The following is a 56,212-nucleotide window of genomic DNA, read 5'->3' as shown; positions in this document are numbered from 1 at the left end:
ATCAGGAATTGGCCGACTGGTACGCCACCCAATACCGACAGGCCTACAAATCAGCTGTTCAGCCCGCCTTGCGCCATGTCTTGCGTGCCGGCCGCAATGCGCAGTGGCGTTGGCAGTGGTTGTGTCAAAACACCGATGCTCGCTGGTCGGACACCGACCTCCGATCCCAGCGCAGCTTGGACATTGGTTCGAGCAGTGGTGAGTTTGTGTACCTTTTGCAAACATTGGGGTTTCAGGCCAAGGGCATTGAGCCGCATGCAGGCTATGCCACTTATGCCCAAAGCATGCTGGGCATCCCTGTCAACAACAGCACCTTGCAGCAAGGCTTGGCCAGCGAAACCGCGAGTTCTTTGGATTTGATTTCGATGTTCCATGTTTTGGAGCATCTGGCTGAACCCGTGGCCGCCTTGCGCACCATCGGCGGAAAACTCAAGGCCAAAGGCTTGTTGTACATCGAGGTGCCCAACGCCACGCGCTTGTGCTCGCCGGATTACATGTTTTTCAGGGCACACACGCTGTATTTCACGGGGCCCACTTTGCGCCACTTGCTCGAAACCGCAGGCTTCCAATTGCTGGCCCAAAGCCCTGACGACTCGGACAACTTGAGTGTGGTGGCACAGTTTGTCGGTGGTGAGGGCGCTGAATCGGCCGCCATGGCAATCACAGACGCCAGCCACAGCTTGGTGACCGCCCATCGCGCGCGCCGCTGGTTGCCCTATTTGGTGCAGCAATTGCAAGATGGCCAACCCCTGCGCAAGTGGCGGACACGTCAGGAAGAAAAACGCAGTGCAGCCCAATATGCGAACGGCCTGGCGCTGCTGGATGACTTGTACGGCAAAAAGGCCGCCTGAAACTGAGCCCATCCTTTCGGATGCAGACCCATCCAGCCCGCAAAACCTGCGACGGGTTCTGGCTCATCCAACTTTCAGCGTAGCCAGGTCAGTGCCTTCACCCAGCCCACGCTTTCAGCGCCCGTGTTGTCGCTGTCAGCCCCGACCAGCACCGCACGCACTTTGGGCGCCGCCGCCCCTGCAGGCCATTCCTCTGCAAACAACTTGGCAAAGTCGGCGGCCACATCGCGGGTTTCGGTTTGCCATTGGGCAAGCCCTGCGCCCTTGCCTTGCAGCGTGATGAAGCGCACGCGCGGGGTGTAAGGGTTAGGGCCTTGCAGGCCAGCAGGGTGCACGCTGTCCCAGACATAGCACAGCGTGGCGGCCGGCAGGTCTTCGCCACTCACGCTGCGTGCGATGCGCAGCAAAGTGCGCTCCACAAATGGCACGCGGTCCAGCGGGTGGTCGAACATCACACACACTTTGAGCGCCGCGTCGTCACCGGCTTTGGTCAGGATGTCGGCAAGGCCTTTGCCGCCTGTGAGCGGCTGGTCCAGACGCCAACGCCATTGCAGGCGGCCCGGCTCAGCATTGTTCAAGTCGTGTACCCAGGTGCCATACGAAGCGCGGGTGCTGACTTTCAGGGCGCGCTCACCTTGCACATCGGCCAACTCGAAGCGGGTGGCGGGGATGTCGGCCTTGGACTTGGGAAAGCCCACAAAGCGCCAAGTGCTGGGCGCAGCGCCATCGGGTGGCACCAAAGGCGAGAGACTCTGCGCGAAAGCAGATGCGGTGGCACAGACCATGCCCAGCGCCAGCAGCACAGGGACAGGCTTCAACAACAAGTTCATCCGCGCCGCCCATCGTGGAACTTTTTCACCCAGGCCAGTAACTTTTGCGGCGCATGCGCACGCTTCCATTCACCGGCCGCATACTTGTTGGCCTCGGCCATGGTCGGGTAGGTGTGGATGGTGCCCAAAATCTTGTTCAACCCTAAGCCATGTTTCATGGCCAGCACGTATTCGCCCAGCAAATCGCCTGCGTGCGAGCCCACGATGGTCACGCCCAAAATGCGGTCTTTCCCGGGCACGGTGAGCACTTTCACAAAGCCATGTGCTTCGCTGTCGGCAATGGCCCGGTCCAGGTCGTCGATGCCGTACTTGGTCACCTCGTAAGCGATGCCTTGGGCTTGGGCCTCTTGCTCGTTCAGGCCCACCCTCGCGACCTCGGGGTCGATGAAGGTGGCCCACGGGATGACGCGGTAGTCCACCTTGAAGGATTTGAAGTCGCCAAACAGCGCGTTCACGGTCGCATACCAAGCCTGGTGCGCGGCCACATGGGTGAGCTGGTAAGGCCCAGCCACATCACCTGCGGCATAAATATTGGGGTACAGCGTTTGCAAGTACTCGTTGGTGTCAATGGTGAAGTTCTTGCGGAGCGTGGTCACGCCGATGTCTTCGAGGCCATAGCCTTGCAGGCGTGCCACACGGCCCACGGCACAAACCAGGGCGTCAAAACCAATTTCCACCTCAAGGCCTTGTGAGGAGGCCACCAAAATTTTGTCCTCCCCCCGGCGCTCGCAGCGCAGCGCCTTGTGCCCAGTGAGCACTTGCACGCCATCGGCCTGCAGCGCGTCGCGTGCCAGCGCAGACACCTCGTCGTCCTCGCGCGCCATTATGCGGTCGCCCATCTCAAGCTGCGTGACCTGTGAGCCCAGGCGCGCAAAGCTTTGCGACAACTCGCAGCCAATCGGCCCGCCGCCCAGCACCACGATGCGCTTCGGAATCTCGTCCAGTTTGGCAAACTCGTCCCACAGCGTGTCACTGGTGACATAACCCACGTCGTCCAAGCCTGGCAAGGGCGGCACCACAGGCCGTGCCCCCGCGGCAATCACGATGCTCCGTGCGGTCAGCCGCTGGACTTGACCGTTGTTCAAGCTCACTTCTACCGTCCACGGGTTCACCAACTTGCCGTAACCCTGCAGCACCTCCACGCCCAAACCGGTGTAACGCGCCACACTGTCGTGCGGCTCGATCGCCTTGATCACCCCGTGCACGCGCTGCATCACCGCCTTGAAACTGAAGCTGGGCGTGGTGTCGCTCAGGCCGTACTGTGCGCCGTGGCGCATCTGGTGCGCCAGCTTGGCACTCTTGATCAAGGCCTTGCTCGGCACGCAACCGTAATTCAGGCAGTCGCCACCCATCTTGTGCGCTTCGATCAAAGTCACTTTGGCTTTGACGGCAGCGGCAATGTAGGCCGACACCAAACCGGCCGCACCCCCGCCGATCACGATCAGGTTGCGGTCAAAGGTCTTGGGGCGCACGCTGGCCCAACGGGCATAGACTTTTCGCTGGTGGATGACCGCCACCACACGCCGCGCCAACAAGGGAAAGATGCCCAGCAGCAGAAAGCTGCCCCAAAGCGCCGGGCTCAAAATGCCCTGCACCGAATCCAGTTGCGCCAATTGCGTGCCTGCATTCACGTACACCGCGGTGCCGGCCAACATGCCGATCTGGCTCACCACATAAAACGTCACGGTCTTCATGCGCGTGAGGCCCATGAGCAGGTTGATCAAGAAAAACGGCACCACCGGAATCAAGCGCAAACTGAACAGGTAAAACGCGCCCTCTTTGTCCACACCCGCGTTGATGTCGGCCAGGCGTTGGCCAAAGCGGGCTTCGACCCAATCGCGCAGCACAAAGCGCGAAACCAGGAAAGCCAAGGTGGCGCCGAGGGTCGAGGCAAATGACACGATCAACAAGCCCCACCACAAGCCGAACACGGCCCCGCCCGCCAAGGTGATGATCACCGCGCCCGGAATCGACAAGGCCGTGGCCAAAACATACACCCCAAAGTAAACGGCGGCCACCATCACAGGCTGCTGTGCATAAAGCTGGTCAAAATTGGCTTGGCTGGCCTTGAGCTGTTCAAAGCTCAGATAAGGCCCCAAGTCCAGCGCCACCAATGCACCGATGGCCAGCGCCAGCAAGAGCAACAAAACAATTTGACGAAGACGCATGAAAGGGGAACTCCTGATGGGGCGATCACTTGGCGGATGGTGCGAGATGCGCGCTGCCCAAGACTGTGAACGATAACGCCGATGAACAGACCCTTCAGTGCGGCTGGCCAAAAGGTGACGGGTGATCGCCACCTCCCGAGCAAGCCAACTGCCAGGCCAGGTATTCAGAGCGACGCAACCGGTAGCGGGCCACACTGCCTTCGTGCAACTGCTGCAGCGCCTCGGCCAGCATGCAGGTGAACGCCTCCTGGTCGGCTGCGGGCACCTGCATGCGCGCCACCACGGGGGCCAGCGCGTCTGGTGTGGGCGTTTGCAGGCCCTTGACCACCGCCTGCACCGCCTGAATCAGCGCCTCGCGGTATTTGATCTTGAGGGGGTTTGGCTCCACCATGGTTTGGGTGGTGGCCAGATAACGCTGGCACGAGCGCTCATACGCCCACACAAACACGTCGCGCAACAAATCGACCTCGTTGAGCTCATACACCCCAAAAGTGCCCTCGATGTAAGCCCGTTCGGGCACATCGATGAACGACAAGGGGCACAGCTTGTGCTGGATCAGCGGCATGTTGGCGGCAATGCGCGACACGCGTTTGTTCACATCTTCAAACGGCTGCAAATACGGCAGCTGCACCATGAGGAAAAACGCCTGCTCAAACGGATCGGTAATGGCGGCAGCTTTGCCAAGCAGCAGTTCAAAACAGTCCTCAATCACCTGGGGCATGGCGACGGGGTGAAACACCGTGCCCGAAATCTCGACCACGCGCCGACGCAGCCTGCCACTGGCCTGCGGGTCGCGCATCAGGTCTTGCGACAAGACCGCATGCAAGTTTTTGAACGTGAAGGCATCAAAGCCCACCTCGTTCGTGTCCTCGTCCGTGTCCTCCATCAGCATCTCGATGGCGGCTTTGTGGTTCAGGATCATCTGCGTTTCGATGGCGTCCTTGCCCTGCGCAGCCTGACCATGCTCGATCAGGTTTTGCGTGTCCAGGCGGCTGTAGGTATTGCCCTCCAGCCGCGATGAAGCCCACGACAAATCCACCAACAAACGGCTCAAGATGTCGCGGGCGTAAGTGCCTGCGGGGTGCTCATGTGCAGGGGTGCGTCCCATCTCGTGCAGCTGGCTTCGCAGCGATGCTGGCAAATAAAACGTGACGCCCGGCTGATACGCCGCTAAAAACTCACGCCGATAACCCACCGGGCGGCGGTGCATCAGCGGCTGACGGACCCGGTCACGGATGCTGGCGCCTGCGGGCGAGACCGGCAGATCGGGCTCCGCCTCGGCCGCGCCGACTCCCATGCTCAAAGGGGCACTGACGCCCCCACCCGCAAACTGCGCCCATGTCTGCGCCACCGGCTTGTAGACCAGCGCAATGCTCTGCCCCTCAGACGCGATCCGCTGAGCATTCATGAGTTTGAGCAAGCGGCGCTGCAAAGTACGGCGGTTCAGCGCCCCGCCCTGGCGCTGCGCCATGACCCCCTCGATCTCGGCAACGCCGATCCCGCCCGGGTGCGCGGCCACGATGGATTCGATCCATTGCAATTCGTCGGCGGGGGTGATGCGGGGCATGGGGTGGCCTTTAGGGTCAATTTGTCGCACTCAAGGAGTTAAGCGCGACCAAGAGCGACAGTATATGTACCCATTATGTCGCTCAATGTGTCGCCCTTGCAAGTCATAGTGTCGTGCAATCGGTTTGTGAAGGCGCTGAGGCGTCATTTTTCACCGCAAAAAATGCGGCGAATAAGCGGCATATTCGCCGCAATGGCGCGTACCAGTTGGTGCTTGGGGTGAGTTGGGGGGCTGGTGAAGAATGAACGCGCAAAGTTTTTGTAGCTAATTTTTCGTATTTATTTGGGTATAGTTGGGCGCTTCATGCCTGTTGCGCTGGATGGTGCGGGAGGGAAGTTGCAAGGGGCTAGATTGCGGGTTTAGGCTGGAATTCAATCCTGCATGCACCTACAGAGCTTGGCCTGAAACCCATGGCGTGAGCCACTTGCAACGATTTCAACAAAAAGATGTATCGACACGAGCCGGGTGTATCAACCGGGTTTTGCGCTGAACATCATGTTTGGCTTTCTGGCGGGCAACCAATCAATAGAGCCAAAAATATCATGGAGCAGGCATGATCGAACAGGACGATGGACTTATCTTCAGATTCGACGGAATCGATGCAGAGCAACACAAGATCGAGCTGTATGCCTTGGGGGAGTCAATGCAGGGACTCGCGCGCATAGCTTCAGTTGCAGCCCACTTCGCCGTCACCCAGCGCTACTCACGCTACTTCGTTACCCATTCAGTCAGGCTCCTCGCAGAAGAGCCAAAGGCAAACTGTTTTACTGTTGCCGCGTTCTGGGAATTCGTGAAGCAGCATCAAATCATCTCCGGCTCATTTGGAGCCGTAGCTGCAATTCTGGTGAACTGGTTTCTTACACGTAATGCCAACAAGCCGGCAGAGACGGAAGCACTAAAACATTCTCTGGAACTAGCCATCAAAGAACTCGGCTCCCTGGATGAGCGAGTAATCGGCCGCCTACTTGATACTGTTGAACGTATGGCGGTGGAGATGCGCAGTGCAAGCCGTATGGCTGTTTCACCCATCGGCCCAAGCGCTGCACTACTCACCGTTTCCACTCGTGACGGTCGATTCAAAAATACGTACAACTTGGCTGATGCAGAAGAGATTCGCAAAAATGGCCCAGATGAGCTAACTGGCGTGGAAGTGATCACCGTACGCCTGTCCGAGCTTGACACAAAGCGTGGCACTGCCAAAGCACACCCCTTCGGCTACCCAGAAGAATTCCGAGTAACCACGGAAATTTCTGATCCATTTCTTAAATACCCACACAATCCTTACGCTATGGCACTTGCCTCGGGAGATCCAATACGGGTTAAAGCCAAGTTGTTATTCACTTCCGGCATCCTTGCTAGGATATTCATCTCCGATATAGAACCGTAAGATGTGTTGCGAACGCACAGAAGAGGTGGTACTTTATGAAAGCTAAGAAGTTCGAGCAACAGTTTGATGAGGGCGACGACATCACGACCTCTTTGGATTTATCCAAAGCCAAGCGCGTTCTGCAAGAACAGAAGCGGGTGAATGTCGATTTTCCAACATGGATGATTGACTCACTAGATCGTGAAGCTAGCAAACTGGGAGTTACACGGCAGTCTGTTATCAAGATTTGGCTGGCCGAGCGTCTTGAAGCGACCACTTCTAACTTGCCTCTCCAACGGACGCGCGCAGGTGCCGTGCACCGCTGAACTCTAAGTTAATGTTCTTGCTTATTGGCCCCATCCAAGCTGATCACATGGCGGCTTAACCTCACCCCAACCGCCGATACCCCACCCTCATCCCCGTGGTGATGGCACACAGCGCAGCAAACCCATAAGCCAACAACGCAAAGTGTTCAGGCCACACGCACGTGGCAGCAAACACCGTGATGGTTTCGGTGGCTTCGGTCAGGCCGCATTTTTAGGCCAGTGCGGCAAACGCCAAAAAGCTGCTGCCGGTGCCGATGAAGCTGGCCAGCAGGGCTGCGGCGGGCAGTGCGTTGGCGCTGGGGTTGGCCGCCGCAAAGGCCAGGGGGATGACCGCGTGTGATCAATACCGATGGGCTCATCGTGAATTCCACTGTTGACTCGCCTGGCCCCGAAAGGTTCAAACCTCTTGCATCAGCGGCAAATTCAGCAGCAGGTTTTGCGGCTTGAGTTTGAGCAGACCCTGCTCGTTCATGGCCAAACCCAAATACACCGTCTTGCCACGCACATCAGCGCGCATGTCATCCGGGTTGTCAAAACGCAGCTTGAACAAACTGATGAGCTGCTGCTGGCGTTTGGCGTCCAACTCAACACCTTGGTAGAGGTCATTGAGCAAAGCGGTGGCTGTCACGTCCAACCCCACATGCCATCGCCAAGCCGGGTCGTCCACTTTTTGCACGGGCTCAATGCTGACGGCAACCCCCAAGAAATGCTGAACCCAGCGGGCCAGCACGGTTGACAAAGCTTTCAGGCCCGAACGGGCGTTGACCATGCTCAAGATCAACCCGTGCGGCAATTCGTTTTTGAGCTCATGCGTCATGTCGAGCAAAAACGCATAACGGCCCAAGCCCTCGCGCTGCCCGAAATAACGCTCAGCGTTGTCAGTGTGCAGCACCTTGACATCCACGGCCTTGAGGGTGGCGCCGCCTTCCATCAGCAAACGGCCCATCTCACCCAAGCCACCGGTGGCTTTCAGGCTGTCCAGCGTGTCGCTGTCGCCCGACAGCACCCGACCGCCCTCGATGGTGATGCGCTGACGGCGAAACAGCAACTCGGCCGCCCGCCAAACCCAGGCGTCTTGCACCTCGGACAGCACATTGCACACAATGGCTTGCACCACCACGTCGATGAACAGCGGCGGCATTTGGATGTTGCCGGACTTTTGCCAAGCCATGTAGGCCGCTTCGAGTGAACCCGCACTCTCCACCTCATCTCGAAATCGCAAAAACAGCTCGTAGTTTTCGCGCGCATCATCGTCCTTGAAGGCTTTGAGTTGCGCGGGCGTCACCTGCATCAAAGGCGTATCCAACAGCGCTTGGTGCAAGCGCTTTTCGGCTTTGCACGACTCCGGAACCAAGGCCAACTCTGGGCGCTCCAACCACAAACGCCAATAGTCGGGGGTGGCCATCATCCAGCCGCGCTCATTGCGCGTCAGATGCTGATGACCACAGGCAGTCCAGAAGTTTTGCATGGGGCCTTACAGGTTGGGGGCCAATAAGCGCTGCAGATCTTTGACGTCCACCCCGCTGCGCTGCGCCAAGTCTTGCACCTGGTCATCGCCCACTTTGCCCACGCTGAAATACTGCGCCTCAGGGTGGGCGATGTAAAAACCAGACACGCTGGCTGCAGGGGTCATGGCCAGGCTCTCGGTCAGGCCCATGCCAATGTCCTGACATTGCAACAACTCGAACATGGCTTGTTTGGCGCTGTGGTCGGGGCAAGCGGGGTAGCCGGGCGCGGGGCGGATGCCCTGGTATTTTTCAGCAATCATCTCGTCGTTGCTGAGCGTCTCGCCAGCGGCGTAGCCCCACAGGTCGGTGCGCACTTTGCGGTGCAGGCACTCGGCCAAGGCTTCAGCCAAACGGTCGGCCAGTGACTTGAGCATGATGGCGCTGTAGTCGTCGTGCGCGGCTTCAAAGGCTTCGGCGCGTTTGTCAGCGCCAATCCCTGCCGTGACGGCAAACACGCCGACATGGTCTGGGGCTGTGCCTTGTGGCGCGACGAAATCGGCCAAGCATCGGCTGGGGCGCATCACGTTGTCGATGCGTTGCTTTTCGGTCTGCTGACGCAGGCCGCGCCAGGTCATGGCCACTTGGCTGCGCGATGTATCGGTATAAAGCGCGATGTCGTCGTCGTTCACGCTGTTGGCGGGGTACAAGCCCAGCACAGCATTCGCCGTGACCCAGCGGCCGTCGATGATTTTTTGCAGCATGGCCTGGCCATCGGCCAAGACCTTGCGGGCTTGCTCACCGACGATCTCATCGTCAAGGATGGCGGGGTAGGGGCCTGCCAAATCCCAGGTCTGAAAGAACGGGCCCCAATCGATGTATTGCGCAATCTCGGCCAAGTCGTAGTTTTTGAACACACGGCGACCAATGAACTTGGGCGCAGCGGGCACGCCTTGCGACCAATCGACCGGCGTCTTGTTGGCGCGGGCCTGCACCAGCGTCCACATCGGGGTTTGCTTTTTGTTGGCGTGCTGCTCGCGCACTTTGCCATAGTCGGTGTTCAGGTCGGCAATGAACTTGGCCGCTTGCTCCGACAGCAATCCCTGCGCCACGCCCACGCTGCGTGAAGCATCGGGCACATAGACCACCGGGCCGCTGTAGTGCGGCGAAATTTTCACGGCCGTGTGCACGCGGCTGCAAGTGGCACCCCCAATCAGCAGTGGCATCTGGCGGTCACGGAAATAAGCGTCTTTTTCCATCTCGGCGGCCACATACTGCATCTCTTCCAGGCTGGGGGTGATCAGGCCTGACAGGCCAATGATGTCAGCGTTCTCGGCTTTGGCTTTGGCCAAAATTTCGTGGCAGGGCACCATCACGCCCATGTTGACCACTTCAAAGTTGTTGCACTGCAAAACCACGGTGACGATGTTTTTGCCGATGTCGTGCACATCGCCCTTGACGGTGGCGATCACGATCTTGCCCTTGGCTTTGACGTCTTCGCCAGCGGCTTCTTGTGCGAGTTTTTCGGCCTCGATGTAGGGCAACAAATGCGCCACGGCCTGCTTCATCACCCGGGCGCTTTTCACCACCTGCGGCAAAAACATCTTGCCCTGGCCGAACAGGTCGCCGACCACGTTCATGCCATCCATCAAGGGGCCTTCGATCACATGCAAGGGGCGGCCACCTTGGGCCAACAGGTCTTGGTAAGCGGCTTCGGTGTCTTCGTTGATGAAGTCGGTGATGCCATGCACCAGTGCGTAACTCAAACGCTGCGCCACGCTCACGGGGGCATCGGGCGTACCGCGCCAAGCCAGTTTGGTGCTTTCGTCTTTGGCTGCGCCTTTGGCGCTGTCGGCCACTTCGATCAAGCGTTCGCCCGCATCAGGACGGCGGTTCAAAACCACATCCTCCACACGCTCGCGCAGCACCGGTTCAATGTCGTCATAAACACCGACCATGCCTGCGTTCACGATGCCCATGTCCATGCCCGCCTGAATCGCGTGGTACAGGAACACGGTGTGGATGGCCTCGCGCACCGGGTCGTTGCCACGGAACGAGAAACTCACGTTCGAGACACCGCCCGACACCTTGGCGCCCGGCAAGTTCTGCTTGATCCAGCGCGTGGCCTCAATGAAGTCCACCGCGTAGTTGTCGTGCTCTTCAATGCCGGTGGCGATGGCAAAAATATTGGGGTCAAAAATGATGTCTTCAGGGGGAAAGCCCACCTCGTCCACCAACACGCGGTAAGCGCGTTCGCAAATCTCCACCTTGCGCTGGTAGGTGTCGGCCTGGCCTTTTTCGTCAAAGGCCATGACCACAGCCGCCGCACCATAACGCTTGACCAACTTGGCTTGGCGCTTGAACTCCTCCAGGCCTTCTTTCATGCTGATGGAATTGACGATGCCCTTGCCCTGGATGCAACGCAGACCGGCCTCGATCACGGTCCATTTGCTCGAATCCACCATCACGGGCACGCGGGCGATGTCCGGCTCACCGGCCATCAGGTTCAAAAACCGCACCATGGCCGCTTGGCTGTCGAGCATGGCTTCGTCCATGTTGACGTCGATGATTTGCGCGCCGTTTTCCACCTGCTGACGCGCCACGGCCAAGGCCTGCTCGTACTCGCCATTCAGGATCATGCGGGCAAAGGCCTTGGAGCCCGTCACGTTGGTGCGCTCACCCACGTTGACGAAAAGCGAAGCCGTGCCGATGGAGACAGGCTCCAAGCCGGACAGCTTCATGGGGGCGACAGAGACGGTTTCAGACGCGACAACAGACACGGGCTCACCTTGGATCATCAGGTGAGCGTCGTTGTGCAAAATCATTCAGACATTGAACGGCCCCAAGCCTGACCTGCTGCGCCTGTAAGGCGGCGGGCTGCAACGCTCCTTGGGAAGCGTGCATTTTAACCGCCTACAAAGGCTAAAAACCGTCTTGTCTGAGGGTGTTTGGGCAGCCAGACCGATCTGGCTGGGTTGCCCTTGCCAGTGAAAGGTCAGTACTGCTTGTACGGCAAGAACTTGCCCGATAACACCACATTCACCCGGTCGCCCTTGGGGTCGGGTTGGCGCACGATGTCCATGCTGAAGTCGATGGCGCTCATGATGCCGTCGCCAAATTCTTCGTGAATCAGCTCTTTGATGGTGGTGCCGTACACGCTCACGATCTCGTACCAGCGGTAAATCAGCGGGTCGGTGGGCACTTGGCTGGGCAGCGAGCCTTTGTAGGGCACGACTTGCAGCCACTTGATCTCGTCGGCGCTCAGGCCAAAGATCTTGCCGATGATTTTGGCCTGCTTGGCGTCAAAGGTCATCTGGCCCAGGCACCCGGCGGTGACCCATTCTTTGGACAGGCCGACTTTGTCGGCGACGTCGCTCCACTTGATGCCTTTGGCCACTTTGGTGGTGATGATTTTTTCGGTGACTTCTAAACGGTTCATGAAAGACCTCTTGAGGGGTTGATTGAAAAAAATGGGGGAATCAATGGGCTTTGGCGCGGGACACCAAAAAGTCGACGATGTGGTTGCGCATGTCGTAGTAGCCACTCAGGTGGTGCAGCTGGGCACGCGTGCGTTCACGCGGCAGTGGGTTGACCACCACTTCGGCCAGGCCACCGGGCACATAGCCGCCGACTGAGTCGTTGCCGTTGCTCATGAGCAAGATGCGGTCGGACAACAAAATGGCCTCGTCAACGTCGTGCGTGATCATGAAGACGGTTTGCTGTGTCTGGCGCACGATGGTCATCAGCTCATCCTGGATGGTGCCGCGCGTGAGCGCATCGAGCGCGCCAAAAGGCTCGTCGAGCAGCAGCATCTTGGGCTGGATGGCAAAGGCACGGGCGATGCCCACGCGCTGCTTCATGCCGCCCGAGAGCTGGCTGGGTTTTTTGTCGATGGCGTGCAGCAAGCCGACCATGCCGACGTGTTTTTCCACATGCAGATTGACCTGCGGCGCCTTCCACTCGGGCCACTTGGACCGAACAGCAAACGCGATGTTTTGCCGCACCGTGAGCCAGGGCATGAGCGCATGGCTTTGGAACACCACCCCGCGCTCAAGGCTCGGGCCTGCGATCTCGCGCCCATCCATGAAGGCGTGGCCCGTGCTGGCCGTGTCCAGACCCGCCAACACGTTCAGGATGGTGGTCTTGCCGCAGCCCGAGTGGCCGATGATGCAGACAAACTCACCCTTGTCGATGGTGAAAGACACATCCGAAAACACCGGCTTGTCGCTTTGGTAGGCCTTGCCCAGTTTTTCGATCTTGAGGAAAGCGGTCATGGCTTGGGCCTTGGGTTGCAATGCAGAAATGTCGGGTGAAATTGCGACCGCAGAGGCCACAGGCATCGGTGCGCTGGGTGCGGCCCATTCGCGTTGACTGGTGTCACTCCACATAGGTCACCGCCTTTTGTACTTGGGCAAATGCCAAGTCCAGCAACATGCCGACCACACCGATCACCAGCACCGCAAAAATCACATTCACCAGCGAGAGGTTGTTCCACTCGTTCCACACGAAGTAGCCCACACCCGTGCCGCCCACCAGCATTTCGGCGGCCACGATCACCAGCCAGGCGATGCCCATGCTGATGCGCATGCCGGTGACGATGGTGGGGGCCGCTGCAGGCAAGATCACCAAGAAGGCCTTGCGCAGCGGCTGCACTTCCAGCGTGCTGGCCACGTTGAGCCATTCGCGCTTGACCGCAGCCACCCCAAAAGCGGTGTTGATGAGCATGGGCCAGACCGAGCAGATGAAGATGACGAAGATGCCGCTGACCTCGGAGTCTTTGAGGGTGTACAGCGCCAGCGGCATCCAAGCCAGCGGGCTGATGGGTTTGAGCACCTGGATGAAGGGGTCAAACGCCTTGCGCATGAGGGGCGACATGCCAATCATGAAGCCCACCGGCAAGGCCACCAGCACGGCCAGGAAAAAACCCAGGGCCACACGACCCAGCGAATGCGCCAATTGGATGCCGATGCCTTTGTCGTTGGGGCCTTTGTCATAGAAAGGATCGGCCAGATGGCCGATCATGGCCTTGCCCACTTCAAGGGGCGGCGGAAACCCGGTGCTTTTGACCGCGCCAGGATCTTTGCCCATCATCTTTTGGTATTCGATCTCTTCGGCCGTCATGCCCACCTTGGCAGCGCCGGCCACCGTGGGGGCGGTGGCAGACAGTTGCCACGCCCCCAGAAAAACCAGGAACATGAGCAGCGAGACCATGGCCGCGCGCAAATTGAGGTGCGTGGTTTTCATGTGCCTCAGCCCATCTTGTTGATCGCGAAGCTCTTGATGTAGTCCTCAGGCTTGGCGGGGTCAAACTCTTTGCCCATGATCTTGTACTTCGGGTAAGGCGTGGTGGCGGCAAAGCTGTGGCCCAGCTCTTTCATGTGCTTGCGCGCATCGGTGATGAGGAACACCTTCTCGGCGATTTGCCTGTAATCCACATCGCCTTTCACATAGCCCCAACGCTTCATTTGCGTGAGCATCCACACCGCCATGCTCTGCCATGGCATCGGATCAAAGTCGGCACGGTCGGGCACGTTTTGCACCTTGCCCAAGCCGTCGGCAAACTTGCCCGTCAACACCTGGGCAATCACCGCCTCGGGTTGGTTCAGGTACTGCGCTGGCGAAATCACCTTGGCGATCAACTCGCGGTTGCCGGGCTGGCGCGCCATGGCAGCGGCTGTGAGCACCGCACGGTAAAGGGCAGCAAAGGTGTTGGGATTCTTTTGAATGAATTCGGTGCTGGTGCCAAAGGCGCAGCAGGGGTGGCCATTCCACAGGTCTTTGGTCAGCAGGTGGATGAAGCCGACTTCGTCGAACACCGCACGCTGGTTGAAGGGATCGGGACCGAGGAAGCCGTCGATGTTGCCCGAGCGCAAGTTGGCCACCATCTCTGGCGGCGGCACCACACGGATTTGCACATCGGTGTCGGGGTTGATGCCGTTTTCGGCCAGGTAGTAGCGCAGCAAGAAGTTGTGCATCGAGTAATCGAAGGGCACCGCAAACTTGAAGCCCTTCCAGTTCTTCGGATCGCGGTTGTTCTTGTGCTTGACAGCCAAGGTGATGGCCTGGCCGTTGATGTTCTGGATGGTGGCCACGTTCATGGGCGTGGCGCTGGCACCCAGCCCCATGCTGATGGCCAAGGGCATGGGCGACAGAAAATGCGTGGCGTCGTATTCCTTGTTGATCATCTTGTCGCGGATCAAGGCCCAGCCTGCGGTCTTGGTCACTTCGACGTTCAGGCCCTGCTTTTGGTAGAAGCCCAGCGGCTCGGCCATGATGAGCGGCGTGGCACAAGTGATTGGGATGAAGCCGATCTTGAGGTTGGTTTTTTCCAAGGGGCCTTTGCTTTGCGCCAAGGCCTGCAAGCTGGCCACGGGCAACACGCTGGCAATGGCGGCCATGGCGGTCTTTTTGCCCACGGCACGCAAGAACATGCGGCGCTCTTGGTCCTGTGGAAATAAGGCCTTGACCAAGGTCGCTTCGATGAACTCCTGGCTGTAGGCTTCGAACTCGGCGGTCTCCGACCGGGCGCGCAGTTTTGCAGCAGCGGCATCGGCAGCGACCGCGGCGTGGTGATCGGCAGGCGAATGGTCGCGGCCGCAGCTGCACTTGAGCATCAGGGGGCGGTCGGCGTTGTACGGGTCAAAAAATTCAGACATGGCTAGCTCGCTTTGTTGAAGATGCTCAGGTCTATGCAAGCTGTGGGCCAGAAATGCTGGAATGCAGGTCATCGGCAGCCCACGGCTGCATTCAGTGGGGCGACTGTCGATGCGGTGTAGGGCTGGCCCTACAAAACCCACGGCCATGCCATGCCAGCGCCTCAACCGAAGGGGCTGCCCTGTGCCCCGCTCAGGCTTTGCGCGTACAAAGCCAGCTCCACATCGTTTTTGGTGCCCGTCTTTTCCAGGATGCGTGCACGGTATGTGCTCACCGTATTGGGGGCCAGGCTCAGTTGTGCACCAATTTCGCTCACGGTGTGGCCTTGCGTCAACAAAAGGTAAACCTGGTGCTCGCGGTGCGAGAGCAATTCGATCCCGCTTTTGGTGCGGCCCGGGCTGACCAAGCTGGCCAGCGCCTCGGCCGTGGCGGGCGAGACGTGCATGCCACCTGCAGACACGCGCCGCAGTGCGCCCATCAAGGCGTCGGTGTCGGTGCTTTTGTTCAGATACCCCGATGCACCCAGCTGGATGCAGCGCACCGCATATTGCTTTTCGGGATAGGTGCTGAGCATCAGCACGGGCAGGCCGGGCCAGTCACGCCGCAGGTTTTGCAACACGTCCAGGCCGTCCATGCCGGGCATGGCGATGTCGAGCAAGACCACGTCGATGCCTTGCGGACCTTGCAGCGTTTGCACGGCGGCCAGCACCCCAGGGCCCGTATCGGCCTCGGCCACCACCTGCAGGCTCGGGTCATCTGCCAGCACCATTTTCAGACCTTCGCGCACGATCTTGTGGTCATCGCCCAACAGCACGCGGACCGTTCCAGTCATGGCGCCTCCCCGTCATGGGGCAAGGGCATGGACAAGCGCATGCGGGTGCCTCGGCCAGGTTGGCTGTCGATGTCAATCTCACCGCCAAAATGCCGTGCCCGCTCGCGCATGCCCATGATGCCGTAGGCCTGTGCAGACTCGAAAGCCTGCGCCAAGGCACCGCAACCGTCGTCTTCCACCGACAGGTGCAACCAGCCCTCACGCTCCACCATGTCCACGTCCACAGTTCGGGCACGGGCATGGCGACCCACGTTGCTCAGCATCTCCTGAAAAATGCGGAACACCGCCATGGCCATGGGCTCGGGCAACACGCGCTGCTCGTCCACGTCCATGCACCATTTGAGTTCTTGTTCGGCCGACTGCACGAACTCTTGCGCTTGCCATTCCAAAGCGCCCCACAGCCCTTGGTGGTCCAGGATGCTGGGGCGCAGGTCGGTGATGATGCGGCCCACATTGACCACCGCGTTTTCGATCAGGCGACCCATGTTTTGGCACTTTTCGCGCATTTTCCCGTTCATGGTCTCTGGCGTGTTGGGCGCCTGAACGGCGACGCGTTGCCCTTGTTCTGACAAGCGCTTGTCCAACCAGCCCACATCCATCTTGAGTGCCACCAGCAAGCTGCCCAACTCGTCGTGCACCTCGCGGGCAATGCGGGTGCGCTCTTCTTCTCGCACGGCATCCGACCAAGCGGCCAACTCGCGCAATTGCTGCAAAGCGGTTTCGAGCGCTTGGGTGCGTTCGGCCACACGCTGCTCCAACTCGCTTTTGGCTTGGTGCAAGGCGTCTTCGGCGTGTTTTCGCTCGGTGATGTCTGCAAAGGTCACCACCGCGCCGCGCACCTCGCCCTGGTCAAACACCGGGTAGCTGGAATACGCCACCGGAAAGCTGCTGCCATCTGCCCGCCAGAACACCTCGCTGTCGATGCGGCAAGGCTGGCCTTTTCGAAAAGCGTTGTAAATGGGACAGTCATCCATCGGGTAGTGCGCGCCGTCCCCATGCGAATGGTGCGTCAGAACGTGCATGTTCTGACCCAGCACCTGCTCAGACTCCAGGCCAATCATGCGGGCCCCGGCCGGATTGATGAAGACACACAGTCCGTCCAGATCCACCCCGAAAACCCCTTCGCCCGTCGAAGCCAGCATCAAGCCCAAGGGGTTGCGCCAGGCGTCGGTGACGGCCATGAGTCCCGGGGTGATGGGCGTGGGGTTCAAGGGAAGCGGTGATTCGAGCTGCATCACCACCACAAGCAAGCCGTGTGCCACCTGTCGGCTCTTGTCTAGGGGCTTGTCGCATCGGGCAACGGATGCCCCTTGGCGGGCACACGACAATAGCGCTTTGCTTGAAGCAAATGGATTGTTGATTGGATGGCCATGAACCCGGTACCCCCTGCTCTGCTGCAAGGCGCCTCAAATTTTCGTGATCTTGGCGGTTACCGCAACGCCGAGGGCCGCCGCGTGCGGCGGGGCCAGGTTTTCCGCTCAGACCATTTGGCAGGGCTCACCCCTGAAGACCACCTGCAATTACAGGCGCTGGGTGTACGGCACAGCTTGGACTTTCGGGGCAAGGGCGAATTCACCCTCACGCCCTACGCGATTCCTGGGGTCCAGCGTTTGGCATTGCCCATCGAGCCCACGGTGATCGCACGCATGCAAGCGCTGGTGGCGCAGGGCGTGGTGCCCACCACCGAAGAAACCGTGGACCTGATGCGCGAGACCTACCGGGATTTCGTGAACCGCAACGCGGATACTTTCGGTCGCTTTTTGAAGCACCTGCTGGAACAACCCAACCCGCAGGTGTTTCACTGCACCGCTGGCAAAGACCGCACGGGTTTTGCCGCCGCACTGCTGCTGTCGGCCCTGGGTGTGGACCGCGCCACCATCGAGCACGATTACTTGCTCACCAACCAGCTTTACAAACGCGATGCCCGCTTGGAAGGTCAAGGCCATCCGCATGTGATGAAAGTGTTGTGGCAGGTACAACCGGCGTTTTTGCAGGCGGCTTTTGACGCGGTAGATGCCCAGCACGGCGGCATGCGCAACTATCTGCACGGGGCCATTGGCCTGAGCCCCCAAGAAACACAAGCCTTGCAGGAACTGTTGCTGGAAGATGGACACACTGGAGCCAAGCCATGAACGAAACCCAAGCCCGTGAAGACATTTGCCGTGTCGGGCAAAGCCTGTTTGCGCGGGGCTACGTGCATGCCACGGCCGGCAACATCAGCGTGCGACTGGACGATGGGTTCTTGATCACCCCCACCGACGCTTGTTTGGGCTGGCTGGACCCCGCACGTTTGGCCAAATTGGACTTGCAAGGCCAGCAAATCAGCGGTGACAAAGCCAGCAAAACGATCGCCATGCACCGCCAAGTTTATGGCGCGGCCACGGTGCAGTCACCGACCACGCGATGCGTGATCCACACCCACAGCACGCATTGCGTGGCGCTCAGCTTGAATGCCGCCGGGCCAGAATTGCTGCCACCCATCACGCCTTATTTCGTGATGAAAGTCGGGCATGTGCCGATCGTGGCCTATCACCACCCCGGCAGCCCCGCTGCGGCGCAAGAAGTGGCCGACCTCATTGCCCAATACGCCGCGCGCGGCACACCCATCCGCGCCGTGATGCTGCCGCGCCTGGGGCCCAATGTGTGGCACGACACGCCGGGGGCGGCCATGGCCACCTTGGAAGAACTGGAAGAAACGGCCCGTTTGATGGTGCTGCAGCCTCAAACCACTGCGCTGACTGAACAAGAACTGCAAAATTTGCGTGACACCTTTGGGGCGCGTTGGTAAAACGGACAGACAAGGGAGGTCAGGACGCTTCCGTTTTTTTCAGGCTCAGGGCCAGGTCGTACAGCTGATTTTTGGACTCGCCCGTGATCTCCGCCGCCAGTTTGACGGCGGTTTTCAGAGGCAGCTCGGGCAACAATATTTGTAAAACCCGAAGTCCCTCACCCTGGGATGCTGCCACCGGGGCGTTGTGCAGCACCAGCACAAACTCACCGCGCTGGCGGTCGGGTTTTTCAGCGAACCAAGCGGGCAAGTCTTGCGCCGCCAAGGTGTCAATTTGTTCAAACTGCTTGGTCAATTCGCGCCCCACAGTGATGCGGCGCTGGCCCAGCACCGACAAGGCTTGGGCCAAAGCTTCAATCCGATGGGGTGCTTCCAGCAACACCACGGCGCGGCATTCTTGCGCCAAAGCTTGCACCGCGAGCTGCCGCTCCGCCGATTTGCTGGCCAAAAAGCCCCGGAAGACAAAACCATCATCGCCCGTCATGCCCGAAGCGCTGAGTGCGGTGGTCACACTGCTGGCCCCGGGCAAGGGCAAGACCCGGTAACCCGCTTCTCGCACCACCGCGACCAGTCGGGCGCCAGGGTCGCTGATGGCGGGCGTGCCGGCGTCGCTCACATAGGCCACGCGCTCCCCTTGGGCCAAGCGAAGCAGAACGTTTTGCGCGGCTTCGGCCTCATTGTGCTGGTGCACCGCCAAAAGCTGTGCGTTCGGGCGATCCAGGCCATAGGCGCGCAACAGCTGCTGGGTGTGCCGGGTGTCTTCGCAAGCCACCACATCGACTTTGGCCAACACATGCAGCGCGCGCAGGCTGATGTCAGCCAGATTGCCAATCGGGGTGGCGACGACATACAGTGTGCTGGCCGGGTGGTTTTGCGATCCGGCAGCATCTTGCGCAGCCTCCAGGGCTTTGGCGAACGATGCAGACAAGGGAGACGGAGTCAATGCAATTCCTCAAAAAAGACAGGGTAGGACCCACCACCAAAGCCCGAGGCGATGCGGGCGAGGACGAGGCGCTGGCCTATTTGCAGGCGCTTGGTTTGCGCTTGCTGCAGCGCAATTATCGGACGCCTGGCCGAGGCGGCGGCGAAATCGACCTGATCATGCAAGCGGGCGACGGCACGGTGGTGTTCGTCGAGGTCCGCCAACGAAGCCGCACAGAGCACGGCGGCGCGGCGGCCAGCATCGGGTATGCCAAGCAGCGGCGCATCATTTTTGCGGCCCAACATTACCTGCTGCGCTGGCGCAGTCTGCCACCCACCCGCTTTGATGTGGTGACCATCGAGGCAAGGGGGCCGCAGTGGCTACAGGCGGCTTTTGACGCCAGCTGAAGCACCCCTGAAGGCAGCCAACACACCTTGTTGGCATGGGATTTGACTTCTGGCTGGTGAAACAGCATGGAGGTCGGGGTTATCATCGCCAGCGCATGCTAGACCTTCGAATCCAACAACACTTCATTGACAGCGCAGATTTGCACTACCAGGTGGCCGAAACTTTGGCCAAGCCGGTGGATGCGGCTGTGCAGGCGGTTTTGGCCTCGGTCACGGGCGGCGGCAAAGTGTTGGTGGGCGGCTTGGGCCCATCCACCGCCTTGGCCCAGTACTTGGTGAATCTCTTGGTGGGTGGTTTTGAACGGGACCGCCCGGGTCTGGCTGCTGTGTGCTTGTCCTCTGACGCACTGATGGCCACCCGCTGGAGCGATGGTCAGGCGCTGGCCAAGCAGGTGTTGGCTCTCGGTCAAACGGGCGATGTGCTGGTGCTCATCAGCGTTGATGGCAACGAAGCTGCGCTGGTTCAGGCCGCGCAAGCGGCCCATGAACGGGAAATGAGTGTGCTGGGCCTGACCGGTCACCAAGGCGGCGCGTTGGCTCGCCAACTGCGTGAAACCGATGTGCATGTGTGTGTGCCCCATGAGCGGGCGGCACGAATTTGTGAAGTGCAGCACTTGGTGCTGCACTGTCTGTGTGATGGCATCGATACCCAATTGTTGGGCGAACAGGAGTCTCTTTAAATGAAACGCAATCTTCAATCTCTGGTGTTTTCGGGTGCCGTATTGGCCGTGGCCGTGACGGGTCTGTCGGGCTGTGCACCGTTGCTTTTGGGCGGCGCGGTCGCCACCGGCATCATGGTCACCGACCGCCGCACCTCGGGTGCACAAGTGGAAGACCAAGCGATTGAAATCAAAATTGCCTCCGCCGTGCGCCAAGAGTTGGGCGATCGCGTCCATTTGAACGTGACCAGCTTCAACCGCAAAGTGCTGCTGACCGGCGAAATCACCACCGCGGCCGAAAAAGAACGCATCGAAAAGATTGCTCAGAGCCAGGAAAACGTGGTGTCCGTGGTGAACGATTTGGCACAGATGCCCGCCAGCTCTCTGACCCAACGCTCCAAAGACACGGTGATGACCAGCCGCGTCAAGGCCGCTTTCATTGATGCCAAAGACCTGCAGGCCAATGCCGTGAAAGTGGTCACCGAGCGCGGCATCGTGTACCTGATGGGCCGGGTCACCAGCCGCGAAGCCAAACGGGCTACCGACATCGTGCGGGGCATGGGTGGGGTGGTGAAAGTGGTTCGGGTTTTTGACGAGATTTCTGAAGAAGAACTTCGGCGCTTGAGCCAACCGACCACTGCGCGCTGAAACGCTGAGGCCCCATCAAAAAAACGACCCTCGGGTCGTTTTTTTGCTTTCAAACCCCACGTCATGTGGGGCGCCCTCGGCCATCAGCGCAAACGACGGATCAGGCTCGAGGTGTCCCAACGCCCACCGCCCATTTTTTGCACGTCGGCATAAAACTGGTCCACCAGCGCCGTCACCGGCAGACGCGCACCGTTGCGCTTGGCTTCGTCCAGCACCAGACCCAGGTCTTTGCGCATCCAATCGACGGCAAAACCGAACTCAAACTTGTCATCGGCCATGGTCTTGCCGCGGTTGTCCAGTTGCCAGCTTTGCGCAGCACCTTTGCCAATCACGTCCAGCACCTGGTGCATGTCCAGGCCCGCTTGTTGACCGAAAGCGATCGCCTCGGACAAACCCTGGACCAAACCCGCAATGCAAATCTGGTTGACCATTTTGGCCAACTGACCAGCGCCCGAGGCCCCCAACAGGGTGAAAGCACGGGAGAACGCCATGGCCGCTGGCTTGACGTTGTCAAACGCTGCAGCATCGCCACCACACATCACGGTGAGCATGCCGTTTTGCGCGCCGGCTTGACCCCCCGAAACGGGGGCATCTACAAAATGCAAACCGCGTTTTTGGGCTTCGGCGTACAGCTCGCGGGCCACTTCGGCCGAGGCCGTGGTGTGGTCCACAAAAATCGCGCCGGGCTTCATGCCAGCAAACGCACCCTCTGGGCCCAGCACCACGCTGCGCAGATCGGCGTCATTGCCCACGCAGGCAAACACGATGTCCACACCGGCAACGGCCTCACGCGGCGTGGGCGCTGTGGCGTTGCCGGGGCACTCGGCGGCCCAGGCCGCGGCTTTGGCAGCGCTGCGGTTGTACACGGTGACGTGGTGGCCAGCGCGAGCCAGGTGACCGGCCATGGGGTAACCCATCACGCCCAAGCCCAAAAAGGCCACTTTTCGGGCAGGTGCGGTTTCGTATGTTTTGGCGGCGATTTGGCTCATGGTCGTCTCTTTTTAGAGTGGATAAAAGGGCTAATTTAGCAGCCTGTCGGTGTTCTGGCGCGCAGCGGGTTCTTTGACCTGACCATTGGGTGACAACAAGGCTTTTGGTACGCTCAAGCCATGACCACCCCGATTGCCGACAACATTGCACGCGTACAGACACAAATTTTGGCCGCATGCCAAGCCGCTGGCCGCGCACCGGACAGCGTGCAACTGCTGGCCGTGTCCAAAACATGGGGGGCCGATGCGGTGCGCCAAGCCCATGCTGCCGGGCAGACCGCTTTTGGGGAAAACTACATCCAAGAAGCCGTGGACAAGATCATCGCTTTGCGCGATCTGCCGCTGCAGTGGCATTGCATCGGCCCGATCCAGAGCAACAAGACGCGCTTGGTGGCCGAGCACTTTGACTGGGTACACAGCGTGGACCGCCTCAAAATCGCCCAGCGCCTGTCCGAGCAGCGCGCAGAACACCTGCCGCCTTTGCAGGTGTGCATTCAGGTGAATGTGGACGGTGGCGAGAGCAAGTCGGGCGTGAGTCCGCTGGAATTGCCCGCACTGGCGCAGGCCGTGGCCGCATTGCCGCGAATGCGCTTGCGCGGCCTGATGACCATCCCCGAACCTGCTGAGAACGATGCCCAGATGCGCGCCGTGCACCGCCAGGCCAAAGACCTGTTCGAGCAATTGCGCGCGCAAGGCCTGCCGCTGGACACCTTGTCGATGGGCATGAGCGCCGACATGGCGGCGGCCATTGCCGAAGGCAGCACCATGCTGCGGGTGGGCACAGCGATTTTTGGCAAGCGCTGAGGCCCCTGTTTCGGCGCTTCATGACGTGCCGTGCGGCTCTGCGCTTTCAGGCTTGAGCGGCCCTGTGCAGCTTGAACACGCTGCGCCGCTCGCCCACCGGCACCCCCGCCACATTCAGCAGCACCTGGGCGCGCCAGGGTGCCAGTGCTTGGCGCTGCGCATCGTCCAGCCAACCCAGTTGGTCTAGAGCCTCCACGGTCGCGGCAAACAGCGCCGCCTTGTTGCCGTCCATGATCTTGATGGCCAAGGCCTGGCCACGCGAGCGGCTGCCCACCACCTGCACGCCGTCAGCGCCCACCTTGGTCACCCAGTCGCCACGGCTTGCGCGCATGAAGTCTGCGTCGTTGCGGTCGGTGCCCGAGACCAATTCAGGGTGCGCGCTCATGGCCTGGCCCAATTGCGCCAGGCTCTCGCCATACAGGCCGTCCGACTCAGGGTGGGCCAAACGGGCATAGCTGCGGGCCAAGCGTGACAAGGGCATGGCGTAGTTGGGGGCCGAACAACCGTCGATGCCCAGCGCCAGCTCTTCTTCTCTCAAACCGGCCAGATGGGCCACCGCCTGGCGAATGCGTTGCTGCAGGGGGTGGTCGACCTCGGTGTAGCGGTCGCTGGGCAAGCCGTGCTGCACACAGTAGGCCAAAAAGCCGCTGTGCTTGCCGCTGCAGTTGTGGTGCCGCTCGTCGTAGGCCAGGCCCTCGGGCACGGGGCGGTCAAAAAAAGTGAAGCGATAGGGCACATGGCAGCCACAGCGCATCTGCCCTGTGCTGCTGCCGCTTTTGCGCAGAATGGACGTGACCTGCTCGACGTGCATGTCTTCGCCGTTGTGGCTGGCGCACATCATGGCGAGTTCTGAGGGGGTCAAGCCGAAATGCGCCACCCCACCCGACTGCACCAGCGGCAGAGCCTGCATGGCCTTGAGGGTGGAGCGGGTGAAGCACAACCAGTGCGGGTTGCCCACCTGCGCCAGCACACGGCCCTCGGTGTCGGTCACGGCCAGTGCGCCCATGTGCACGCATTCCTGGATGCCGTTGCGGGTCAACTCAATGAGGGGTTCAAAGTTCATGAACGGGGCTTTGTGTTGGAGAAAATCCCAGTTTAAATTGTCCCGAACTTGACCTGCTGTCCCCGGCGCAGCGCCGCACAATGGCCAGATGCAAAATATCCATTCCCCTCTTCAGGCCCAAGTGGTGCAGTGGCTCGTTCAGCCGGGTGAGTCCGTGGCGCCAGGCGACGTGCTGGTGATTCTGGAAGCCATGAAAATGGAGCACGAAATCCGCGCGCCCCATGCCGGGCGCCTGACCGAGCTGTTTTTCCAGGCAGGAGAGACCGTGGGTGAAGGCGATGCCTTGGCGCGCTGGACGCGGCTGGACGCCTCACCCACGGCCTCACCTCCGGCCCCATCACCTCGCTCAGCAAGCAAGGCATCCCAGAACACCCCCCGCGCCGACCTGCAACAACTACAAGACCGCTTGGCTTTCACGCAAGATGCGCTGCGGCCCGAAGCTGTGGCCAAGCGCCACGCTACCGGCCTGCGCACCGCACGCGAGAACATCGCCGATTTGTGTGACCCGGATTCGTTTGTGGAATACGGCGCGCTGGCCGTGGCCGCGCAAAGCCGCCGCCGCAGCGCCGACGATTTGATGCGCAACACACCTGCCGACGGCATGGTGACCGGCATCGGCTGCGTCAACGGCCAGCGTGTGGTGGTGATGGCTTACGACTTCACCGTGCTGGCGGGCACGCAAGGCATGCGCAACCACCAAAAGACCGACCGCATGCTGGGTGTGGCTTTGCAAAACAAGCTGCCCGTGGTGTTGTTCGCCGAAGGCGGCGGCGGCCGACCTGGGGATGTCGATGTCGCCATCGTCGCGGGCCTGAACCTGGCCACCTTCGCCTCGTTTGCCCGGCTCAACGGCCAGGTGCCGGTGGTGGGCGTGGTGGCCGGGCGCTGCTTCGCGGGCAATGCGGCCTTGCTGGGCTGCTGTGACGTGATCATCGCCACAACAGGCAGCAACATCGGCATGGGCGGCCCGGCCATGGTCGAAGGCGGGGGCCTGGGTGTTTTCAAGCCCGAGCAAATTGGCCCCAGCGCCGTGCAGCACGGCAACGGCGTGATCGACATTCTGGTTGACAACGAAGCTCAGGCGGTGTCGGCAGCGCGGCATTACCTGTCGTGCTTTCAGGGGGCTCATGCCGAATGGCAAACCCCGCCCACACAAGCCCTGCGCCACGTGGTGCCCGAAAACCGTGTGCGCGTTTACGACACCCGCGCCGCCATGCAGGGCATGGTCGATGAAGACAGCCTTTTGCATTTGCGTACCGGCTTCGGCGTGGGCATCCACACGGCGCTGGCGCGCATTGCGGGGCGTCCGGTGGGCCTCATGGCCAACAACCCGCTGCATCTGGGTGGCGCGATCGATGCCGATGCCGCCGACAAAGCCGCGCGTTTCATGCAGCTGTGCAACGCGCATGGGCTGCCCATCGTGAGCTTGGTGGACACGCCCGGCTTCATGGTCGGGCCCGACACCGAAGCGCTGGCGCAGGTGCGCCACGTCTCACGCATGTTTGTGGCCGCCGCGCACCTGCGGGTGCCGCTGCTCAGCGTGGTGTTGCGCAAGGGCTACGGCCTGGGCGCGATGGCCATGACGGGCGGGGGCTTTCACGAAACCCTGAGCACAGTGGCCTGGCCCACCGGCGAGTTTGGCGGCATGGGCCTGGAGGGTGCGGTGCGCTTGGGTTACCGCAAGGAGCTAGAAGCCCTGCCCGAGGGGCCCGAGCGCGAAGCGCTGTTTGCGCAACTGCTGGCGCAGCAATACGACAACGGCAGCGCCATCAACATGGCGGCCACGCTGGAGATTGACGCGGTCATCGACCCGGCCACCACGCGCGACTGGCTGGTGGCGGGGCTGCAAGCGGGACGGGTGCGGCCCGCCGATGGTGCACTGGCGATCGATACCTGGTGACACCGGATCTCCCCTGGTGAAGGGTTCTGGCCCGCCGCACTCAGAGGTCTTGCAGTGCAACGCTGATCTGTTCTTGAAACAGGTTTTCGTCGGCCAAAGCCTTGGCGTTGAGCAGGGCGAGTTTGACAAGGAACAGCTGCGCCTTGTCTGCCCCGGCCTGGTCAATGGCGGTGGCCAGTGCGTCGTAAACGGTTTCAAGCCCGCCGATGGTGAGTTGCTGGTCGCTCATGGTGTTCCTCATTGCGGTAGCGCGTTGGCAAAAGCCGCCTTCAGCCGTGCGGCGTCGAGTGTGAGCCAGCGGGCGCAGACGTGTTGGTCGGGGCGCAGCAAATACGCGCCGCCTTGGGCCGGAACGCCGTAGCGGGCACGCAGGTGACCGTCAGCGTCGGACAAGTGTTTGTCGGCTCCCGCCACAGGCTGGGAAGCACCGACCGCGGTCACGTTCAAGGGCAAGCCTGTCGCACGCGCTGCGTTGATCACCTGTTGCAGTTCCGCAGGCAGGTCGGTGTCAGTGAAATACAGCAGGTCAAAACCGCCACCCAGGTGGTCGAGCAAAAAATCGCCCTCGCCACCTTGGGCGCCAAGGCGCACGTTTTGCGGCGGCGCGCCTTGCGCTGGACCGCTTTTGAACAGGGCATTGTCATCGTCCCTGCTGTTGAGCAGGGAGTGGGTGTATTCGTGCGGCCGGGAGGTGCGCCAGTGGTAGAGCGGACGCACGAATTCTTGTGAGAGCGAAAGCGACAACACCGCGTCGCGCAGCAACCGGAAGCCGGGGCTGGGGGGTGCCATGAATCGGGTGCTTTTACCCGCCTCGGTGATGATTTCACGCGCCGCACCCACCCGCTCTGAGCTGTGATTCGCCAGCAATTGTGGGCCCGCCAGACCTTTGACCACAAAGGCCAGGTGCCAGCCCAGCGACTGCGCATCCTGAAAAGCCGTGTTGGCGCCGCGCACACCAAAAATCGGCAGCAGGTGGGCCGCGTCGCCGGTGAAGATCACGCTGCCGTGCACGAATTCGGGCAGCGTGAGCGTGCGGGCGGAATACACCGAAGACCAGTCCATTTCCCACGGGGTGCCCGCATGGCCCATCATGGCCAGCTGCGCATCGATGCGGGCCTTGAGCGACTCGGGGCGCAGCGCCTCTTCGGGCGTTTCGCCCGGTGGCAACTGGTAATCCACGCGCCAGATGCCGTGCGGCTCGCGGTGCATCAGGATGGTGTTGCCCGGGTTCCACTCGGGGTCGAAAAAAGCCATCCGCTCGGTGGGGTACGGCAGGTCAATTCGGATGTCCGCGATGACAAAAAAGCCCTCGTAGGACGCACCCTCCATCTGCAGGTTCATGGCACTTCGGATGCCGGATCGCCCACCGTCGGCGGCCACCACCCAGTCGCTCTCCAGGGCATAGGGCCCTTCGGGCGTGTCGACTTCAAGCAGGGCATGGCCGTCTTTCTGGTCGACCCGGTTGAGCTTGTTGCCCCAGCGAAACTCGATCAGCGGGTTGGCTTGGCAGGCGTCGTGCAGGTACTCCTCTAAGAATTGCTGCTGCACATTGATGATCGGGAAAAACCGGTCATCGGCGGCATGCGGCGCTTCCAAACGGTACACACACTGGCCCTTGTAAAACGATTTGCCAAAACGCCAGGGCAAGCCGACAGCGCTCATGCGCTCGGCCACGCCGACTTGCTGCAGGATTTCCATGGATCGGCGGGTGAAACAGATGGCGCGGCTGCCTTGTGACAACTGCAAATCGGCCGCCAGCACCACGCTGGGCACGCCATGGCGCGCCAGTTCGAGCGCAGTCACCATGCCCGCAGGGCCGGCGCCCACAATCACGACTTTTTTCCGCTCTTGCCGGGGGTGCTCTGAAGCCAGCCAGGGCTGGAAGACCTCGTACTGGTAATAAATCGAAGGGCGGGCTTCGGTGCTGGGGGTGTGCATGGCGTTTGGAAATGAGTTTCAGCGGGGACGGGCGTGCGCAACCAGTCGATCGAGCATGGCGCTCAAGCTGGCCTGTTCCTGTTCGGTCAGGCAGCCAAAGATCTCTGCGTTGCGCTGGTCAATCATGCGCATGGCGGTTTTGAAGACTTGGCGTCCGCTGGCCGTCAAGGTCAGCACCACGCCACGGCCATCGGCTGGGTGATCGGCTTTGCACACCAAACCCTGCTCCACCAAGGCCTGAGCGGCCCGGCTGGCCTGGCCTTTGTTCAGGTTGGCTTTTTCGGCCAGTTCTTTGACCGACAAGGGCTCAAAAGCACCAACCGTAGACAAACAGCGCCCGTCGCTCATGGACAGACCTGTTTGGGCGGGATAAGCCGATTGGCTGTCCGCATCGGTCAACTTATGCAACTGGTGAAGTCGGTAAGTGAGGGTCCGGTCAAGGGGGGTAGGCATGCACCGATATTAAGCCCATTTGGTTGCGCGCGCAACCAAATGGGTCGAAAAAAGCCTGAGGGTCACTCAGGCTTGTGGATGGGCTTGGCCATCAGAAGCGCTCAAGTTCCGGGTGCTTGATCGCCCCCGCCCGCACCAGCATGCGGCCATATTCGGCGCAGCGGTTCAAAGTGGGAATCACCTTGCCAGGGTTCAACAAGCTTTGCGGGTCAAAAGCGCGCTTGACGGCAAACATCTGCTCGTTTTCTTCCGGACTGAACTGCACGCACATGCTGTTCACTTTCTCGATGCCCACACCGTGTTCACCCGTGACGGTGCCGCCCATGGCCACGCTGGTTTCCAGAATCTCGGCACCAAACAGCTCACAGCGGCGCAATTGGTCGGCATCGTTGGCATCGAACAAAATCAGCGGGTGCAGGTTGCCGTCGCCCGCGTGGAACACGTTCAGGCATTTGAGGGCGTATTTCTCTTCCATCTCTTGAATCGCCTGAAGGATGTCGGCCAGACGCTTGCGCGGGATGGTCGAGTCCATGCACATGTAATCGGGGCTGATGCGACCCGAAGCCGGAAAGGCGTTCTTGCGGCCACTCCAGAATTTCAGGCGTTGGGCCTCGTCGCGGCTGACCGAAATGGCCGTGGCCCCGCAATCGCGCAGCACAGCGCTCATGCGGCCGATTTCTTCCTCGACTTCTTCGGGCGTGCCGTCGCTCTCGCACAGCAGGATGGCCGCCGCGCTCAGGTCATAGCCCGCGTGCACGAAGTCTTCGACCGCGATCGTCATGGGGCCGTCCATCATCTCCAGGCCCGCCGGGATGATGCCCGCCGCAATCACCGCAGCCACCGCATCACCGGCTTTGCGCACATCGTCGAAACTGGCCATGATGCAGCGCGCCAGCTGCGGCTTGGGCACCAGCTTGACGGTGACTTCGGTGGTCACGGCCAGCATGCCCTCGCTGCCCACCAACACGGCCAGCAGGTCATAACCCGAGGTGTCGAGCGCGTCGCTGCCAAACTCAATGGGGTCACCTTCGATGGTGAAACCACGCACTTTGAGCACGTTGTGCACCGTCAGGCCGTATTTGAGGCAGTGCACGCCGCCCGAGTTTTCGGCCACATTGCCGCCAATGGTGCAGGCGATCTGGCTGGAGGGGTCGGGTGCGTAATACAGACCATGGGGTGCAGCCGCCTCGCTGATGGCCAGGTTGCGCACCCCGCACTGCACCACGGCCGTGCGGCTGACCGGGTCGACGGTCTTGATCTGGTTGAAGCGCGCCATCGACAGCGTCACACCCAGGCGGTGCGGCATGGCGCCACCCGACAGGCCCGTGCCCGCGCCGCGTGCCACCACGGGCACCGCCAAAGCGTGGCAGACCTTGAGCACGGCTTGCACCTGTGCTTCTGTCTCGGGCAAAGCCACCACCAAAGGCCGCTCGCGGTAGGCGGTCAGGCCATCGCACTCATAGGGCGTGGTGTCTTCGGGGGTGTACAAAATCGCGTCAGCGGGCAGCACGCGACCCAGCGCCTGCACCACGGCGCGTTGGCGCTCGGCACGTTCGGTGGCGGTCAGTTGCTGTGTTTCGGCAGGGGTGTTGGCGCTCATGGCATGCAAAACCTTTAAATGAAGCCCTCAATGTACGCCCATCCAGAGACGGGTGGGCTGAAGAAACTTTGACGCTCTTGTGAAATCAGGCCAATGCTTTTTTCAGCCAGTCGGCAAAAGCCGCGCATTCCCAGCGCTCCATGGTGCCGGTGCGCCAGCACAGATAGTGGGCGTGCGGGCTGGGCACGCTGCGCTCAAACAAGCGCACCAGTTGGCCGCTCTCAAGCCAAGGCGCGCCCAGTTTCGTGCGGATCAGGCCCACGCCCAGGCCTTGGGCTGCGGCGTCGCACATCAGGCCAATGTCATTGAACGACGAGCCATCGCTCGGTTCGGGCCAGTCCAGGTCGTGCGCCGCAAACCAGGTGCGCCAGGGCTCCAGGGGGCTGCGCAACAGGGCCACGCCCTGCAGTTCTTCGACACTGGCAAAGGGTCCGTTCTCGCGCAGCCAGGCCGGCGAGGCCAAGGGGGTCACATCGTCTTTGGCCAGGCACACATGTTCCACATCCGAGTAGCGGCCGGTGCCAAAACGCACCGTCAAATCGGCATCTTCGGCCACCACGTCCAGCAAGGGAATGCTGACCTGCAGGGTGATGTCGATCTCCGGATAAGCGTCCAGAAAATGCTTGAGCCTGGGCATCAGGATGGAGCGGGCAAAGGTGGGCGTCACCGCCAGGCGCAGTTTGCGTCGGCCTGGCGTGTTGCTGGCGCTGGGAAAGCGCTGCAGCGACACCAGACCCTCGCGCACATGGGCCAGGTACTCGATGCCCTCGGTGGTGAGCGAAAAATCGGCCCGGCCAAACAGCTTGGTGCCGATGATCTGCTCGAGCTGCTTGACGCGGTGGCTCACGGCGCTGGGTGTCACGCACAGCTCTTCTGCGGCCTGGGTCACGCTGCGCAAACGCGCCAACGCCTCAAAAGTCAGCAGGCACTGGATGGGCGGGATGCGTGAGGTGGCGGACATTATTTAAAGATCACCGTCTTGTGGCCGTTGATCAGGACGCGGTGCTCGCTGTGCCATTTGACGGCGCGGGCCAGCACCTGGCTTTCGGTGTCGCGGCCCTGGGCGGTGAGGTCTTCCACGGTTTTGCTGTGGTCCACGCGGGCCACGTCCTGCTCGATGATCGGGCCTTCGTCCAAGTCGGCCGTCACATAGTGGGCGGTAGCGCCGATCAGTTTCACGCCCCGGTCATGCGCTTGGTAGTAAGGCTTGGCGCCTTTGAAACTGGGCAGGAAGCTGTGGTGGATGTTGATGGCCCGGCCCGAGAGTTTGCGGCACAGGTCATCGCTCAGGATTTGCATGTAGCGCGCCAGCACCACCAGCTCGGCCCCTTCGGCCTGGATGATCTCGTACTGCTTGGCCTCGGCTTGTGCCTTGTTGTCTTTGCTCACCGGAATGTGGTGAAAGGGCACGTTGTAGCTGGCTGCCAGTTGGTAGAACTCGCGGTGGTTGCTCACGATGGCGCGGATGTCCAGCGGCAGCAGCCCGCTCTTCCAGCGAAACAGCAGATCGTTCAGGCAATGGCCTTCCTTGCTGACCATGATCACCGTGCGCATCGGCTGGTCGGTGGCGTGCAGGTCCCATTGCATGTCGAAGGTGGTGGCAAATTGGGCCCACTGCGCCTCGAGCGCTGCCGCATCGGGCTGGGCGCAGGCAAATTGCACCCGCATGAAAAACAGCCCGGTCGCGTGGTCGTTGTATTGGGCCGCTTCTTCGATGTTGCCGCCCCGCTCCAGCAAAAAACCCGACACGGCATGCACGATGCCGGTGCGGTCTGGACAAGAGAGGGTGAGGATGTAGGTGGTGGTCATGCTGGTGATGCTGGAAATGGCACGCTGGGGCGGCCATCAAGGCCGTGGGCCAATGGGAGTGGCTATTGTAGAGAAAGCGCATGCGGGGCCCGCAGCACAGTCGTGCTGTCCAGAACCGGACAAGCGCCACTTGGACAAGACGCGCCAACCGGCGTGTTCGGGCTTAAACTGCCTGCTTGTCTGACACCGACAACCTGGAGATTTGCCGTGACCATTGCCGAACTGAACATGGACAACCAATGGTTGCCCTTCACGCCCAACCGCACTTTCCGCCAGGACCCCCGCGTGTTCGTGGGGGCCGAAGGCATGCATTTCACCACCCACGATGGCAAAAAGGTCATCGACGGCATCTCCAGCCTCTGGTGTGTCGGCGCAGGCCACAACCGCCGCCCGATCAACGAAGCCATCAAAAAGCAACTGGACACGCTGGACTACGCCACAGCCTTTCAGGCCAGCAACGACAAGGCTTTCAAGGCGGCGCAAATGATCGCCGCCATGGCGCCTGGTGATTTGAACAAGGTGCTGTTTTGCAACTCCGGCTCGGAGGCCGCCGACACCGCGCTGAAAGTGGCACTGGCCTACCACCGCGCCCGGGGCGAGGGTCACCGCAACGTCTTCATCGGCCGCGAGAAGGGCTACCACGGCGTCAACTTCGGCGGCATGAGTGTGGGCGGCCTGCCCGCCAACCGCAAGGTGTATGGCGCGCAGCTGCTGCCGCGTGTGGACCACATGCGCTTCATCCACGACCCGGCGAACCACGCCTACATCCACCACGAGGAACCGGTCTGGGCCGAAGACCCCTTGCTCGAGCTGGAAAACCGCATCTTGGTCTTGCACGACCCCAGCAACGTCGCCGCCGTGATCGTGGAGCCGATCGCGGGCAGCGCGGGCTGGTACATCCCGCCCAAGGGTTATGTGCAACGCCTGCGCGAGATTTGCGACAAACACGGCATCTTGCTGATCTTTGACGAGGTGATCACCGGCTTTGGCCGTCTGGGCGTGAACTTTGGCGCAGATTTTTACGGTGTCGTGCCCGACATGCTCAACTTTGCCAAGGCCGTGACCAACGGCGTGATTCCACTGGGCGGCGTGATTTGCCGCGATTTCATCTACGACGCGATGATGAACGCCAATTCGCCGCAGCACGCCATCGAGTTTTTCCACGGCTACACCTATTCCGGCCACCCGGTGGCTTGCGCAGCCGCCATTGCCACGCTCGATTTGATGAAAGAAGAAAACCTGTTTGCCCGTGCAGGGGAAAAAGGCCGTGTGTTGGGCGACGCCCTGCACAGCACCATGAAGGGCTTGCCCAACGTGGTCGGCATCCGCACCCTGGGCTTGGCCGGTGCGGTGGAGCTGGCCAGCATCCCCGGCTCTCCCGGCAAACGCGCTTATGACGTCTTCATGGACTGCTTCCACCACGGCGTGTGGGTGCGCCCTGCCGGTGAGAACATCGTGATTTGCCCGCCCTACATCGTGGAAGACGCGCACATCGAGCAGATCGTACAGACGGTGGCCGACAGCATCCGACGACACGCCTGATGCTCTGGGCCTTGGGTGCCGGGGTGCACGCTTGAAACGTCTGCCGCGCACCTTGGGCACCCTGTTGGTCGCCTGGCTGGCGGCCGAGCTGTGTGTCTGGCTGGGCACCCCCATTCCCTGGATGCTGGGGCCCTTGCTGATCACGGCGCTGGCCTCCATGGCGGGCGCGCCCACCCACAGCGCCAACCTCTTGCGCAACATGGGCCAATGGGTCATCGGGACGGCCCTGGGCCTGTATTTCACGCCCCAGGTCAGCGCGCTGGTGCTGGCCCAGTGGTGGGCCATTGTCCTGGCCGTGGTGTGGGCGCTGGCGCTGGGGGCTTTTTTCGGCCTGTGGTTGCAGCGTCGGCACGGGGCCGAGTTGTCGCACCTGTCGCCCCGGGCCTTGTTGGCCACCACCTATTTTTCAGGTTCGATCGGCGGCGCGTCCGAAATGACCATGCTGGCCGAGCGCTATGGGGCGCGCACCGACCTGGTGGCGGCGGCGCACAGCATGCGCCTGGTGATGGTGGTGATCGCCGTGCCTTTTGGCATGCAGTGGGCACAGAGCCAGTGGGGCCTGACGGTGGACGCCTCCTTGTTGCCCGGCACGCGCCTGGCGCAATGGCCGGGCTTGCTGTGGCTGGGCTTGCTCACCGCCTTGGGCGGCTGGCTGATGCTGAAGATGGGACGCACCAACCCCTGGTTCATGGGCCCGCTGGTGGCATCGATGGCCTTGACCCTGGCGGGCTGGGAATGGTCGGCCGTGCCCACGGCGCTGTCCAATGCCGCCCAGTTGGTCCTCGGCGTGAGCCTGGGCATCCGGTTCAGGCGCGAATTCGTCAAGACCGCACCGCGCTGGCTGGCCTCGGTGGCCTGGGGCTCGGCCCTGATGATGGGCGTATCGCTGCTGTTTGGCATGGCCCTGGCATGGGGAACGGGCTTGCACCCGGCGACCATGATTTTGGGCACCGCGCCTGGCGGCATCACCGAAATGGCCATCACGGCCAAGGTGCTGCAGTTGGGGGTGCCGGTGGTCACGGCTTTTCAGGTGTGCCGCTTGGTGGCCGTGTTGCTGATGGTGGGGCCGCTGTTTGGCTGGGTGGCGCGGCGGATGATCAAGGCCTGAGTACCGATCAGTGCACCACAACGGGCTGCTGGGCCAAACCGGTATAGCCCTCGAGGGTGTCCTCGACTTCTTCCTGTGTGGGGGTGTGCTGCTGCCAGGCTTGGATCTGTTGTTGGAACATCTCTGCCCAAGAACCATCCAAATAGACCTCTTTGCCAGAGCGCTTGTCCACGATCTCAAAACCATGCCGCTCCAGCACGGGCAGGCTGCTGGCGGGGACCGTCTCACTGGGCGCATTGGCCAAAACGTGCATGACGGCAAAGGTTTCAGATTCGTACAACAAGTTCATGCGCTCATTCTCCCTTATCTTGTCTTTTCACATGGGTACGCATGCAAGAACTTCAAGAGGCTGTGGTTTTTCGGCACGGGGTTTAACCGGGGTGAGGGGTGCGTGACAAATCGGGCAGGGCCACACGGCCCGTCAACAGCAAGTCAATGAAGCTGCCGCTGACTTGGGTGATGCGGATGCGAACCGGCAACCAGTCCTGCTGAGCGGCCACCCAAAACTCGACTTTGGCATCAAAACGGTTGCGCGGTTGGCACACCCATTTGGTTGCTGTCAGGTTTTGTCCGTCTATTTGCAGCGTCTCTTGTTGCTCCAAGGTCAACAGCCAAGGCAATGCATCACGCACAGTGGCCGTTTGCACCTGCAAACGGGTGCCCGGTTGTAAACGGCCAGCCTCTTGGGCCATGAGCGCCGCCATTTGGGGGTACAGGCTGATTTGGTCTTGCGCGCCAGGTTGCAACGTGGCGGCTGGGGCATTGCTGCTGAACACAATGCGGTTTTGAGCCGCCTCAAAATGCGTGGCCCTCTCGCTGCGCCAGCTGTCAGAAAAGCGCACAGGTGATAGACCTTGCGCCGTGATCAGCCCCTGACTTCGCCATTGCCTTGAACCCAATAAAAAAGCCCTGACCGACAAAGACATGGCGTATGCGCCAGCGTTGCGCTCCCAACGCAGCTCACCAGTGGCTTGGTAAGGAATGCCCTTCTCTTGACCATTCAGGCGATAGCTCAGGAGCGCCGATGCAGGCAATGCGGCCAAGCCCAAGGGCGGCAAGGCCATGGTGGCCTCGGCCAGTCCTGCGGCTTGTGTCGGTGAAACAGGTGCTTGGTCGGCTGGCGCTTGCAACGGGCTTTGTGCGCTTTGTGCCGGTGCCACTTGTCGCTCGGCGCCTGTCCCTTCGGGTTCCCTGGCCATGTCCGTTTGTGCACGCTCGCTCAAATCCAGGGACTGTTGGGGGGGCTCAGCTCTGGGTTCGGTCTGTGCACCGGCACGGGGTACCGGCAAGGAGACGTCTGGGGATAACGACGAAGAAGGCGCTGATGGCGATGCTGTGGGTGACGCAGCCGGTGACGCTGCGGATTGAGGCACCGTGCCCAAGCGCGTTTGGCGCTCCACTTTGGCTTTGGGTGCAGGGACGTTGGCAGGGGGCGGTGGCTGGGGCGCCAGCCATCGGGTTTGCACAGGTCCCACCCGCAGGGAGGGTGGCCCTTGAATTTGCCAAACCGTCGCGCCCACCATCGCCATCCACACAGCCCCATGCAGCGCCAGCACCGCCAAAATCCAACGCCACAAAACCCCTGCTGTCGGACCACTGGCCTGAGCGTCAAGCCGTGAGGCGTAGGTTGCAGCCATGGTGAGAGCGGTCTTAGGCGTTAAGGCGTTAGGCCGGGTTCAGGCGGAAGACCAACCCAAATCGAAAGAAAGCTGCACAGAGAATGCGCGCAAGGCCTGCGCCACAGGACCCTTCCAATCGGTGTCCAAGGTGGCCGTCGAGCCCAGCGACACCACGCCCAAGGCCAAATGCCCATCCGCGTCAAAAACGGGGGCACAAAACCCTGAAATACCGGGCAGCAACACATTGACCACGCGGCCCAGGCCTTGGGCACGGGTTTCGGTGTTCATGGCCTGCACTTGCGCGGGCGTTGAAGGCAGATCGCTGCGCCCAAGTTTGCGGGCCATGGCCAACTCGGCATCGATCATGGGCAACGCCTTGTCGGCCGCTCCACCGTGGCCCATGAAAGCGGCAAAACACCGGCCCGTGGCCGAAGACAAAAGTGGCATCACATCGCCCAAGCGCAGACTGACGGGCATGGCCAAAGGGGCTTCTTGCCAGTGCACCAAGGTCGGGCCGTGGTTGCCCCAAACCGCCAAGGCCAAGGTGTGGCCCGTTTGATCCATCAAAGTTGGCAAGCGCTCACGCGCAAGTTTGACCTCATCCAACCTTGACAGTGTGGCCAGCCCCAAGCGCAAAGTGGCCGGCCCCAGCTCATAGCGCGTGTTGGCATCTTGCACCACCAAATTCAGCCGCTGAAAGCTCACCAGATAACGGTGGGCCTTGGCCGCGCTCATGCCGGCCGCACTGGCCAAGTCGCGCAACATCAAAGGACCAGGGGCTTGGGCCAGCACATCCAGCAAGGCAAAACCCACCTCCACCGACTGGATGCCTGCGCGCTCTTTGTCCCCTTCAGGGGTCATTTCGGTGGTGCTGGAATGGGCCATATGCTCTAGAATCAGGTTTCGTTTAGTTAAACGAGTTTAACAATGCGTAATTTGTGTGCCATTGGGTTCATCCTTGAATACGGCATTCAACACCTCATTCAGCCGAGATGCACACGGCTTCAAACCACGGGACCTACAGGCAAACATCATGAAATTGGCAACCTACAAAGACGGTTCACGCGACGGGCAACTGGTGGTGGTCTCGCGAGACCTGAGCACGGCACATTATGCGACCGGCATCGCCAGCAAGTTGCAGCAGGTGCTGGACGACTGGAACTTTGTGGCCCCTCAGCTTGAAGACCTTTACACAACACTCAACCAAGGCAAAGCACGACACGCATTTCCATTCGACCCAGAGCGCTGCATGGCCCCGCTGCCCCGCGCCTACCAGTGGGCCGATGGCTCAGCCTACATCAACCATGTGGAGCTGGTCCGTGCCGCGCGCAACTCTGAGGTGCCCAGCAGTTTTTACACCGACCCACTGATGTACCAGGGCGGCAGCGACGACTTCATTGGCCCTTGCGACCCGGTGGTCTGCGCCAGCGAAGCGTTTGGCATCGACTTTGAAGCCGAAATTGCCGTCATCACCGGTGACGTGCCCATGCAAACCAACGCCGATGATGCGATCGAAAGCGTGCGCCTCGTCATGCTGGCCAACGATGTGAGCCTGCGCAACCTGATTCCTGCCGAACTGGGCAAAGGCTTTGGTTTTTTGCAGAGCAAACCCGCCACCGCCTTCAGCCCCGTGGCCGTGACGCCCGACGAGCTGGGCGACGCCTGGCAAGGCGGTCGCGTGCACCTGACGCTGCAGTCCACCTGGAACGGCCGCAAAGTGGGCATGTGCGAAGCCGGGCCCGAGATGACCTTTCATTTCGGCCAGCTGATTGCGCACATCTGCAAAACCCGCAACGTGCGCGCGGGCTCGGTGGTCGGCAGCGGTACGGTGAGCAATAAGAGCGTGGAAGTCAACGGCCAACCCGAGTGGCCCAAGGGCTACAGCTGCATCGCCGAAAAACGTGCCATCGAAACCATTTTGGACGGCAAGCCATCCACCGAGTTCATGAAGTTCGGCGACACCATCCGCATCGAGATGAAGGGCTTGAACAGCGAGAGTTTGTTCGGGGCGATTGAGCAGGAAATCGTGCCTTTGAACCCCGCTTGACGGGGTATTGAAGGGGCGTGAAGCATAAAAAACCGTTTGCGCCTCAGGGATGAAGCGCAAACGGCGGTGGGTGAGGAATGGGGTCAGCCCAGTTTCTTCATCAACAATGCATTCACCTGCCCCGGATTGGCTTTGCCCTTGCTGGCCTTCATGATCGGGCCGACCAGACCGTTCAGGGCTTTGGCGTTACCGGCCTTGAACTCTTCCACGTTCTTGGGGTTGGCCGCCAGCACCTCGTCGATGATCTTTTCCAGCTCGCCGGTGTCGTTCATCTGCTTGAGGCCTTTGGCTTCGATGAGGGCGTCGACTTCGCCTTCACCGCTACCGGAGGGGCCTTCTTTATTCCACAGACCTTCAAACACCTGACGCGCCGCGTTGTTGCTGATGGTGTTGTCGCTGATGCGGCCAATCAGGGCGGCCAGTTGCGCAGCGCTCACCGGCGATTGTTCGATGCTCAATTCGCTGGCGTTCAAACGGCGTGAGACTTCGCCCATGATCCAGTTGCTGGCCAGTTTGGCTTGGCCGCAAGCTTGGGTGGTGGCTTCAAAGTAACTCGCCACCGCTTTGCTTTGGGTCAGTTGCGTCGCGTCGTATTCCGGCAGGCCGTAGACTTTGACGAAGCGCTCGGCCATCACCCGGGGCAACTCGGCCATTTCGCTGCGCACGCGCTCCACCCAATCGCGGCCAATCACCAACGGTGGCAGGTCGGGGTCGGGGAAGTAGCGGTAGTCCGCGGCGTCTTCCTTGGTGCGCATGGCGCGGGTCTCGCCCGTGTCGGGGTTGAACAGCACGGTGGCTTGCTGGATGGCATGGCCGTCTTCGATTTGATCGATTTGCCAGCGCACTTCGTAGTCAATCGCCTGCTGCATGAACTTGAAGCTGTTCAGGTTCTTGATTTCGCGGCGCGTGCCCAAGGGGCCACCGGGCTTGCGCACCGACACGTTGGCATCACACCGGAAACTGCCTTCTTGCATGTTGCCGTCGCAAATGCCGATCCAGGTCACGATTTTGTGCAGCTCTTTGGCGTAAGCCACGGCTTCTTCGCTGCTGCGCATGTCGGGCTGGGTCACGATCTCCAGCAAAGGGGTGCCGGCGCGGTTGAGGTCGATGCCCGATTGGCCAATGAAGTCTTCGTGCAGCGACTTGCCCGCGTCTTCTTCCAGGTGGGCACGCTCCAGGCGCACGGTTTTGCGCACGGTTTCTTGGCCCACTTCCAGAAAGAAGGACACCTCACCGCCTTGCACCACCGGGATCTCGAACTGGCTGATCTGGTAACCCTTGGGCAGGTCGGGGTAGAAGTAGTTTTTGCGGGCAAAGATGCTGCGCTCGGCGATGTGGGCGTTGATCGCCAAACCGAATTCGATGGCGCGTTCCACAGCACCGACGTTCATCACAGGCAGCGTGCCGGGCAGGGCCATGTCCACCGCGCAAGCTTGCGTGTTGGGTTCGGCGCCAAACGCCACCGAGGCGCGGCTGAAAATCTTGCTGTGGGTGGAGAGTTGGGCGTGTGTTTCAAAGCCGATGACGACTTCGTAGCCTTGGACGAGTTTGCTCATGTCAGATGCCCTCCGGCTTGCGAAGGTGGAAATCGGTGGCTTGTTGCAGGCGGTGTGCGGCGTTCAGCAACTGGGCTTCTTTGAAATAGTTGCCAATCAGCTGCAGGCCCACAGGCATGCCGCCCGCGCCAAAGCCTGCGGGCACGCTCATGCCGGGCAAACCGGCCAGCGAAGCGGGCAGCGTGAAGATGTCGGCCAAATAGTCGGCCACCGGGTCATTGGCGTTGTCGCCAAACTTCCAGGCCACCGATGGGGCCACCGGTCCCGCAATCACGTCACACTGCTGGAACGCTTGCTGAAAATCGTCGGCGATCATGCGGCGGATTTTTTGCGCTTGCAGGTAGTACGCGTCGTAGTAGCCGTGACTGAGCACGTAAGCGCCCGTCATGATGCGGCGCTTGACCTCGTTGCCAAAGCCTTCGGCGCGGGTTTTTTTGTACATGTCCACCAGGTCGGTGTAGTCCTTGGCGCGGTGACCAAACTTCACGCCGTCAAAGCGGCTCAGGTTGGAGCTGGCTTCGGCTGGGGCAATGATGTAGTAAACCGGAATGGACAACTCGGTGCGCGGCAGGCTGATGGGCACCAACTTGGCGCCCAGCTTTTCGTATTCCCGCAAGGCCGCGTCCACGGCCGCGCGCACATCGGGGGCCAAGCCTTCGCCAAAAAACTCTTTGGGAATGCCAATGCGCAGGCCATCTAAGGTGTTGTTCAGCGATGCCGTGAAATCTTCGGTCGGCATGTCGAGCGAGGTCGAATCACGGTCCAAATCTGATCCGCACATGGCGCTGAGCAAGAGGGCGCAGTCTTCGGCGCTGCGGGCCATGGGGCCGGCTTGGTCCAGGCTGGAGGCGTAGGCGATCATGCCGTAACGGCTGGCGCGGCCATAGGTGGGCTTGATGCCGGTGATGCCGCAAAAGCTGGCGGGCTGACGGATCGAGCCGCCGGTGTCGGTGCCGGTGGCGGCGGGCGCCAAGCCAGCGGCCACGGCGGCGGCGCTGCCGCCGGATGAGCCGCCAGGCACGCGGGCTGCGTCCCAGGGGTTTTGCACCGGGCCGTAGGCTGAATTTTCGTTGGCCGAGCCCATGGCGAACTCGTCGCAGTTGAGCTTGCCCAATGTGACCATGCCTGCGGAGCGAAGGCGCTGTACGACGGTGGCGTCAAACGGTGAGCGGTAGCCGCTCAGGATTTTGGAGCCCGCGGTGGTGGCGAAGTCGCGCGTCACGAACACGTCTTTGTGCGCCACGGGCACGCCTTCGAGCGGGCCTGCTGTGCCGTCGGCCAGCTTCGCGTCGGAGGCGCGGGCTTGGGCCAGCGTCACTTCGCTGTCGATGTCCAGAAAGGCGTTGTGCGGGTTGCCGCCCATGCGGGCCAAAAAGCGCGTGGCCACTTCCACGGCGCTGACTTCCTTGGTTTGCAAAAGAGAGGTCAGCGTTTTCACGCTGAGGGTGTGCAGTTCACGCATGGCTTACTCGATGACTTTGGGGACCAGGAACAGACCACGCTCGACGGCCGGGGCGCTTTGCTGGTTCAGATCGCGTTGGTTGGGCTCGCTGGCCACGTCGGGGCGCAGGCGCAGCGTGATGTCCTGGATGGCGGCCACGGGGTGGGCCATGGGGGTGATGCCAGAGGTATCCACCGCCTGCATGGCTTGGACAATGCCAAAAAAACCATTGATTTGAGTGAGCATGCGCTCACTTTCTTCGGGTTGTAGCTCCAACCGGGCAAGGTTGGCGATCCGGGCAATATCCTGCGGGGTCAGGGACATGGTTTGAAAAGAGTTGTAAGGGGTCGTGTTTTACAGCGTCAACGGGGTCTTGCAAGACCTGTTTTGCCAGGGGATCAGGTATTATCCTGTGTTTGGTGCCGCTCGCTCTGTAGTCTTTGAGCCCGCCCTGACAACACCCCTGATTTGAACGCCGCGCCCACCCCCAACAGCCAACCGCAGGCTTGGGGACAGCGCGCCAAAGGACCTCTGAATGTTTTCCTCTTTCCGCCGCTATTTTTCCAGTGACCTGGCCATTGACCTGGGCACCGCCAACACCCTGATTTTTGTGCGTGACAAGGGCATCGTGCTCGACGAACCCTCGGTGGTCGCCATCCGACACGAAGGCGGCCCCCAAGGCAAGAAAACCCTGCAAGCCGTCGGCCACGAAGCCAAGGCCATGCTGGGCAAGGTGCCCGGCAACATCGAGGCCATCCGCCCCATGAAGGACGGCGTGATCGCCGACTTCACGGTGACTGAGCAGATGCTCAAGCAGTTCATCCGGATGGTGCACCCCCGCAGCACATTTCGCCCCAGCCCGCGCATCATCATCTGCGTGCCCTGCGGCTCCACCCAAGTCGAGCGCCGCGCCATTCGCGAATCCGCTTTGGGCGCCGGCGCCTCTGAGGTGTACCTGATCGAAGAGCCCATGGCCGCCGCCATTGGCGCTGGCTTGCCTGTGTCCGAAGCTTCGGGCTCCATGGTGGTCGACATCGGCGGTGGCACGACCGAAGTCGGTGTCATCTCGCTGGGCGGCATGGTCTACAAGGGCAGCGTTCGCGTGGGCGGCGACAAGTTCGACGAAGCCATCATCAACTACATCCGCCGCAACTACGGCATGTTGATTGGGGAGCCCACCGCTGAAGCCATCAAAAAGAACATCGGCTCGGCCTTTCCAGGCAGCGAAGTCAAGGAGATGGAAGTCAAAGGCCGCAACCTGTCCGAAGGTGTGCCGCGCAGCTTCACCATCAGCTCCAACGAAATCCTGGAAGCCCTGACCGATCCGCTCAACCAAATCGTTTCGGCCGTCAAAACCGCGCTCGAGCACACCCCACCTGAATTGGGTGCCGACATTGCCGACCGCGGCATGATGCTGACCGGTGGCGGGGCCCTGTTGCGTGACCTGGATCGCCTGCTGGCCGAAGAGACCGGCCTGCCGGTGCTGGTGGCCGAAGACCCACTGACCTGCGTGGCACGCGGTTGCGGCATGGCGCTGGAACGCATGGACCAGCTGGGCAGCATCTTCACCAGCGAATAAGCCCGGAACTGCCCACCATCCCTCATCCGGTGCGATTCCCCTATGGCCCTGGATACCTTCGAGCGCAGCGCCCCGCCAATTTTTCGGCAAGGCCTGTCCACGGCTTCCAAGCTGGTTTTGCTCAGCTTGTTATCGCTCATGTTGATGGCCGCAGACCATCGACTGCAAATCTCTCAGCCTTTGCGTGCGGCCGTGGCCATCGCTTTATCGCCTTTGCAATGGCTCTCGTTGCAACCCGCCCGGTTGTGGGATTTGACGGGCAATTACCTCGGTGGTGTGGAGTCTGCACGCGATGCCGCTTTGTCGTTCGAGGCCCGCACCATTGCCCAAGCCCAAAGGCTTCAGCAAGTCGAGCAACTGAGCCAAGAAAACGCCAACCTGCGCCAACTGCTTGAGCTGCGCTCCAGCGTGACAGGTGCCAGCAAAGCCGTCGAAGTGTTGTACGACACCGCCGACCCGTACACGCGCCGCGTGGTGGTGGACCGTGGCAACCTGGCCGGCATCCAAGCAGGCTCGGCCGTGATCGATGCCGCCGGAGTCGTCGGCCAAGTGACCCGCGTTTACCCCTTGGTCAGCGAAGTCACCTTGCTCACCGACCGCCAGCAAAGTATTCCGGTCATCAACGCACGCACCGGCTCTCGGCACGTTGCCAACGGCAGCCCCATGGGCGTGGGCGGCGCCCTGGAGCTGAAGTTTGTGCCCTCGGGCACGGACATGCAAAAGGGCGACCTGCTGACCACCAGTGGCATTGATGGCATTTATCCACCCGGCTTGCATGTAGGGCGGATCTCTCAGATCGATCGACGCGTCGATGCTTCCTTTGCCACCGTGCATGCCGAACCCACCACCATCGAGCGGGGTCGTCACTTGTTGGTGCTGTTGCCCGTCAAAGATTGGCCCGCCAAACCTGTGGCCGACAAAACACCCAACCCGCCCAGCAAAAGCAAAGCGGCCAGCAAGCCGCCACAAAGCGCCAACACGGCAGGAGGCACGCCATGATCATGCCGGCTGGACGCCAACTGCTTTTGCCGGCCGACCCCCGCTTCATTGGTTTGAGTTTGGTGTTGGCTTTGTTGCTGCACATGTTGCTGGGCTTGTGGGGCCAAGACTGGGTGCCCGATGTGCTGGCAATTGCCATGGTGTTTTGGACCGTGCACCAGCCCCGTAAAGTCGGTTTGGTGCTGGCTTTTGTTATGGGCCTGATGGTCGATGTGCACGAATCCGCCTTGCTGGGTCAAAACGCTTTGTCTTATGTGGTGCTGTGCGGTTTGGCCACCGCCACACAGCGGCGCATGCTGTGGTTTCCGCTGGGCGAACAAGCCCTGCAAATTCTGCCTCTCTTCATCGCCGCCTCGGTGGTCGAGTGGCTGATCCGTTTGTTGGTGCATGACGCCTGGCCCAGCTGGTCGATGCTGTTGGCACCTGCATTGCAGGCGGTGCTTTGGCCCTTGATCGGCGCCATGCTGTTGGCGCCCCAACGCCGGGCCTTTGAGCGCGATGACATTCGGCCACTTTGAGCATGTCACTGCACCTGCCCTCTCTTGCGGAATTGCGCGACACCCGCGTCGAGATTGACCGCTTTCAAAGCCGGGTTGTCATCGTCCAGTGGGTGGTTTTGCTGTGCTTTGGCTTGCTGGCCTCTCGGCTGATTTATCTGCAGATCGTTCGCCACGATGACCTGATGGCGCAAGCCGAAAGCAACCGCACGGCCATCTTGCCCACGGTGCCACCTCGCGGCAACATTCTGGACCGCAATGGTGTCGTGCTGGCCAACAACTACTCGGCCTACACCCTGGAGATCACCCCCTCCAAAGTGAAAGATCTGGAAGCCACCATCGACGCGCTGGCCGAACTGGTGGACATCCAGACCAAAGATCGCCGTCGCTTCAAGCGTTTGCGGGAAGAGTCCAAAAGCTTTGATTCCCTGCCCATTAGGAACCGACTCACCGATGAGGAAGTGGCCCGTTTCAGTGCACAAAGTTACCGATTTCCCGGGGTCGAAATCAAAGCCCGGCTGTTCAGGCAGTACCCCTATGGCGAGCTGGCCAGCCACGTCATTGGCTACATCGGCCGCATCAACCAGCGTGACAAAGAGATGCTGGAAGAAAACGACGACATCGCCAACTACCGAGGCACCGAATACATCGGTAAGCTGGGCGTTGAGCAGCGCTACGAGCGTGAGCTGCATGGCATCACGGGCGTCAACCAAGTCGAAACGTCGGCGGGGGGTCGGGCCATTCGCAGCCTGTCCAACCGACCCGCCACACCGGGCCAAAACGTGGTGTTGTCGATCGATATCCAGCTGCAGAAAATGACCGAGGACTTGTTTGGTAACCGCAGAGGGGCCTTGGTGGCACTGGACCCGCGGACCGGTGAGGTGCTGGCGTTTGTGAGCAAACCCACCTTCGACCCGAACTGGTTTGTCGATGGCATTGATGTCGAAAACTGGCAAATGCTGAACGGCTCGATCGACAAGCCCTTGCTCAACCGCGCCCTGCGTGGCACCTACCCACCAGGCTCGACCTACAAACCCTTCATGGCACTGGCCGCATTGACCAGTGGCAAGCGCACCGCCAGCGCGATCACCCAAGATTCAGGTTCATGGACTTATGGCGGTCACACCTTTCGAAGCCATGGTGACCATGGACTGGGCGCCGTGGACATGGTCCGCTCGATCGTGGCATCGAGCAATGTGTATTACTACGCGCTGGCCAACGACATGGGGGTGGATGCGATCCATGACTTCATGAAGCCCTTGTGGTTTGGCCAACACACGGGCATCGACTTGCCCGGCGAAGTGCGCGGCATCCTGCCCAGCACCGAGTGGAAACGCAACTATTTCAAAAGACCTGAACAAAAGAAATGGTTTGGCGGCGAAACCATCTCGCTGGGCATTGGCCAGGGCTACAACACCTTCACCATGCTGCAACTGGCCTCGGCCACGGCCACCTTGGCCAACCGGGGCCTGCAGTTCCAACCGCGCGTGGTCACCGCCACGCAAGATGCCCTGACCCATGCGCAAGCCCAAGTGGGCGCACAAGCACCGCGGGATTTGGGCTACAAACCCGAACACCTCGATGTGGTGCACAAAGGCTTGGTGGGCGTTGTGACATCGGGCACCTCGGCCCGGGTGTTTGCGGGTGCAGGCTACACCAGCGCTGGCAAAACCGGCACAGCGCAGGCGGTGACGATCGGTCAAAAAGACAAATACGATGCGGCCAAATTGTCGGAATACCAACGCGACCACGCCTTGTACATGGCTTATGCACCCGCCGAATCGCCAACGATTGCGGTGGCCGTGGTCGTGGAAAACGCTGGCTTTGGCGCGGCGTCTGCCGCCCCCATTGCAAGGCGGGTGTTTGACTACTGGGTTCTGGGTCAATACCCCAGCGAAGAAGACATGGCGGCCACACAAAGGGGCCAATCGTCCAGCCCCATTGGCAGGCCTCGCGCTAAAAAAGATGTGCCTCTGCTGAACCCCCAGGTTTTGCCCACTGCCGAGTTGCGCGAGACCCTCAAACGCTGACCCGTATCGGCCGCGAAAGGTCTTTCAACTGGCGTACACAGTGTCCAAGCTGCTGAAGCCCTTGACTTCGATCGGATTGCCGAACGGGTCCATGAAAAACATGGTCCATTGCTCACCCGGCTGGCCCTCAAACCGCAAATGTGGCGGCACCACAAAGGCCATCTTGGCCGCTTGCAGGCGATCGGCCAAGTTTTGCCAATCGTCCCTTTGCAATACCAGACCAAAGTGCGGCATGGGCACCAAATGCTCGCCCACATGGCCCGTCAACGTGGTCTTGAAAGGCGCCCCCAAATGCAAAGAAATTTGGTGCGAAAAAAAGTCAAAGTCCACCCAAGTGTCGGTGGAGCGACCCTCTTGGCAACCCAGAACGCCACCATAAAAGCGACGGGCTTCGTCCAAGTCGGTGACATGAAATGCAAAATGAAAAAGGCTGTGCATGCCCGAAAGCATATCAGCCAGTCAGGTTCAGGGGCAAGAACCCGAATGCACCCATCCACCTGAACTGGGCTGCATCAAGCGCTCAGGCCTGCGAGGGGTCTGCCGCCATCGCGTCAAATTTCTTGAAGTACTGCTTGGCCATGGCCACCAGCTGTGCGTCAGAGGGGTGATCGCTGGCGATGCTGTCGATGATGGTTGCAGCGGTGCTTTTTTGGTGGGCTGCGCACCAGTCGCGAAATTCGTTGCGTGCCGAACCCGGTCCAGTCAACAGCACTTCGTGTGTGCCTGTGAGGGCTTGAGCCACCGCGGCATAAAAGGCAGCCGTGTCACCGGCCTTGCCTTGGTGTTTGTGGTGGCTGCGCAATGGGATGCGCTGGGCTTGAATGTGTTCGCGGTCAAACATGGCCACATGGGCTTCTTGGTGGTCCATCCAGACCACCGCGTGAAAAGTGCTCATCAAAATCCTTGGTTAAAACATCAACGGCGCTGCTCGGCCAAGGTCTGGCAATCGATGCAGCGTTTGGCAGTCGGGTAAGCGTTCAGGCGTTCAGGCGGGATGGTCACGCCGCAGTCGGTGCACTGGCCATAGGTGCCCGCATCCATGCGCTCCAGTGCCGCATCGATGTCTCCCAGCTCTGCGGTTTCGTGTTCGTTGATGGCGAACTCGGTTTGCCGCTCGGTCCGGATCTGGGCGCGCGACTGAAAGCTGTTGTCAAAGTGGTCGGACGCCATGTCGGCGCGCGAGACCAAGCCGCCGCGCTGCTCGGCGATGCGCTGCAGCAGCTGCGTGCGCTCTTGCAAGAGGCGCTCGCGGTGAAGGGAGAGGTTTGGGGTGCTGGATGAAGTCATGGCTTCATCCTAGGCGCCTGTGTTGACGCGGTGTTGATGTGGGTCAACCCCCGCTGCCGCATGGCATTGGCCATGGGCCGGGGTTGACGCGCCTCAAGTGCTCAAGCGCACAGACTCAGCTTTTGGCTTTCATGCGTGACATCATCAATTCCATATTGGCTTTGCGGTCCGCGTTGACGGTCTGCATGTGGGGACGCTCGCCCATCATCTTGAGGTAATCGCGCACAGGCAGTTCGGCCAGGAAGTCTTTGCCGTAAATCAACTTGGTGGCACCCGATACCAAGGGCAGGTGCGTCACGGCGGCGCAGTCGGCAACGCTCAGGCTGTCGCCCGCGATGAAGGGCGAGAACTTGGCCAACTTGGCAAAAGCAGCCACGCTCTTTTCGAGTTGCGCGGCGGTTTTCTCTTTGACCGAGTCGCTCACCTTGCCACCAAAAAAGGCTTCGGGGTAGAGGTTTCGCGCGACCAACTCCAGGTGCAGGTCCAAAAACAGCGCCAGCTCACGCACCTTGGCTGCGGCAAAGGGGTCGGCAGGGATCAAGGGGTTTTGCGGGTACTTTTGCTCGATGTATTCCAGCATCACGGCCGACTCGCAAACGGCGCCCTCTGGCGTCTTGAGGTAGGGCACTTTGCCCAAGGGGCTGGCCGAGGGATCGGTCTCGCCCACCCAAGCGATCTCTTCTTCAAAAGGCACGCCTTTTTCAAGCAGGGCCAGTTTGACTTTGTTGTGGTAATTGCTGGCTGCAAAGCCGCAGAGTGTGAGCATGGGGATCTCCAGTGGCGTGACAAAGGCCCAAGATTAGCCCAGGGCCCCGGGCCAAAGAGTCACCAAGATGCCTGTCAGGTCCATCCGGTGCTTTTGACGGCAGCGGCCACGGGGCCTGCGCCTTCGGTGCCATAATTCGCGCCATGTTCAGCCTGCAATCCCTGCGCAACGCCCACCACCTCACCCGCTTCGTGCTGGTGTGGTTTGCGTTGTTTGTCGGGGCGGCGGTGGCATCACCACTGGTCAAGCCAGAGGCCGTGCAGCTGGTTTGCAGCGCCATTGGCGGCGTGAAACTGGTGCCGGTGGATGCTGCAGGTGCCGATGTAGATGGAACGGTGGCACACACCGCGCTCGACTGCCCCGCCTGCTTGCCCCTGATCGCGCCGCCTGCGGCCGACGTGCTGGCACAGTTGCCAACGGGCCATTTGTCCCATGTTTTGCAAGCCCTGCCGGCGGCGCGCCTGGCCAGTTTGCTGGGTCAACCCTGGCAAGCCCGCGCACCCCCCATCTTTTCCGCCTGAAACACAGCCCCTTGATGCGCTGACGCGCTGGGGCTGAGTCGGTTTCGGCGTCCACCTGTGCCTGTGCACCCTGCGCCATGGGGATTGCCGTTCGCACTGTCTGTGTCTCTTCATCTGTTCGATAACCACCAGGAGTGATCCATGTTCCGTCCCGCATTGTCTGTGTCTGCCCTTTTTTTGGCCATGACCGTGTCCTTGTCCGCCCAAGCCCAAGTGACCGTGAAAGACGCCTGGGTGCGCGCCACCGTGCCCCAGCAAAAAGCCACTGGCGCCTTCATGCAGTTGCAATCGGCGCAGGACGCCAAACTGGTCTCGGCGCAATCGCCCGTGGCCGGCGTGGTGGAGGTTCATGAGATGGCCATGGAAGGCGGCGTGATGCGCATGCGTGCTGTGCCCAGCCTGGCCTTGCCCGCAGGCAAAGCGGTAGACCTCAAGCCCGGTGGCTACCACGTCATGCTCATGGACCTCAAGGGCCAGGTCAAAGACGGTGACACCGTGCCCGTGACCCTGGTGGTCGAAGGCAAGGACGGCAAGCGCCAATCGGTCGAGCTGAAAGTGCCCGCACGCGCCGCTGCTGCCCCGGCCATGAAGCATGGCGAAGGCCACAAGCACAAGCACTGATCGCCCATTCACTGCTTGACGACCGCTTGATCAGCCCATGACCTGGACTTCAGCCCCGCTGCACCGCCTGGCCCGCCTTGTGCTGGTCTGGTATGTGCTGTTTGTGGGCGTCTCGGTTTTGGCTTCAACGCTGCAGCCCAAAACCATGGAAGTGGTGTGCTCCAGCATGGGCATCATGAAACTGGTGGTGCAGGGCGAGGAGAGCGAAACCCCGGTGCGCAGCAGCATGGACTGCCCGCTGTGCGCTCACGCCACGCCCGCCTTACCGCCGCCCACCTTGGCCGATCTGGCCCATGTGCCCGATGCACGCGCGCACATCGTGCGGCGTCTGCCAGAGGCGGTGCTGATCGCACGCACGGCCCCGCCTTTGCCCTCTCGCGGGCCGCCTGTTTTCAATTGATCCATTCCACAACGTGTTGAACACCGTTTGGTGCTCGGTACGTGTCAATGCCATTGGCCTGAACGGCTGATGGGGTCTGATCGATTGAAAACTTGTCATGAAAAACTCCCTCTCTCTTTCTCCTTTGTCTTTGGCCGTGTTCGGCCTTTTCGCCAACCTGAACGGCCATGCCGTGGCCCAAACCGCGAAGGAGTTGGACACCATCGTGGTGTCCGGCTCCCGCTCAGAAACCAAACTGTCCGAAACTCCCGTGTCGATTGGCTCGGTCACCCGAGCTGAATGGGATGCCGACAAACCCAAAACCATGGGCGAGATCATCAACCGCATCCCCGGTGTCCTCTGGAACGATCTGGGCAACGAGCAACACAGCATGGGCATCCGCCAACCGATCAGCACCCAGTCGGTTTACCAGTACCTGGAAGACGGGATTCCAATTCGACCCTTGGGCGTGTTCAACCACAACGCCTTGAACGCCATCAACACCAACGGCGCCAGCGGTGTCGAAGTGGTCAAAGGCGCTGCATCGTCCCTGTATGGCAGCAATGCGGTGGGGGGCGCGGTCAACTTTTTGACCCAGCGTTCATCTCGCACCCCAACGGGCTACATGGGCATTCGCCATGACAACACCGACGGCTTCACGCGTGTCGATTCGGGTGCCAGCAACACCTGGGGTGATCTGGGTCTGCGGTTTTCGCATTACAGCTCTCAGCGTGACAGCCTCAATTGGCAGCAACACAGTGGTGGCACAAAAGACTCTTTCTCTTTGCGCGGCGACTACAACCTGAGCGCCACCTCTTGGATGCGGGCTTCCCTGGTGCACACGAACCTGGATTCGGACACGCCTGGCAGTCTGTTTGAAAACGACTTTCGCACCCACCCCGGCAAGAGCATCAACACCTTCACCTGGCGCAAGGACAAGACCACACGCTTCAATGTGGCTTGGGAAGGCGAAACCACCCGAGGTGGCCTGACCACCGTCACGCTGTTTGCCCGCAACAACGACCATGCCCAGTTGCCCAACTACACGATCACCGGATGTCAAGGAGCCAGCTGCAGAGGCACGATCAACAACAACCATGTCCAATCTCTGGGCGTGGACATCAAACACACGCAAAAACTGGACAGCCTGCGGGCACGGCTGGTCACAGGTGTTTACATCGACCGCAGTCAAAATGACTTTGTCTCTGACAACCTGGCCATCTTGCGCGATGTGCCCACGGGGCGCTACATCGGCTACAGCCTCAACAGTGTCAACAACCCCAATGGCGTACGCAACTACGGTGTGGGCATCGCCAACGATGCCGCATTTGCGCAGCTGGAGTTCAGCCCCAGCGAGAAAGTTCGGGTGGTTGCAGGCGGGCGATACGACAGCATCCGCTACGATTTCAAAAACAACTTGACGCCGGGCGCCAACTTTGGCGCACCCAACGAAGTGCGAAGCTTCGGCCAATTCAGCCCCAAGCTGGGCGCCACCTATGCCTTGAGCGCCAGCAGCAGTCTTTACAGCAACCTGAGCCTGGGCTTCACACCACCGGAAGTCAGCCAGCTCTATGGCCGCACCGCCATTCCTGAATTGAAGCCCGCCACTTACGACAACATCGAAATGGGCTGGCGTGCCGTCTTGGCCTCCGGCGTTCGCATCGATTCGGCGCTGTACCAACTCAGTGGCAAAGACACCATCGTGTCTTACACGCCAGAGGTGGGCAACAGCTTTAACAAAAATGCGGGCGATACCCGAAGCCGTGGTTTTGAGTTGAGCCTGAACCAACAACTGCGCTCGTGGGACTGGCGCATGGGATCGACTTGGGCAGAGCACACCTATGTGGATTACCGCCTGAGCGATGCGGCGGGTGCCATCGAAGACTATTCGGGCAAGCGCATGCCCCAGGCCCCCAACCACACCCTCAACGCCCAAGTGGCTTGGAATTTCACGCCCGCATCTCGCCTGGCATTGAACGTGGTGAAACAAGGCAGCTCCTGGATGAACAACGCCAACACGGTGCGCTACGCAGGCCACACTTTGCTCAACCTGACGATGAGCCACAAGCTGCAAGATGGCTGGGAAGTCTGGGGCCAGGTACGCAACCTGACCGACAAAAACTATTCGGACAATGCGGCCAGCCGGTTCATCCCGGGCAGGGGCGCCTACAACCCCAACACCCAGAACACCTATGCCGCAGGTGCGCCGCGCAGCATCATGGTGGGCTTGAACAAGTCGTGGGGTGGACGATGAAGCCATGGACGCACTTTCGTTGGCCCCTTCATCGTGGGTCCATTCATGGGCAGCTTTGGCTCTGCGCCCTGACGATCTGGTGCATGGCCTCGATGCCACAGGCCTTGGCGCAAGAAGCCCATGCAAAAACCACGCACGTCCGCCACCAGCGTCCCCAACTGGCCACAGGCACCGCCATCGCACCCGATGGTCGTTTGTGGGTGGTCGGCTTGAATGCACAAGCGCAGCTTTTTGTGCAAAGCACGCCCTTGGGGGGTGCCTTGCAATGGCGGCCGGCGCGCATTCTGGATACGGGCAAAGACCCGATTGCTGCCGATGGCGAAAGCCGCCCCAAGATCGCCTTCGGCCCCAACGGCTGGGTGGTGATCAGCTACACCATGCCTTTGGCCAAACCATTTACGGGTTTTATCCGCATGCTGCGCAGCAGCGATGGCGGGGCCACGTTCAGCGCGCCCTTCACGGTGCATCAAGACCGACAGGAAATCACCCACCGCTTTGATGCGATCGCATTTGATGGCGAAGGGATCTTGCACACATTGTGGATCGACAAACGCGATCAGCCCCCCAAAGGCTCTGCGCAAGCCTATGCAGGCGCCGCCATCTACCGCAATGCCTCCAAAGATGGCGGGGCCAGCTTTGGCCCCGACACCAAAGTGGCCGACCACTCTTGCGAGTGTTGTCGCATTGGCCTGGCCCTCAGCCCCCAGGGCACGCTGCAGGCGACTTGGCGCCATGTGTTTGAGGGCAGCACACGCGACCACGCCTTTGCCACGGTGGGCGACCCGGCCAACCGCATCACCCGCAGCACTTTCGATGGCTGGCAAATCAACGCCTGCCCCCACCATGGCCCTGGCTTGGCCACCGATGCCAGTGGTGCATTCAACGGTTATCACACTGTTTGGTTTGGCATCCGAAAAGTCAACGGGCAGGACTTGGCCGCTGTGCGTTACGCCCGATTGAGCCCACGCGGAGAACCCCAGCCCAAGTCAGAGCAAGCCTTGCCCGACCCCCGCGCCGAACACGCGGATGTGATGGCACATGGTGCCAACGTGGCTGTGGTCTGGCGCAGCAGCGAAGGGGCCGTGACCACGCTCAAAGCCTGGCTGTCACAAGACGGCGGGCAAAGCTTCAAGCTCCAAACCCTGAGCCAAACAACAGGCCACAACGACCACCCCCGCTTGGCCCAAAGCGGCAACAAGATGGTGGTGGTTTGGCGCACCATGCAAGAGATACAAGTTCATGAGATCGCTTTTTAAACCCGCCGCAGCTTTTGCCTTGTTCGGTGCTGGCTTCGCCTTGCAGGCGATGGCGCAGACCTCGCATGGCGCGGCGCACAGCGCAACGCATACCTCGACAACCACCTCAGCCACCACCTCAGCACACTCGCACCACGGGGCGCAGCACAAAGCGGGCGCCACCGCACGCAGCGTGTTGCCGTTTGACGAAAAAACCTGGGCGCAGTTGCTGGCGCAAGGCCCAAGGCCTGCGGCTTACCTGTTCACCACCTCTTATTGCAGCACCTGCCCCGCTGCGTTTGCAGTGCTGCATGACGCGGTGAAAAACCAGGCCAAGCCACCCCCGTTGAACGCGGTGATGATGGATGTCGCGGGGCCACAAGCCTTGCGCCACGCCTCGCACCTCAAGGGCTTGTCGCGGATGTACGCTTTTGACGGTTTTGAGCCCGCCATCCGACAAGCCGTCGATCCCAACTGGCCCAACGTCACGCCCTATGTGGTGCTGGTGGACAGCAAAGGACAAACGCAACGGGTGATTGGCCCGCCTTCTGCGGAGATGCTCACCCGCTGGTTGGCAACACGCTGATGCCATTCATGCCGTTCATGCCGATCCAGCGATAGATTTTTCCCACATGAACACATAGCAAAACAGTCGTTTGAGTTTGAGCGCGCCACTTCCAAAATTCATCCCATCCACTTTTTGATGTGTATTTTTTTGGAATGATTCCGTGAAAACCAAACGCCCGTTTCTGAAGTTCGCAGCGCTGCTGGCCTTGACCTGGTCCGGTCTGACCGTGCAAGCCCAGACCTCCATCAGCCTGCTCAACGTGTCGTATGACCCCACCCGTGAGCTGTACACCGAGTTCAACCAGTCCTTTGCCAAACATTGGAAAGCCCGCACCGGTCAGGACCTGACCCTCAAGCAGTCGCACGGCGGCTCGGGCAAGCAGGCCCGCGCCATCATTGACGGCCTGGACGCCGATGTGGCGACGTTGGCCCTGGCCGGTGACACCGACGCCCTGCACACCAACGGCAACCTGATTCCCAAAGACTGGCAAAAACGCCTGCCGCACAACAGCACACCCTACACCTCGACCATCGTGCTGGTGGTGCGCCAAGGCAACCCCAAGAACATCAAGGACTGGGACGACCTGGTGCGCCCGGATGTGAAGGTCATCACGCCCAATCCCAAAACCTCGGGCGGTGCCCGCTGGAACTATCTGGCCGCCTGGGAGTTTGCCAAGCGCAAATACGGCGGTGATGACAAGGCGCAAGACTTTGTGAAAAAGCTCTACCAAAACGTCCCCGTTCTGGACACCGGCGCACGAGGCTCTTCCATCACATTTGCACAGCGCAACCAAGGCGACGTCTTCCTGAGCTGGGAAAACGAAGCCTATTTGCTGGAAAAGGAATTTGGCAACAAGGTGGATTTTGTTTACCCCTCGATCTCCATCCTGGCCGAACCCGCGGTGGCCTTGATCGATAAAAACGTGGACAAAAAAGGAACCCGGGCGGTGGCCCAGGCCTACCTGGACTACCTCTACACCGAAGAAGCGCAGGACCTGATTGGCAAGCACTTCTACCGTCCGCGATCGGCCAAAGCCCAGGCCAAATACGCCAAACAACTGCCTAAGCTGAAGCTGTTCACCATCGAGGAAGCCTTTGGCGGCTGGGACAAAGCCAGCCAGGTGCACTTTGTCGATGGCGGCAAGTTTGACCAGATTTACACCCGCAAGTGAAACGCTCTTTAGCTGCTTATTGACATAAGCAAACTACAAATGATTCGTTTGAGATTTAAAGAGACGCTCCCACAATCGCGGCCATGACGGGATGGCCTTGGGTCCCAAGGACCGGTCAAGCCCCTCGAAACCTGCCATGTCTCGCCCTCTATCAGACCGAATCACCATGAAAAAACTCACGCACATCGCATTGGCCACCACCTTGGCCTTGACCGGCTTTGCAGCCAGCGCTCAAAACTTGCTCAACGCCTCGTACGACGTGGCCCGCGAGTTCTACAAGGACTACAACGCCGCTTTTGTGGCGCACTACAAAAAGACCACGGGCAGAGACATCAAGATCGACCAAGCCCACGGTGGCTCGAGCGCCCAGGCGCGTGCCGTCAACGATGGCCTGGACGCCGATGTGGTGACCATGAACACCACCACCGACGTGGACTTTCTGGCCAGCACCGGTGTGGTGGCCAAAGACTGGAACAAGCGCTTTGCCCACAACGCAGCGCCCACCACCTCGACCATGCTGTTTCTCACGCGCAATGGCAACCCCAAGAACATCAAGGACTGGGACGATCTGGTCAAGCCCGGCATCCAGGTGATCGTGGTCAACCCCAAGACGGGTGGCAACGGCCGCATGGCCTATTTGGCGGCCTGGGGCTATGCCAAGAAAAAGGGCGCGAGCGATGCACAAGCCGCCGAGTTCGTGGGCAAGCTCTACAAAAACGTGCCCGTGCTGGCCAAGGGCGGGCGCGATGCGACCACCATCTTCTTGCAGCGCAACATCGGGGATGTGCTGGTGACCTTTGAATCCGAAGTGGTGTCGGTGGACCGCGAATTTGGCGCGGGCAAGGTCGATGCGATTCACCCGTCCATCAGCATCGTGGCCGAAAACCCGGTGGCCGTGGTCGAGCGCACCGTGGCCAAAAAAGGCACGGGCGCAGTGGCCAAGGCCTACCTGGATTACCTGTACTCTGAAGAA

At 60.8% G+C, this 56,212-nt stretch carries 56 protein-coding genes and 1 riboswitch (2 of these 57 only partly in view); of the genes, 26 read left to right on the top strand and 30 right to left on the bottom strand.

Features of this window, described 5'->3' with window-relative positions:
- Positions 1-851: the 3' portion of a class I SAM-dependent methyltransferase gene (locus B472_RS06505; RefSeq protein WP_133176076.1), read on the top strand. The gene continues 184 nt to the left of window position 1, outside the view; only the last 851 of its 1,035 coding nucleotides appear in the window; its start codon lies off the left edge, out of view; its stop codon occupies positions 849-851.
- Between the two features lie 74 nt (positions 852-925).
- On the opposite strand, the gene B472_RS06500 is transcribed toward B472_RS06505, so the two are convergent.
- The 3 genes from B472_RS06500 to B472_RS06490 form a co-directional block, all read right to left on the bottom strand.
- Positions 926-1,681, bottom strand: coding sequence for a DUF3047 domain-containing protein (locus B472_RS06500; RefSeq protein ID WP_019426211.1), 756 nt, complete (start codon positions 1,679-1,681; stop codon positions 926-928).
- On the bottom strand, positions 1,678-3,849 hold the full coding sequence (locus B472_RS06495; RefSeq protein WP_019426210.1) for an FAD-dependent oxidoreductase: 2,172 nt from the start codon (positions 3,847-3,849) through the stop codon (positions 1,678-1,680). The genes B472_RS06500 and B472_RS06495 overlap by 4 nt, the downstream gene beginning before the upstream one ends.
- A 94-nt stretch (positions 3,850-3,943) precedes the next feature.
- Positions 3,944-5,416 (bottom strand): Fic family protein, encoded by a 1,473-nt coding sequence (locus B472_RS06490; RefSeq protein WP_019426209.1) that lies wholly within the window; start codon positions 5,414-5,416, stop codon positions 3,944-3,946.
- Positions 5,417-5,969: 553 nt separating this feature from the next.
- Here B472_RS06490 and B472_RS06485 point away from each other — a divergent pair.
- The 3 genes from B472_RS06485 (at position 5,970) to B472_RS17085 (ending at position 7,448) form a co-directional block, all read left to right on the top strand.
- Positions 5,970-6,803, top strand: coding sequence for a hypothetical protein (locus B472_RS06485; protein ID WP_019426208.1), 834 nt, complete (start codon positions 5,970-5,972; stop codon positions 6,801-6,803).
- Between the two features lie 35 nt (positions 6,804-6,838).
- The gene (gene brnA, locus B472_RS06480; RefSeq protein WP_019426207.1) at positions 6,839-7,108 is read left to right on the top strand and encodes a type II toxin-antitoxin system BrnA family antitoxin; all 270 of its coding nucleotides are present in this window, start codon (positions 6,839-6,841) and stop codon (positions 7,106-7,108) included.
- Between the two features lie 142 nt (positions 7,109-7,250).
- Entirely contained in the window at positions 7,251-7,448 is a 198-nt protein-coding gene (locus B472_RS17085; RefSeq protein ID WP_157951961.1) for a hypothetical protein, read from the top strand.
- A 57-nt stretch (positions 7,449-7,505) separates the two neighbouring features.
- Here B472_RS17085 and B472_RS06470 read toward each other — a convergent pair whose 3' ends face one another.
- From B472_RS06470 to B472_RS06435, 8 genes are all read right to left on the bottom strand, one after another.
- Complete coding sequence (locus B472_RS06470) at positions 7,506-8,576, bottom strand: DUF6352 family protein (protein ID WP_019426206.1); 1,071 nt, start codon at positions 8,574-8,576, stop codon at positions 7,506-7,508.
- Between the two features lie 6 nt (positions 8,577-8,582).
- A complete protein-coding gene (gene metH, locus B472_RS06465; RefSeq protein ID WP_081504934.1) occupies positions 8,583-11,294 on the bottom strand; it encodes a methionine synthase in 2,712 nt (903 codons plus the stop codon).
- 55 nt (positions 11,295-11,349) lie between these two features.
- Positions 11,350-11,450, bottom strand: a riboswitch (S-adenosyl-L-homocysteine riboswitch).
- 98 nt (positions 11,451-11,548) lie between these two features.
- A complete protein-coding gene (gene cynS / locus B472_RS06460; protein WP_019426204.1) occupies positions 11,549-11,992 on the bottom strand; it encodes a cyanase in 444 nt (147 codons plus the stop codon).
- A 40-nt stretch (positions 11,993-12,032) separates the two neighbouring features.
- Positions 12,033-12,827, bottom strand: coding sequence for an ABC transporter ATP-binding protein (locus B472_RS06455; RefSeq protein ID WP_238147394.1), 795 nt, complete (start codon positions 12,825-12,827; stop codon positions 12,033-12,035).
- 103 nt (positions 12,828-12,930) lie between these two features.
- The gene (ntrB, locus tag B472_RS06450) at positions 12,931-13,797 is read right to left on the bottom strand and encodes a nitrate ABC transporter permease (RefSeq protein ID WP_019426202.1); all 867 of its coding nucleotides are present in this window, start codon (positions 13,795-13,797) and stop codon (positions 12,931-12,933) included.
- Between the two features lie 5 nt (positions 13,798-13,802).
- Positions 13,803-15,209 carry a CmpA/NrtA family ABC transporter substrate-binding protein gene (locus B472_RS06445; protein WP_019426201.1) on the bottom strand — a complete coding sequence of 469 codons (1,407 nt, stop codon included), beginning with the start codon at positions 15,207-15,209 and terminating at the stop codon, positions 13,803-13,805.
- 161 nt (positions 15,210-15,370) lie between these two features.
- Positions 15,371-16,039, bottom strand: a complete 669-nt coding sequence (locus tag B472_RS06440) for a response regulator transcription factor (RefSeq protein ID WP_019426200.1) — start codon at positions 16,037-16,039, stop codon at positions 15,371-15,373.
- Positions 16,036-17,301, bottom strand: coding sequence for a PAS domain S-box protein (locus tag B472_RS06435; protein ID WP_019426199.1), 1,266 nt, complete (start codon positions 17,299-17,301; stop codon positions 16,036-16,038). The genes B472_RS06440 and B472_RS06435 overlap by 4 nt, the downstream gene beginning before the upstream one ends.
- 108 nt (positions 17,302-17,409) lie before the next feature.
- Between B472_RS06435 and B472_RS06430 the strand changes: the two genes are divergently transcribed.
- The gene (locus tag B472_RS06430; RefSeq protein ID WP_026039403.1) at positions 17,410-18,171 is read left to right on the top strand and encodes a tyrosine-protein phosphatase; all 762 of its coding nucleotides are present in this window, start codon (positions 17,410-17,412) and stop codon (positions 18,169-18,171) included.
- Positions 18,168-18,827 (top strand): aldolase, encoded by a 660-nt coding sequence (locus B472_RS06425; RefSeq protein WP_019426197.1) that lies wholly within the window; start codon positions 18,168-18,170, stop codon positions 18,825-18,827. The genes B472_RS06430 and B472_RS06425 overlap by 4 nt, the downstream gene beginning before the upstream one ends.
- Before the next feature lie 19 nt (positions 18,828-18,846).
- On the opposite strand, the gene rsmI is transcribed toward B472_RS06425, so the two are convergent.
- Positions 18,847-19,755 carry a 16S rRNA (cytidine(1402)-2'-O)-methyltransferase gene (gene rsmI, locus B472_RS06420; protein ID WP_019426196.1) on the bottom strand — a complete coding sequence of 303 codons (909 nt, stop codon included), beginning with the start codon at positions 19,753-19,755 and terminating at the stop codon, positions 18,847-18,849.
- Positions 19,756-19,769: 14 nt separating this feature from the next.
- Between rsmI and B472_RS06415 the strand changes: the two genes are divergently transcribed.
- The 3 genes from B472_RS06415 (at position 19,770) to B472_RS06405 (ending at position 21,463) form a co-directional block, all read left to right on the top strand.
- Positions 19,770-20,156 (top strand): YraN family protein, encoded by a 387-nt coding sequence (locus tag B472_RS06415; RefSeq protein ID WP_019426195.1) that lies wholly within the window; start codon positions 19,770-19,772, stop codon positions 20,154-20,156.
- A gap of 95 nt (positions 20,157-20,251) precedes the next feature.
- Positions 20,252-20,836, top strand: coding sequence for an SIS domain-containing protein (locus tag B472_RS06410; protein ID WP_026039402.1), 585 nt, complete (start codon positions 20,252-20,254; stop codon positions 20,834-20,836).
- Positions 20,837-21,463, top strand: coding sequence for a BON domain-containing protein (locus B472_RS06405; protein WP_019426193.1), 627 nt, complete (start codon positions 20,837-20,839; stop codon positions 21,461-21,463).
- A gap of 83 nt (positions 21,464-21,546) precedes the next feature.
- On the opposite strand, the gene B472_RS06400 is transcribed toward B472_RS06405, so the two are convergent.
- A complete protein-coding gene (locus tag B472_RS06400; protein ID WP_019426192.1) occupies positions 21,547-22,452 on the bottom strand; it encodes an NAD(P)-dependent oxidoreductase in 906 nt (301 codons plus the stop codon).
- 120 nt (positions 22,453-22,572) lie between these two features.
- Between B472_RS06400 and B472_RS06395 the strand changes: the two genes are divergently transcribed.
- Entirely contained in the window at positions 22,573-23,256 is a 684-nt protein-coding gene (locus B472_RS06395; protein WP_019426191.1) for a YggS family pyridoxal phosphate-dependent enzyme, read from the top strand.
- 46 nt (positions 23,257-23,302) lie between these two features.
- Here the strand turns inward: B472_RS06395 and B472_RS06390 are convergent, their stop codons facing one another.
- On the bottom strand, positions 23,303-24,319 hold the full coding sequence (locus B472_RS06390; protein WP_019426190.1) for an asparaginase: 1,017 nt from the start codon (positions 24,317-24,319) through the stop codon (positions 23,303-23,305).
- Between the two features lie 97 nt (positions 24,320-24,416).
- Between B472_RS06390 and B472_RS06385 the strand changes: the two genes are divergently transcribed.
- Complete coding sequence (locus tag B472_RS06385) at positions 24,417-26,219, top strand: carboxyl transferase domain-containing protein (RefSeq protein WP_369908182.1); 1,803 nt, start codon at positions 24,417-24,419, stop codon at positions 26,217-26,219.
- A 40-nt stretch (positions 26,220-26,259) separates the two neighbouring features.
- Here B472_RS06385 and B472_RS06380 read toward each other — a convergent pair whose 3' ends face one another.
- The 6 genes from B472_RS06380 to purU form a co-directional block, all read right to left on the bottom strand.
- Positions 26,260-26,448, bottom strand: a complete 189-nt coding sequence (locus B472_RS06380) for a hypothetical protein (RefSeq protein WP_026039401.1) — start codon at positions 26,446-26,448, stop codon at positions 26,260-26,262.
- Positions 26,449-26,456: 8 nt separating this feature from the next.
- A complete protein-coding gene (locus B472_RS06375; protein ID WP_019426187.1) occupies positions 26,457-28,157 on the bottom strand; it encodes an FAD-dependent monooxygenase in 1,701 nt (566 codons plus the stop codon).
- An 18-nt stretch (positions 28,158-28,175) separates the two neighbouring features.
- Positions 28,176-28,610 (bottom strand): MarR family winged helix-turn-helix transcriptional regulator, encoded by a 435-nt coding sequence (locus tag B472_RS06370; protein ID WP_026039400.1) that lies wholly within the window; start codon positions 28,608-28,610, stop codon positions 28,176-28,178.
- Positions 28,611-28,701: 91 nt separating this feature from the next.
- A complete protein-coding gene (locus B472_RS06365) occupies positions 28,702-30,210 on the bottom strand; it encodes an FAD-linked oxidase C-terminal domain-containing protein (protein ID WP_019426185.1) in 1,509 nt (502 codons plus the stop codon).
- Positions 30,211-30,295: 85 nt separating this feature from the next.
- Positions 30,296-31,171, bottom strand: coding sequence for a LysR substrate-binding domain-containing protein (locus tag B472_RS06360; protein ID WP_019426184.1), 876 nt, complete (start codon positions 31,169-31,171; stop codon positions 30,296-30,298).
- Positions 31,171-32,019: a formyltetrahydrofolate deformylase gene (gene purU, locus B472_RS06355; RefSeq protein WP_019426183.1), complete on the bottom strand. Its 849-nt coding sequence runs from the start codon at positions 32,017-32,019 to the stop codon at positions 31,171-31,173. Before purU ends, B472_RS06360 begins: the two co-directional genes overlap by 1 nt.
- 228 nt (positions 32,020-32,247) lie before the next feature.
- On the opposite strand from purU, the gene B472_RS06350 reads away from it, so the two are divergent.
- Together B472_RS06350 and B472_RS06345 are read left to right on the top strand one after the other, a co-directional pair.
- The gene (locus tag B472_RS06350) at positions 32,248-33,561 is read left to right on the top strand and encodes an aminotransferase class III-fold pyridoxal phosphate-dependent enzyme (RefSeq protein WP_040505845.1); all 1,314 of its coding nucleotides are present in this window, start codon (positions 32,248-32,250) and stop codon (positions 33,559-33,561) included.
- 31 nt (positions 33,562-33,592) lie between these two features.
- Positions 33,593-34,669 (top strand): AbrB family transcriptional regulator, encoded by a 1,077-nt coding sequence (locus B472_RS06345; protein ID WP_019426181.1) that lies wholly within the window; start codon positions 33,593-33,595, stop codon positions 34,667-34,669.
- A 7-nt stretch (positions 34,670-34,676) separates the two neighbouring features.
- Here the strand turns inward: B472_RS06345 and B472_RS06340 are convergent, their stop codons facing one another.
- The 3 genes from B472_RS06340 to B472_RS06330 all read right to left on the bottom strand — a co-directional run bounded on the left by B472_RS06340 (position 34,677) and on the right by B472_RS06330 (position 37,173).
- On the bottom strand, positions 34,677-34,958 hold the full coding sequence (locus tag B472_RS06340) for a DUF3567 domain-containing protein (protein WP_019426180.1): 282 nt from the start codon (positions 34,956-34,958) through the stop codon (positions 34,677-34,679).
- Positions 34,959-35,040: 82 nt separating this feature from the next.
- Positions 35,041-36,306 carry a DUF3108 domain-containing protein gene (locus tag B472_RS06335; RefSeq protein WP_116798606.1) on the bottom strand — a complete coding sequence of 422 codons (1,266 nt, stop codon included), beginning with the start codon at positions 36,304-36,306 and terminating at the stop codon, positions 35,041-35,043.
- A 39-nt stretch (positions 36,307-36,345) separates the two neighbouring features.
- Complete coding sequence (locus B472_RS06330) at positions 36,346-37,173, bottom strand: IclR family transcriptional regulator (RefSeq protein WP_019426178.1); 828 nt, start codon at positions 37,171-37,173, stop codon at positions 36,346-36,348.
- Between the two features lie 148 nt (positions 37,174-37,321).
- Between B472_RS06330 and B472_RS06325 the strand changes: the two genes are divergently transcribed.
- Complete coding sequence (locus tag B472_RS06325) at positions 37,322-38,335, top strand: fumarylacetoacetate hydrolase family protein (RefSeq protein WP_019426177.1); 1,014 nt, start codon at positions 37,322-37,324, stop codon at positions 38,333-38,335.
- Between the two features lie 83 nt (positions 38,336-38,418).
- Here B472_RS06325 and gatB read toward each other — a convergent pair whose 3' ends face one another.
- Genes gatB through gatC form a run of 3 tightly spaced genes read right to left on the bottom strand, consistent with a single transcriptional unit; the run spans position 38,419 to position 41,656 of the window.
- Positions 38,419-39,891 (bottom strand): Asp-tRNA(Asn)/Glu-tRNA(Gln) amidotransferase subunit GatB, encoded by a 1,473-nt coding sequence (gatB, locus tag B472_RS06320; protein ID WP_019426176.1) that lies wholly within the window; start codon positions 39,889-39,891, stop codon positions 38,419-38,421.
- Between the two features lies 1 nt (position 39,892).
- Positions 39,893-41,353 (bottom strand): Asp-tRNA(Asn)/Glu-tRNA(Gln) amidotransferase subunit GatA, encoded by a 1,461-nt coding sequence (gatA, locus tag B472_RS06315; RefSeq protein WP_019426175.1) that lies wholly within the window; start codon positions 41,351-41,353, stop codon positions 39,893-39,895.
- A gap of 3 nt (positions 41,354-41,356) precedes the next feature.
- Positions 41,357-41,656 carry an Asp-tRNA(Asn)/Glu-tRNA(Gln) amidotransferase subunit GatC gene (gatC, locus tag B472_RS06310; protein WP_019426174.1) on the bottom strand — a complete coding sequence of 100 codons (300 nt, stop codon included), beginning with the start codon at positions 41,654-41,656 and terminating at the stop codon, positions 41,357-41,359.
- Between the two features lie 211 nt (positions 41,657-41,867).
- Between gatC and B472_RS06305 the strand changes: the two genes are divergently transcribed.
- The 4 genes from B472_RS06305 to mrdA are packed head-to-tail and all read left to right on the top strand — an operon-like array spanning position 41,868 to position 46,437.
- Entirely contained in the window at positions 41,868-42,911 is a 1,044-nt protein-coding gene (locus tag B472_RS06305) for a rod shape-determining protein (RefSeq protein ID WP_019426173.1), read from the top strand.
- A gap of 42 nt (positions 42,912-42,953) precedes the next feature.
- Entirely contained in the window at positions 42,954-43,910 is a 957-nt protein-coding gene (mreC, locus tag B472_RS06300) for a rod shape-determining protein MreC (protein WP_019426172.1), read from the top strand.
- Positions 43,907-44,428, top strand: a complete 522-nt coding sequence (gene mreD, locus B472_RS06295) for a rod shape-determining protein MreD (protein WP_019426171.1) — start codon at positions 43,907-43,909, stop codon at positions 44,426-44,428. Before mreC ends, mreD begins: the two co-directional genes overlap by 4 nt.
- 2 nt (positions 44,429-44,430) lie before the next feature.
- On the top strand, positions 44,431-46,437 hold the full coding sequence (gene mrdA, locus B472_RS06290; protein WP_019426170.1) for a penicillin-binding protein 2: 2,007 nt from the start codon (positions 44,431-44,433) through the stop codon (positions 46,435-46,437).
- Positions 46,438-46,461: 24 nt separating this feature from the next.
- Here the strand turns inward: mrdA and B472_RS06285 are convergent, their stop codons facing one another.
- From B472_RS06285 to B472_RS06270, 4 genes are all read right to left on the bottom strand, one after another.
- Positions 46,462-46,875, bottom strand: a complete 414-nt coding sequence (locus B472_RS06285) for a VOC family protein (RefSeq protein WP_026039398.1) — start codon at positions 46,873-46,875, stop codon at positions 46,462-46,464.
- Positions 46,876-46,957: 82 nt separating this feature from the next.
- The gene (locus B472_RS06280; RefSeq protein WP_019426168.1) at positions 46,958-47,332 is read right to left on the bottom strand and encodes a hypothetical protein; all 375 of its coding nucleotides are present in this window, start codon (positions 47,330-47,332) and stop codon (positions 46,958-46,960) included.
- A 20-nt stretch (positions 47,333-47,352) separates the two neighbouring features.
- Positions 47,353-47,724, bottom strand: a complete 372-nt coding sequence (locus B472_RS06275) for a TraR/DksA C4-type zinc finger protein (protein WP_026039397.1) — start codon at positions 47,722-47,724, stop codon at positions 47,353-47,355.
- A 115-nt stretch (positions 47,725-47,839) separates the two neighbouring features.
- A complete protein-coding gene (locus B472_RS06270; RefSeq protein ID WP_019426166.1) occupies positions 47,840-48,490 on the bottom strand; it encodes a glutathione S-transferase in 651 nt (216 codons plus the stop codon).
- 143 nt (positions 48,491-48,633) lie between these two features.
- Between B472_RS06270 and B472_RS06265 the strand changes: the two genes are divergently transcribed.
- From B472_RS06265 to B472_RS06230, 8 genes are all read left to right on the top strand, one after another.
- Positions 48,634-49,011: a hypothetical protein gene (locus B472_RS06265; protein WP_019426165.1), complete on the top strand. Its 378-nt coding sequence runs from the start codon at positions 48,634-48,636 to the stop codon at positions 49,009-49,011.
- A gap of 141 nt (positions 49,012-49,152) precedes the next feature.
- The gene (locus B472_RS06260; RefSeq protein ID WP_019426164.1) at positions 49,153-49,632 is read left to right on the top strand and encodes a copper chaperone PCu(A)C; all 480 of its coding nucleotides are present in this window, start codon (positions 49,153-49,155) and stop codon (positions 49,630-49,632) included.
- A 37-nt stretch (positions 49,633-49,669) separates the two neighbouring features.
- Positions 49,670-50,032 (top strand): DUF2946 family protein, encoded by a 363-nt coding sequence (locus tag B472_RS06255; protein ID WP_019426163.1) that lies wholly within the window; start codon positions 49,670-49,672, stop codon positions 50,030-50,032.
- 97 nt (positions 50,033-50,129) lie between these two features.
- Positions 50,130-52,265, top strand: a complete 2,136-nt coding sequence (locus tag B472_RS06250) for a TonB-dependent receptor domain-containing protein (protein ID WP_019426162.1) — start codon at positions 50,130-50,132, stop codon at positions 52,263-52,265.
- An 83-nt stretch (positions 52,266-52,348) separates the two neighbouring features.
- On the top strand, positions 52,349-53,521 hold the full coding sequence (locus tag B472_RS06245; protein ID WP_019426161.1) for a hypothetical protein: 1,173 nt from the start codon (positions 52,349-52,351) through the stop codon (positions 53,519-53,521).
- Positions 53,505-54,086: a hypothetical protein gene (locus B472_RS06240; protein ID WP_019426160.1), complete on the top strand. Its 582-nt coding sequence runs from the start codon at positions 53,505-53,507 to the stop codon at positions 54,084-54,086. The genes B472_RS06245 and B472_RS06240 overlap by 17 nt, the downstream gene beginning before the upstream one ends.
- A gap of 142 nt (positions 54,087-54,228) precedes the next feature.
- Entirely contained in the window at positions 54,229-55,239 is a 1,011-nt protein-coding gene (locus tag B472_RS06235) for a sulfate ABC transporter substrate-binding protein (RefSeq protein ID WP_019426159.1), read from the top strand.
- 166 nt (positions 55,240-55,405) lie between these two features.
- Positions 55,406-56,212: the 5' portion of a sulfate ABC transporter substrate-binding protein gene (locus tag B472_RS06230; protein ID WP_019426158.1), read on the top strand. It continues 186 nt past the right edge of the window; the window shows 807 of its 993 coding nt (coding positions 1-807); it begins with the start codon at positions 55,406-55,408; the stop codon falls past the right edge of the window.

The sequence above is a fragment of the Limnohabitans sp. Rim28 genome (genome assembly GCF_000293865.2).
Taxonomy (GTDB): domain Bacteria; phylum Pseudomonadota; class Gammaproteobacteria; order Burkholderiales; family Burkholderiaceae_C; genus Limnohabitans_A.
Note: the sequence above shows the minus strand (reverse complement) of the source record. Positions and strands in the feature narration are given on the sequence as shown.

Bases quoted from the DNA above. Each gene is read 5' to 3' on its own strand.
- B472_RS06500 (WP_019426211.1), bottom strand. From the start codon at position 1,681: ATGAACTTGTTGTTGAAGCCTGTCCCTGTGCTGCTGGCGCTGGGCATG.
- B472_RS06495 (WP_019426210.1), bottom strand. From the start codon at position 3,849: ATGCGTCTTCGTCAAATTGTTTTGTTGCTCTTGCTGGCGCTGGCCATC.
- B472_RS06490 (WP_019426209.1), bottom strand. From the start codon at position 5,416: ATGCCCCGCATCACCCCCGCCGACGAATTGCAATGGATCGAATCCATC.
- B472_RS06485 (WP_019426208.1), top strand. From the start codon at position 5,970: ATGATCGAACAGGACGATGGACTTATCTTCAGATTCGACGGAATCGAT.
- brnA (WP_019426207.1), top strand. From the start codon at position 6,839: ATGAAAGCTAAGAAGTTCGAGCAACAGTTTGATGAGGGCGACGACATC.
- B472_RS06470 (WP_019426206.1), bottom strand. From the start codon at position 8,576: ATGCAAAACTTCTGGACTGCCTGTGGTCATCAGCATCTGACGCGCAAT.
- metH (WP_081504934.1), bottom strand. From the start codon at position 11,294: ATGAAGCTGTCCGGCTTGGAGCCTGTCTCCATCGGCACGGCTTCGCTT.
- cynS (WP_019426204.1), bottom strand. From the start codon at position 11,992: ATGAACCGTTTAGAAGTCACCGAAAAAATCATCACCACCAAAGTGGCC.
- B472_RS06455 (WP_238147394.1), bottom strand. From the start codon at position 12,827: ATGACCGCTTTCCTCAAGATCGAAAAACTGGGCAAGGCCTACCAAAGC.
- ntrB (WP_019426202.1), bottom strand. From the start codon at position 13,797: ATGAAAACCACGCACCTCAATTTGCGCGCGGCCATGGTCTCGCTGCTC.
- B472_RS06445 (WP_019426201.1), bottom strand. From the start codon at position 15,209: ATGTCTGAATTTTTTGACCCGTACAACGCCGACCGCCCCCTGATGCTC.
- B472_RS06440 (WP_019426200.1), bottom strand. From the start codon at position 16,039: ATGACTGGAACGGTCCGCGTGCTGTTGGGCGATGACCACAAGATCGTG.
- B472_RS06430 (WP_026039403.1), top strand. From the start codon at position 17,410: ATGAACCCGGTACCCCCTGCTCTGCTGCAAGGCGCCTCAAATTTTCGT.
- B472_RS06425 (WP_019426197.1), top strand. From the start codon at position 18,168: ATGAACGAAACCCAAGCCCGTGAAGACATTTGCCGTGTCGGGCAAAGC.
- B472_RS06415 (WP_019426195.1), top strand. From the start codon at position 19,770: ATGCAATTCCTCAAAAAAGACAGGGTAGGACCCACCACCAAAGCCCGA.
- B472_RS06410 (WP_026039402.1), top strand. From the start codon at position 20,252: ATGCTAGACCTTCGAATCCAACAACACTTCATTGACAGCGCAGATTTG.
- B472_RS06405 (WP_019426193.1), top strand. From the start codon at position 20,837: ATGAAACGCAATCTTCAATCTCTGGTGTTTTCGGGTGCCGTATTGGCC.
- B472_RS06400 (WP_019426192.1), bottom strand. From the start codon at position 22,452: ATGAGCCAAATCGCCGCCAAAACATACGAAACCGCACCTGCCCGAAAA.
- B472_RS06395 (WP_019426191.1), top strand. From the start codon at position 22,573: ATGACCACCCCGATTGCCGACAACATTGCACGCGTACAGACACAAATT.
- B472_RS06390 (WP_019426190.1), bottom strand. From the start codon at position 24,319: ATGAACTTTGAACCCCTCATTGAGTTGACCCGCAACGGCATCCAGGAA.
- B472_RS06380 (WP_026039401.1), bottom strand. From the start codon at position 26,448: ATGAGCGACCAGCAACTCACCATCGGCGGGCTTGAAACCGTTTACGAC.
- B472_RS06375 (WP_019426187.1), bottom strand. From the start codon at position 28,157: ATGCACACCCCCAGCACCGAAGCCCGCCCTTCGATTTATTACCAGTAC.
- B472_RS06370 (WP_026039400.1), bottom strand. From the start codon at position 28,610: ATGCCTACCCCCCTTGACCGGACCCTCACTTACCGACTTCACCAGTTG.
- B472_RS06365 (WP_019426185.1), bottom strand. From the start codon at position 30,210: ATGAGCGCCAACACCCCTGCCGAAACACAGCAACTGACCGCCACCGAA.
- B472_RS06360 (WP_019426184.1), bottom strand. From the start codon at position 31,171: ATGTCCGCCACCTCACGCATCCCGCCCATCCAGTGCCTGCTGACTTTT.
- purU (WP_019426183.1), bottom strand. From the start codon at position 32,019: ATGACCACCACCTACATCCTCACCCTCTCTTGTCCAGACCGCACCGGC.
- B472_RS06350 (WP_040505845.1), top strand. From the start codon at position 32,248: ATGGACAACCAATGGTTGCCCTTCACGCCCAACCGCACTTTCCGCCAG.
- B472_RS06340 (WP_019426180.1), bottom strand. From the start codon at position 34,958: ATGAACTTGTTGTACGAATCTGAAACCTTTGCCGTCATGCACGTTTTG.
- B472_RS06335 (WP_116798606.1), bottom strand. From the start codon at position 36,306: ATGGCTGCAACCTACGCCTCACGGCTTGACGCTCAGGCCAGTGGTCCG.
- B472_RS06330 (WP_019426178.1), bottom strand. From the start codon at position 37,173: ATGGCCCATTCCAGCACCACCGAAATGACCCCTGAAGGGGACAAAGAG.
- B472_RS06325 (WP_019426177.1), top strand. From the start codon at position 37,322: ATGAAATTGGCAACCTACAAAGACGGTTCACGCGACGGGCAACTGGTG.
- gatB (WP_019426176.1), bottom strand. From the start codon at position 39,891: ATGAGCAAACTCGTCCAAGGCTACGAAGTCGTCATCGGCTTTGAAACA.
- gatA (WP_019426175.1), bottom strand. From the start codon at position 41,353: ATGCGTGAACTGCACACCCTCAGCGTGAAAACGCTGACCTCTCTTTTG.
- gatC (WP_019426174.1), bottom strand. From the start codon at position 41,656: ATGTCCCTGACCCCGCAGGATATTGCCCGGATCGCCAACCTTGCCCGG.
- B472_RS06305 (WP_019426173.1), top strand. From the start codon at position 41,868: ATGTTTTCCTCTTTCCGCCGCTATTTTTCCAGTGACCTGGCCATTGAC.
- mreC (WP_019426172.1), top strand. From the start codon at position 42,954: ATGGCCCTGGATACCTTCGAGCGCAGCGCCCCGCCAATTTTTCGGCAA.
- mreD (WP_019426171.1), top strand. From the start codon at position 43,907: ATGATCATGCCGGCTGGACGCCAACTGCTTTTGCCGGCCGACCCCCGC.
- mrdA (WP_019426170.1), top strand. From the start codon at position 44,431: ATGTCACTGCACCTGCCCTCTCTTGCGGAATTGCGCGACACCCGCGTC.
- B472_RS06285 (WP_026039398.1), bottom strand. From the start codon at position 46,875: ATGCACAGCCTTTTTCATTTTGCATTTCATGTCACCGACTTGGACGAA.
- B472_RS06280 (WP_019426168.1), bottom strand. From the start codon at position 47,332: ATGAGCACTTTTCACGCGGTGGTCTGGATGGACCACCAAGAAGCCCAT.
- B472_RS06275 (WP_026039397.1), bottom strand. From the start codon at position 47,724: ATGACTTCATCCAGCACCCCAAACCTCTCCCTTCACCGCGAGCGCCTC.
- B472_RS06270 (WP_019426166.1), bottom strand. From the start codon at position 48,490: ATGCTCACACTCTGCGGCTTTGCAGCCAGCAATTACCACAACAAAGTC.
- B472_RS06265 (WP_019426165.1), top strand. From the start codon at position 48,634: ATGTTCAGCCTGCAATCCCTGCGCAACGCCCACCACCTCACCCGCTTC.
- B472_RS06260 (WP_019426164.1), top strand. From the start codon at position 49,153: ATGTTCCGTCCCGCATTGTCTGTGTCTGCCCTTTTTTTGGCCATGACC.
- B472_RS06255 (WP_019426163.1), top strand. From the start codon at position 49,670: ATGACCTGGACTTCAGCCCCGCTGCACCGCCTGGCCCGCCTTGTGCTG.
- B472_RS06250 (WP_019426162.1), top strand. From the start codon at position 50,130: ATGAAAAACTCCCTCTCTCTTTCTCCTTTGTCTTTGGCCGTGTTCGGC.
- B472_RS06245 (WP_019426161.1), top strand. From the start codon at position 52,349: ATGGCCTCGATGCCACAGGCCTTGGCGCAAGAAGCCCATGCAAAAACC.
- B472_RS06240 (WP_019426160.1), top strand. From the start codon at position 53,505: ATGAGATCGCTTTTTAAACCCGCCGCAGCTTTTGCCTTGTTCGGTGCT.